The sequence below is a fragment of the Streptomyces sp. NPDC002884 genome (assembly GCF_040295245.1).
In the GTDB taxonomy this organism is placed as follows: domain Bacteria; phylum Actinomycetota; class Actinomycetes; order Streptomycetales; family Streptomycetaceae; genus Streptomyces.
In genome coordinates this window covers 1-41,998 of sequence record NZ_JBEOVB010000048.1, presented here as the reverse complement: position 1 = coordinate 41,998, position 41,998 = coordinate 1, and the positions used below count along the sequence as shown (strand labels likewise).

The 41,998-nt window shown below is 72.1% G+C and carries 31 protein-coding genes; 15 read left to right on the top strand and 16 right to left on the bottom strand.

Annotation, left to right across the window (positions count from 1 at the left end; translation table 11 throughout):
- Nucleotides 1–150: 150 nt before the first annotated feature.
- Nucleotides 151–2,061 (bottom strand): NAD-binding protein, encoded by a 1,911-nt coding sequence (locus ABT070_RS42500; RefSeq protein WP_351768343.1) that lies wholly within the window; start codon nt 2,059–2,061, stop codon nt 151–153.
- A 198-nt stretch (nt 2,062–2,259) separates the two neighbouring features.
- Here ABT070_RS42500 and ABT070_RS42495 point away from each other — a divergent pair, with 198 nt between their 5' ends.
- The 4 genes from ABT070_RS42495 (at nt 2,260) to ABT070_RS42480 (ending at nt 5,336) form a co-directional block, all read left to right on the top strand.
- Nucleotides 2,260–3,300, top strand: a complete 1,041-nt coding sequence (locus tag ABT070_RS42495) for a permease (RefSeq protein WP_351768341.1) — start codon at nt 2,260–2,262, stop codon at nt 3,298–3,300.
- Complete coding sequence (locus ABT070_RS42490; RefSeq protein ID WP_351768340.1) at nt 3,297–4,100, top strand: TIGR03943 family putative permease subunit; 804 nt, start codon at nt 3,297–3,299, stop codon at nt 4,098–4,100. Before ABT070_RS42495 ends, ABT070_RS42490 begins: the two co-directional genes overlap by 4 nt.
- An 85-nt stretch (nt 4,101–4,185) precedes the next feature.
- A complete protein-coding gene (locus tag ABT070_RS42485; protein ID WP_351768339.1) occupies nt 4,186–4,581 on the top strand; it encodes a luciferase domain-containing protein in 396 nt (131 codons plus the stop codon).
- Nucleotides 4,582–4,796: 215 nt separating this feature from the next.
- Nucleotides 4,797–5,336 (top strand): hypothetical protein, encoded by a 540-nt coding sequence (locus ABT070_RS42480; RefSeq protein ID WP_351768338.1) that lies wholly within the window; start codon nt 4,797–4,799, stop codon nt 5,334–5,336.
- A 127-nt stretch (nt 5,337–5,463) separates the two neighbouring features.
- Here ABT070_RS42480 and ABT070_RS42475 read toward each other — a convergent pair whose 3' ends face one another.
- The 4 genes from ABT070_RS42475 to ABT070_RS42460 form a co-directional block, all read right to left on the bottom strand.
- Nucleotides 5,464–6,234 (bottom strand): glycosyltransferase family 2 protein, encoded by a 771-nt coding sequence (locus ABT070_RS42475; RefSeq protein ID WP_351768337.1) that lies wholly within the window; start codon nt 6,232–6,234, stop codon nt 5,464–5,466.
- Between the two features lie 386 nt (nt 6,235–6,620).
- Nucleotides 6,621–10,934 carry an NACHT and WD repeat domain-containing protein gene (locus ABT070_RS42470; RefSeq protein ID WP_351768336.1) on the bottom strand — a complete coding sequence of 1,438 codons (4,314 nt, stop codon included), beginning with the start codon at nt 10,932–10,934 and terminating at the stop codon, nt 6,621–6,623.
- A 439-nt stretch (nt 10,935–11,373) separates the two neighbouring features.
- Nucleotides 11,374–12,990, bottom strand: a complete 1,617-nt coding sequence (locus ABT070_RS42465) for an MFS transporter (protein WP_351768335.1) — start codon at nt 12,988–12,990, stop codon at nt 11,374–11,376.
- 237 nt (nt 12,991–13,227) lie between these two features.
- Entirely contained in the window at nt 13,228–13,638 is a 411-nt protein-coding gene (locus ABT070_RS42460) for a DUF7144 family membrane protein (protein WP_351768334.1), read from the bottom strand.
- A 329-nt stretch (nt 13,639–13,967) separates the two neighbouring features.
- Here ABT070_RS42460 and ABT070_RS42455 point away from each other — a divergent pair, with 329 nt between their 5' ends.
- From ABT070_RS42455 to ABT070_RS42445, 3 genes are all read left to right on the top strand, one after another.
- Nucleotides 13,968–15,389 (top strand): DUF2252 domain-containing protein, encoded by a 1,422-nt coding sequence (locus ABT070_RS42455; protein WP_351768333.1) that lies wholly within the window; start codon nt 13,968–13,970, stop codon nt 15,387–15,389.
- Nucleotides 15,390–15,626: 237 nt separating this feature from the next.
- Nucleotides 15,627–16,514 (top strand): bifunctional transcriptional activator/DNA repair enzyme AdaA, encoded by an 888-nt coding sequence (locus ABT070_RS42450; protein WP_351768332.1) that lies wholly within the window; start codon nt 15,627–15,629, stop codon nt 16,512–16,514.
- A gap of 98 nt (nt 16,515–16,612) precedes the next feature.
- The gene (locus tag ABT070_RS42445; protein ID WP_351768331.1) at nt 16,613–18,295 is read left to right on the top strand and encodes an FAD-binding oxidoreductase; all 1,683 of its coding nucleotides are present in this window, start codon (nt 16,613–16,615) and stop codon (nt 18,293–18,295) included.
- 252 nt (nt 18,296–18,547) lie between these two features.
- Here the strand turns inward: ABT070_RS42445 and ABT070_RS42440 are convergent, their stop codons facing one another.
- Entirely contained in the window at nt 18,548–19,063 is a 516-nt protein-coding gene (locus ABT070_RS42440) for an Asp23/Gls24 family envelope stress response protein (RefSeq protein WP_351768330.1), read from the bottom strand.
- A gap of 690 nt (nt 19,064–19,753) precedes the next feature.
- Between ABT070_RS42440 and ABT070_RS42435 the strand changes: the two genes are divergently transcribed.
- Nucleotides 19,754–20,152, top strand: a complete 399-nt coding sequence (locus ABT070_RS42435; protein ID WP_351768329.1) for a DUF5994 family protein — start codon at nt 19,754–19,756, stop codon at nt 20,150–20,152.
- A gap of 62 nt (nt 20,153–20,214) precedes the next feature.
- Here the strand turns inward: ABT070_RS42435 and ABT070_RS42430 are convergent, their stop codons facing one another.
- Together ABT070_RS42430 and ABT070_RS42425 are read right to left on the bottom strand one after the other, a co-directional pair.
- Entirely contained in the window at nt 20,215–21,834 is a 1,620-nt protein-coding gene (locus ABT070_RS42430) for an ATP-binding protein (RefSeq protein ID WP_351768328.1), read from the bottom strand.
- Entirely contained in the window at nt 21,831–22,616 is a 786-nt protein-coding gene (locus tag ABT070_RS42425) for a response regulator transcription factor (protein ID WP_351768327.1), read from the bottom strand. The genes ABT070_RS42430 and ABT070_RS42425 overlap by 4 nt, the downstream gene beginning before the upstream one ends.
- A gap of 124 nt (nt 22,617–22,740) precedes the next feature.
- Between ABT070_RS42425 and ABT070_RS42420 the strand changes: the two genes are divergently transcribed.
- Nucleotides 22,741–23,967: a DUF3500 domain-containing protein gene (locus tag ABT070_RS42420; RefSeq protein ID WP_351768326.1), complete on the top strand. Its 1,227-nt coding sequence runs from the start codon at nt 22,741–22,743 to the stop codon at nt 23,965–23,967.
- Nucleotides 23,964–25,247, top strand: a complete 1,284-nt coding sequence (locus tag ABT070_RS42415) for a HupE/UreJ family protein (protein ID WP_351768325.1) — start codon at nt 23,964–23,966, stop codon at nt 25,245–25,247. The genes ABT070_RS42420 and ABT070_RS42415 overlap by 4 nt, the downstream gene beginning before the upstream one ends.
- A 42-nt stretch (nt 25,248–25,289) precedes the next feature.
- Here ABT070_RS42415 and ABT070_RS42410 read toward each other — a convergent pair whose 3' ends face one another.
- The 3 genes from ABT070_RS42410 to ABT070_RS42400 form a co-directional block, all read right to left on the bottom strand.
- A complete protein-coding gene (locus tag ABT070_RS42410; RefSeq protein WP_351768324.1) occupies nt 25,290–25,847 on the bottom strand; it encodes a hypothetical protein in 558 nt (185 codons plus the stop codon).
- Nucleotides 25,848–26,503: 656 nt separating this feature from the next.
- Nucleotides 26,504–28,195: a transglycosylase domain-containing protein gene (locus tag ABT070_RS42405; protein WP_351768323.1), complete on the bottom strand. Its 1,692-nt coding sequence runs from the start codon at nt 28,193–28,195 to the stop codon at nt 26,504–26,506.
- A gap of 146 nt (nt 28,196–28,341) precedes the next feature.
- Nucleotides 28,342–29,433, bottom strand: coding sequence for a sigma factor-like helix-turn-helix DNA-binding protein (locus tag ABT070_RS42400; RefSeq protein ID WP_351768322.1), 1,092 nt, complete (start codon nt 29,431–29,433; stop codon nt 28,342–28,344).
- 280 nt (nt 29,434–29,713) lie between these two features.
- Here ABT070_RS42400 and ABT070_RS42395 point away from each other — a divergent pair, with 280 nt between their 5' ends.
- Nucleotides 29,714–30,253 (top strand): SigE family RNA polymerase sigma factor, encoded by a 540-nt coding sequence (locus ABT070_RS42395; protein ID WP_351768321.1) that lies wholly within the window; start codon nt 29,714–29,716, stop codon nt 30,251–30,253.
- Nucleotides 30,243–31,073 (top strand): hypothetical protein, encoded by an 831-nt coding sequence (locus ABT070_RS42390; RefSeq protein ID WP_351768320.1) that lies wholly within the window; start codon nt 30,243–30,245, stop codon nt 31,071–31,073. The genes ABT070_RS42395 and ABT070_RS42390 overlap by 11 nt, the downstream gene beginning before the upstream one ends.
- Nucleotides 31,074–31,102: 29 nt before the next feature.
- Here the strand turns inward: ABT070_RS42390 and ABT070_RS42385 are convergent, their stop codons facing one another.
- Entirely contained in the window at nt 31,103–32,218 is a 1,116-nt protein-coding gene (locus tag ABT070_RS42385; protein ID WP_351768319.1) for an FAD-dependent oxidoreductase, read from the bottom strand.
- A 64-nt stretch (nt 32,219–32,282) separates the two neighbouring features.
- Entirely contained in the window at nt 32,283–33,254 is a 972-nt protein-coding gene (locus tag ABT070_RS42380; RefSeq protein ID WP_351768318.1) for a Clp protease N-terminal domain-containing protein, read from the bottom strand.
- Nucleotides 33,255–33,322: 68 nt separating this feature from the next.
- Here ABT070_RS42380 and ABT070_RS42375 point away from each other — a divergent pair, with 68 nt between their 5' ends.
- The 3 genes from ABT070_RS42375 to ABT070_RS42365 all read left to right on the top strand — a co-directional run bounded on the left by ABT070_RS42375 (nt 33,323) and on the right by ABT070_RS42365 (nt 35,973).
- On the top strand, nt 33,323–33,682 hold the full coding sequence (locus ABT070_RS42375; protein WP_351768317.1) for an excisionase: 360 nt from the start codon (nt 33,323–33,325) through the stop codon (nt 33,680–33,682).
- Between the two features lie 468 nt (nt 33,683–34,150).
- Nucleotides 34,151–34,690, top strand: coding sequence for an ArsR/SmtB family transcription factor (locus tag ABT070_RS42370; RefSeq protein ID WP_351768316.1), 540 nt, complete (start codon nt 34,151–34,153; stop codon nt 34,688–34,690).
- Complete coding sequence (locus ABT070_RS42365) at nt 34,687–35,973, top strand: MFS transporter (RefSeq protein WP_351768315.1); 1,287 nt, start codon at nt 34,687–34,689, stop codon at nt 35,971–35,973. The genes ABT070_RS42370 and ABT070_RS42365 overlap by 4 nt, the downstream gene beginning before the upstream one ends.
- Before the next feature lie 623 nt (nt 35,974–36,596).
- Here ABT070_RS42365 and ABT070_RS42360 read toward each other — a convergent pair.
- The 3 genes from ABT070_RS42360 to ABT070_RS42350 form a co-directional block, all read right to left on the bottom strand.
- Nucleotides 36,597–36,959 carry a DUF6009 family protein gene (locus ABT070_RS42360; RefSeq protein ID WP_351768314.1) on the bottom strand — a complete coding sequence of 121 codons (363 nt, stop codon included), beginning with the start codon at nt 36,957–36,959 and terminating at the stop codon, nt 36,597–36,599.
- A gap of 793 nt (nt 36,960–37,752) precedes the next feature.
- Nucleotides 37,753–41,016, bottom strand: coding sequence for a tetratricopeptide repeat protein (locus ABT070_RS42355; protein ID WP_351768342.1), 3,264 nt, complete (start codon nt 41,014–41,016; stop codon nt 37,753–37,755).
- A gap of 41 nt (nt 41,017–41,057) precedes the next feature.
- Entirely contained in the window at nt 41,058–41,396 is a 339-nt protein-coding gene (locus ABT070_RS42350) for a trypco2 family protein (protein ID WP_351768313.1), read from the bottom strand.
- Between the last annotated feature and the right edge of the window lie 602 nt (nt 41,397–41,998).

Sequence of the window (41,998 nt, the reverse complement as noted above, 5' to 3'; positions counted from 1 at the left end):
GCCCCGCCCGCCCCCCCCCCCCCAACCCCCCCCCCCACCCCGCCACCGGCACCCCCCCCCCCCCCCGCCCCGCCCCGCGCCGGGGTCCGGCCCCCCCACACCCCGCCCCCCACCCCTCACCCATCCCGCCCGCCCATCCTGCCCGGGGGCCTACGCCCCCGACCCCCCTCGCCGCCTGCGCCGCAGCAGCTCCGCCAGCCCCCGCCGGGTGGCGGCCAGCACCACCCGGTCCGAGCCCCGCAGGACATACGTGTCCGGCAGATCCCACACCAGCCCCGACCCGCCCTGCCGTTCCCGCCCCGTGTCCAGCGCCAGCACCCGCCAGTACCCCGCCCGAAACGCCTCCCCGACCGTCTTGCCCTCCAACTGCGCATGCCCCCCGACGTGCAGCGCGGCGAACAGCAGCACCCGCCGCTCCACCGGGATCGCCCCCAGGATCTGCCGCCCCATCATCGCCCCGGCGAAGGCCGGCGCCGCGAGATGCGTCACGCTCCGGCTCCGGGTCAGCGCCTGCGGATGCGCGGCCCGCAGGGTGCGGTACACGGCGGTCGCGAAGTCGTCGTCGTACAGCCGCAGCACGACCCGTAGATCGGGCCGCAGCGACCGCGCGTACAACGCGGCCTCCAGATTCGTGGTGTCGGAGCTGGTCACCGCGAGCAGCGCGTGCGCGCGGTGGATCTTCGCGGCCTCCAGCACCCCCTCCTGCGTGACGTCCCCCAGCACCACCGGCACCCGCAACCGCCGTGCCACCGCGAGGCCCCGCGCCTCCGGCCCGGCCTCGACGCACACCACGGGGATGTTCAGCTCGCGCAACCGCGTCAGCACCCGCGTGCCGATCTTCCCCAGCCCGAGCAGCACGACATGCCCGCCGAGACCCCGGGGCGGCCGGCGCAACGCCCCCGCCCCGCGGAACGTCCCGAGCGCCTCCAGCACCGCCGCCAGCAGCACCGGCAGCAGCAGCAACCCCATCAGCCCGGAGAGGAGCTGAAGGACCTGGCGTTCGGTGGTGGCCCCGACGGCCGGGTCGTTGATGGCGAAGAGATCCAGCAGCGTCAGATACAGCGCCCCCAGCGGATGGATACCGGTCACCAGCCACAGGGCCACCGCCAGCGCGAACACGCACCCGACCAGCCCGGCCAGCGACCACCGCAGCCGCCGCGAGAACAGCGAGGCGAACGGCGCCACGACCCCGACGCCCCGCCCGGTCGGCAACGCGGGCCCGGCCGAGTACGCGACCTGTTCCAGGACGACGGACCCGCGCCTCCCGGACAGGGCCGCCTCCCGCACGGCCGCCGCGTCGGGCAGCAGCAGCGGCCCCTGCTCACCGCTGGCCTCGGAACCGTCCGCGAAGGCCGGGTCGCTGCCGTCGGCCGACAGCAGCGCGAGCGTGGGCAGGCCCGGCGGATCGGACTCCCCGGGGCCGGTCGGCGGCCGCTCCACGGCGCGCAGCAGCAGCCCGTCCGTCTGGACGACCTTGCTGGTGCCGACGACGGCGGTCGCGGCGAGCGCGGGAGCGGCGGTGTCGGCGTCGGACAGCACGGTGGTCGAGGCGTCACCGGGGGAGGCGTCATAGGCGTCCCCCGTCGCGCCCGCGCTCTCGGCGGCCAACGCGGCCGCCTGGTCGAGGAGTTCCTCGATGTGCTGGCCCAACCGCCGGTTGTAGAGCCGCAGGACGAGCCGCAGCCTGGGGTTGAGCCGCCGGGCGGTGAGGGCGGCACGGATGTTGGTCTCGTCGTCGTCGTACACGAGCGCCAGCGCGGCGGCCCGTTCCACACCCGCCTCGGCGAGCACGGCCTCGGTGGCCTCCATGGCCTCCAAGGTCCGCTGCCCGCTCACGGGTTCGGCCGGGGCGGTGGGCGGGCCGTTGCCCGCCGCCCGGTTCACGGCCGCGCTCACCACCCGGTCGAGCAGCGCCGCGGACACGGCGCGGGCCCGCCCCACGACCGGTGGCCGTACCGTTCGTTCGGCGGGCGGCACGACGAGCGTGACCTGCTCCTCGTACACCCCCCGCAGCTCGGCCGCGAGCCGGTGCGCCAGACCGTCGTCACCGCACACCACCATGTGCGCGCCGGCGGTGCCCGGCGGCTGACCCTGATTCGGAACGCTCCCCACGAGGGAGAAGACTGCCTCACCGGGGCGGGAGGTTCCACGGCCGAGGCGAACACGGGTGAACACCCCGTACGGAACTCCCGTATGAAAGGGGAGGGAATGCGAGAAACAGGCATCAGGGAGAACACGGAAGCCGGAGGTGCGCGACCCGTGGCCATCACCAGAGCGGCGCCGCACGAGGAGGGCGCCCGCCGGGACCGACCGCAGGTGCCGCCCGAGACGCCCGAGACGCCCGACGGACCCGGGCGTCTCACCTCGCCCCTGGTCCTGACCATGGTGCTGCTCCTGATGGTGCTGCTCCAGAGCCCCATCCGCCGTGCGCTGTCCGCCCCGGTGATGCAGAGCTGGACGACGGTGTTCGTGGCGGTGGTGGTGCAGGCCCTGCCGTTCCTGGTGCTGGGGGTGCTGCTGTCGGCGGCGATCGCGGTCTACGTGCCGCCCTCCTTCTTCGCCCGCGCCCTGCCGTCCCGCCCCGGGCTCGCCGTCCCGGTCGCCGGGGTCGCGGGCGCGCTGCTGCCGGGCTGCGAGTGCGCGTCGGTCCCGGTGGCCGGCGCCCTGGTCCGCCGGGGTGTGACCCCCGCCGCGGCTCTCGCCTTCCTGCTCTCGGCCCCGGCGATCAACCCGATCGTGCTGACGGCGACGGCCGTGGCCTTCCCCCGCAACCCCGAGATGGTGCTGGCCCGGTTCGTCGCCAGTCTGCTCGTGGCCTGTGTGATGGGCTGGCTGTGGCAGCGGCTGGGTCGCACGGACTGGCTGCGGCTGCCGGCCCACGCCCCGCACGAGGGGGAGACGAAGGGGGCCGCGTTCTGGGACTCGGTCCGGCACGACGTGATGCACGCGGGCGGCTTCCTGGTCCTGGGCGCGATGGCGGCGGCGACCCTGAAGTCCGTCGCCCCGGAGAGCTGGCTGCGCACGGCCGCGGAGAACCCGGCGGTCGCCGTGCTGACACTGGCCGTCCTCGCGGTGGTCCTCTCCATCTGCTCGGAGGCGGACGCGTTCGTCGCCGCGTCCCTGACCCAGTTCTCCCTCACGGCCCGGCTCGCCTTCCTGGTGGTCGGCCCGATGATCGACCTCAAGCTGTTCGCGATGCAGGCGGGCACCTTCGGCCGGGGCTTCGCGCTGCGCTTCGCCCCGGCGACCTTCGTGCTGGCCATCGCGTCGGCGGTCCTGACGGGATGGGTCCTGCTGTGAACCGACAGTCCCAGGCGGCCGTCCTCTTCCTCCTCGGCGCGGCCCTGCTGCACGCCGGCACCACCGACCTCTACCTCCGCTACGTCAAGGCGGGCCTGCGCCCGCTGCTGCTGGCGTCCGGCGCGATCCTGATCGTCACGGCGCTGGCGACGGCGTGGTACGAGCACCGCAGGACGAAGGCGGAACACCGGCCGAAGCAGCACCGAGCGGACGCGGACACCCCCGCCGAAGCCCCCGCCGAAGCGCCCGCCCACGCCGCCGCCGAAGCCCGTCCCGAACACGCCCACGTCCATCCCGAACCCCGGGTCTCCTGGCTCCTGATCCTCCCCCTCCTGGCACTGATCCTGGTCGCCCCGCCCGCCCTCGGCTCGTACAGCGCGACCCGCACGGGCACGGCCCTCCAGGAGCCCCTGGCCTACCCGTCCCTCCCCGCCACGGACCCGCTCCCCCTGAGCGTCGTGGACTACGCGGGCCGAGCCGTATACGACCACGGCCACACCCTCACCGGCCGCGAGGTCCGCCTGACCGGCTTCGTCGCCCTGGACCACGACGGCACGCCCTACCTGGTCCGCATGGCCCTCAACTGCTGCGCCGCCGACGCCCAGCCGGTCAAGGTCGGTCTGACCGGCGCCATCCCCCCGGTCCTCCAGCCCGACACCTGGCTGACCGTCACCGGCACCTACACCCCGCGCACCACCCACGACCCGGTCAACAACGGCCCGATCCCCTTCATCAGCGTCACCGCCGCCCGACCGGCCTCGACCCCCCGGGACCCCTACGACGAGTCGTGGAACAACTGAGGGAGCGGAACTCTCCGCGATACAGCCCGGTTAAGGCTCCCTCAACCTCTGGTGGCCGGGCGGTGAGCGCCTCATGATGGGGGCCATGACGGCGGCCTCGCGTGCCTTGACACGACTGGCGACCTGGCCCGACCTCGCGGAGGTCCGGCCCAGCTGCGGCACCGGTCGGGCGTTGCGCTCGGGCGGGGTCGAGATCGCGCACTTCCACTCCGACCGGAGTGTCGACCTGCATCTCACCGGCAAGGCGATCCACCGGTTCGAGAGGGACCTGAGGCACTCCACCGCGATCCGGCTGCTGCCCGGCTCGCCCTGGGTGACCGTCCATCTGGAGTGCGAGACGGACATCGACCTGCTCATGACGCTGGTCAGCGCCGCTCTCCAGGCCCACCAGAGGCACCCGGCGGCGGACGTCGCCGTCCTCCCGCGCTGCAACGAGGACCGGGAAGTGGCGCTCACCCGCGAGAGCGCCGGCGGCATCTAGACCGGTCGCCGTCCCCTTGGCCCTTCCTGGAGCTGACGCGCGCGCTGACCGCGGCGGCCGCCGGGCGATCCGCCCCGCCTCACCGGGCAACCGCTCCGGCCGTCTGGTGAGCTGACGACCCGTCAGTTATGGTCGCCCTGACGAGCCGAACCCGGGCCGATGCCGATGCCGAAGCCCATGCCTGCGCAGATGCAGATACGGAAGGGGCGAGCGCCATGGAGACCGAACCGGACCGTCCGACCCGTGCGCCCCGGAGCCCGCAGCCGCCGGGCGCACCCCGCTGGGTGGCGATGTTCCACGACCCGGCCTCGGGGTCCTGGCGACCGGGCGCCGAATCGCCCGACCGCACGCCCGTGCTGTACGCGATCGGCGAGATGACGCAGGTCAAACGAGCCCGGGGCGACGAGTTCGCCGTCGCCCTGTGGGGGCCGAAGGACGGTGAGTGGCAGCGCTACGACCCGTCCCAGGCTGCGTCCGCGCAGGAGACCGCCTCCGCGCCGGAGGTCGCGCCCTCGCCGGAGACCGCGTCCTCGCGGGCGGGTGACGGCGCAGCGCCGCCCGGCCACGCCAAACTCGCGGAACGCATGGAGGACCGTCGGCACCAGGTCCTCATGGCGAGCCTCGGCAAGGCCGGCCTCTACGATCTCGGGCCGGACGACGTGACGGCCGTCCGGACCCTGGTCGACCGGGTGGACGAGGCCACGCTGCGCAGGGTCGCCCACTGGATGGCCCTGGCCGGCGGACCGGTCGAGTGATCCGGCGGGCGGGCGGGCGCGCGGGTGGGCGGACGCGACGTCGTATGACGGCCGAGCCCGCCCGTCGCCGCCCGTAGCCCGCCGCCCGTACCGCCGCCCGCCGTCCGTCGCGGGCCGTCAGGGGCCGTCAGTCTCCCGGGGGCCGCCGGGGCGGGTAGCTCCAGTGGAAGGACTCCAGCGCCCGGGTCCGCGCCTCCACCACCGCCATGCGCGCCTCCCGTTCGGCGGGGTCGGTATGCGCGGACTGGCCCGTCACCTGGCCGTCCCACTTCCGGTAGAGCAGTCCGGTCCGCGCCGAGAACCAGCCGCGGCTCACCGAGTTGAGCGCCAGCAGGACGCCGGTGTCCTCGGACGCCGGCAGGGCCATCCAGCCGCCGAGCGCGGTCAACAGGTCCCGCCGTACGAAGAGACTCGCCGGGTGCACCGGCGCGCGGAAGTCGTTCGCCTTCCAGTGGTCGAGTACGGCCCCCCGCTCGATCGGCCCCTCGGCGGGATCGCCGGGGAAGCCGACCGTGGAGCCGTCCGGCATGAGGTCGAGGGCGCTGGAGGTCGCCCAGCCGAGACCCGGATCGCGTTCGAGGGCGGCCAGATCGCGGGCGAGCGTGCCGGGCGCGAGCCGGTCGTCGGCGTCCAGGACCTTCACGTACTCGCCCTCGGCGTGCGCGAGCGCGATCGTGCGGGCGACTCCGGGTCCGCCCGGGCGTCCCTGACGGAAGGTCACCCGGGTGTCGTCGGGCACGTGGTGCGCGACCTCGTCCGTCGTGCCGTCCTCCTGGATCACCCAGTGCCAGTCCCAGCCCGCGGGCAACTCCTGTGCGCACAACGACTCGTAGGCCTCGGGCAGATACCGGGCCGAAGGGGCGTGCACGGCGGTGACTATGACGATGCGTCGGCTCATGAGGGCACTTCCAGGCAAAGTTCCGGGTGTTCCGGGAGATCCGGGTTTTCCGTGAGATCCGGGTGCCCTGAGCGCTCGCGCCCCCCGCCGTCACGGACCGCGATCACTTTGCTGGGTATCGGCACGCCGTCAGCCTACGACTCCCGGTCACCGGAACTCGCCGAGGGTTCACCGAGGACGCACAGGGGCGGGCCGGGCGGGAAAGCAGCAGGAGGAGGGCCCGGGAAGGGCCGGGAAATGGCCGGGAAAGGCCAGGAAAAGGCCCGGTCGCTGGCGACGGGGGATGCACCAGCGACCGGGCTATGGCCAAGGCTAACAAGGCTGCCGGGTCGGCGGGAGCCGACTTCTCAGCTGCCCTGTCGTTGTGATCGGGATCACTCTCCCGGTCAGTCCTCGCACGGGGGCTCGTAGGAGAGCCGGGGGAGGTACTCGTGCCATTTGTCGGCTGTCAGCACGCCTCGCGTGGTCGCGCAGATCCGGGTGATCGCCGCGTCGACGTCCAGGTTCCACAGCCGTACGGTGTCGGCGCCGCTGGAGACGCCGAGCATGTGGCTGCTGGGACTGAAGGACAGGAAGTTGCCGGTCTTGGCATTGGGGCTCATCGACTGCCCGATGGGGGAGGCCTCGGCCGGATCGGTCACGTTCCACAGCCGGATCGTGTTGTCGTTGCCGCCGCTGGCGAGGGTGTCGCCGTCCTCGCTGAAGGTCAGCGACACCACCGCCTCGGTGTGGCCGGTGAGGGGCGAACCCTGCCGGGACGCCTGCGCCGGGTCGGTCACGTCCCACAGCCGTACCGTGTCGTCGTCGCTGCCGCTGGCCAGCGTATGGCCGTCCGGGCTGTAGACGAGCGCGTTGACGGGGCCGACGTGCCCGGTGAGCGGCTTGCCGATGGCCGTCGTGCGCCGGGGGTCGGTCACGTTCCACAGCCGTACGGTGTGGTCCGCGCTGCCGCTGGCGAGGGTGCGCCCGTCCGGGCTGAAGACGAGGGCGTTGACGAACCCCTTGTGGCCGGTGAGCGGGGAGCCCAGCGCGCGGGCGTGGGCGGGGTCGCCGACGTCCCACAGCTGGATGGTCCGGTCGTCGTAGGCGGTCGCCAGTGTGCGTCCGTCGGGGGCGAAGGCCAGGGCGTCGGGGCCCAGGAACCGGGTGCGCAGCTCGACGGGCGGCCCCGCGGAGACCGGCCGGGCCGGGTCGGTCACGTCCCACAGGTACACCGCGCGGTTGGCCGTCAGCACCGCGAGCGTACGGCCGTCGGGGGAGAACGCGAGCGTGCGCTCGCTGCCGTCGTCGGGCATGAAGGGCGCGCCCAGTGTCACGGGCCGGTCGGGGTCCGCCACGTTCCACAGCCGGACCCTGCCGTCGCGGGCGGCCGTGGCCAGCACCCGCCCGTCCGGCCGGAACGCGCCGCTGCGGCCGATCATGTCCGACGTGGGGATCGACCAGAGCCGGACCTTGCTGTCGCCGTTGCCGGTCGCGAGGGTCCGGCCGTCCGGACTGAACCCGACGGCGTACATCTCCCCGCTGCCCCCCGCGAGCGGCTCGCCGACCTGCGAGGGGTACGCCGGGTCGCTGACGTTCCACAGACTGGCCGTGCTGTCCGCGCTGCCGGCGGCCAGCATGGTCCCGGCGGGGTTGAACGCCACCGACCACACGGGGCCGGTGTGCCCGGTGAGCGGTGGGCCGAGCTGGCTCGCCCGCTCGGGGACGGTCACGTTCCACAGCCGGATCGTGTCGTCCGTGCTGCCGCTGGCGAGGGTGTCGCCGTCGGGGCTGAAGTCCAGGGAGTGCACGGTGTCGGTGTGCCCCGTCAGGACCCGGTCGATCTGCCGCGGCCGGCGCGGGTCGGCCGTGTCCCACAGCCGGATCGTGTCGTCGTCGCCGCCGGCCGCGAGGGTCCGGCCGTCGGGGCTGAACGCCACGGACCGCACGGCGGCGGTGTGGCCGGTCAGCGCGCCGAGCGCCGCCGGCCGGCCCGGTTCCGTCACGTCCCACAGCCGTACGGTGTGGTCCTCGCCCGCGGAGGCCAGGGTCCGCCCGTCCGGGCTGAAGGCGAGCAGGTAGATCGTGCCGGTGTGGCCGGCCAGGGGCTTCCCGAGCGGGCGCGGGTGGGCGGGATCCCGTACGTCCCACAGCCGGACGGTGCCGTCGTCGCCCGCGCTGGCCAGGGTGTGGCCGTCCGGACTGAACACCGCGCTGCTCACCCAGCTCTTGTGGCCGGTGAGGGGCTTGCCCAGGGGCTTGGGGCGGGACCGGTCGCGGACGTCCCAGAGCCGGACGGTCCGGTCGTAGCTGGCGGTGGCCAGCACCTTGCCGTCCGGACTGAACGAGGTGAGGTAGACGGCACCGGTGTGACCGAGGAGCGGGGTGGCCAGCGGCGCGTTCACGATCGAGATCAGCCGGTTGTTGGTGCCCGCGTCGCCCGGCCGCAGGTCGTGGGCCACCAGGTCGAGCTGCGCGGACAGCGACGGATCCGTGTACTGGACGCGGTCGGCCTCCGCGACCACCTGCTCGAACACGGCGTCGTTGCGCTGCTGCCAGGCGACCACGGCCGCGCCGACGGCGAGGATCGCCAGCACCACCAGCGCCGACACCGCGCCCCGGCTGATCCACACGATGCGCCTGCGCAGCCTGACCGAAGCGGCCAGGAACTCCACCGCGCTGCGGGTCAGGAACGTGTCGCCGGCGGACTTCGCCCAGCTGTGCGCCTGTTCCAGCCGGGAACCCCGGTAGAGCAGTGCCGCGTCGCGGTTCGAGCTGTCCCAGGCCCGGCCGTCCTCCTCCAGCCGCTGACGCAGCAGATGATCGCTGCGATCCTCGTCGATCCAGTCACGCAGCCGGGGCCAGGCGTGCAGCAGTGCCTCGTGGGTGATCTCGACGGTCTCCGCGTCGAGGGTCACGAGCCGGGCGCGCACCAGGGCCTCCAGCGACTCCTCCGTCTTGCCGGGGTCGGCCGACTCCTCCGCCAGCTGCCGACGCGTGCCCCGGCGCCGGGTGGCCTGGGTGTCCTCGCCGAGCCGGACCAGCCGCATCAGGAGCAGCCGGGCCGCCGTACGCGCCGCCGGGTCGAGCCCGGACCAGGCCCGCTCGGCGGTCGCCGCCACCGCACCCTGGATACCGCCCGCCGCGCGGTAGCCGGCCAGCGTCAGCCGCCCCGCCTTCCGGCGCTGCCAGGTGGCGAGCAGGGCGTGCGAGAGCAGCGGAAGCGCCCCCGCGTGCGCTCCGCGCTGACCGTCTACGGTCACCTCGCGGATGATCAGCTCCGCCAGCCCCGGCTCGAGCTCCAGCCCCACGGCCCTGGCCGGCCCGGTCACCGCCTCGCGCAGCTCCGGAGTGGACAACGGGCCCAGCACCATGTGCCGGTGCTGGAGCGCGTCGGAGAGCTCGGGGTGACCGAGGCACTCCTCGTAGAAGTCGGCACGGACACCGAGGACGACGAGGACGGGGGGCGGTAAGGAGGTGACGGCCGTGCCGGTGTCGGCGGCCGTGCCGGGGCCGGCGGGGGTGCAGGCGGCGTGCAGGAGCTGGATGAAGAGGCGCCGGTCCGCCGGGTCGGGGCAGAGGGTGAAGGCCTCCTCGAACTGGTCGACGATGATGACGGGGCGCGCGGGACGGGCAGGTCGGGAGCGCGGGCCGGGGAGACCGGGGAGGCCGGTGGCCCCGGAGAGGCCGGACGGTTCGGAGGAGGGTGCCGCGTCTCGCTGCGCCCAGGCGGTGACGGCCTCCCGTACGGCCCTCGTGAAACCGGGGGTGCCGGGTTTCCTGTCAGCTGCCTTGGTCGTGCTCGTAGCGGTGGCCGTAGCCGTGGCCGTCTCTGAGGCGGAGGCGGAGGCCGAGGCTGAGGCCGAGGCGGTGAAAGGGGCGAGCTCGGGGATACGGCTGGTCAGCTCGGCGAGCGGATCGGCGCCCGGCACCAGCTGAAGCACCTTCGCGGCGCTCACGGCCTCCGTCGCGTTCGAGGACGGCGACGCCTTGGCGGAGTGTGACGCCTTCGAGGACTGCGACGCGTTCGGTGAGAGCGCGGAGTCGGTGGTGCCGGTGGCCTTCGTCGCCCGGCCGCCGCTGTTCCGGTCGGCCGCCGCACCGTGTTGCAGGGCGGGCACGAGACCGGCGCTGAGCAGGGAGGACTTGCCCGCTCCGGAGGCGCCGACCAGCATGACCAGGCCGCCCGTCCGTTCCGCCGCGCGGAGCTGGGCGACTAGGGCGTCCGTGCTCCGCTCCCGGCCGAAGAACCACCGGGCGTCCTGCTCACGGTACGAGGCGAGCCCGCGGTAGGGGCACACCCCTCCGGGGGCGGCCTGAGCCTCGGCCGCCGACCGCTCGCCCTCCTCCGTCACCGGGGTGACCGGGACATCGCCGGCGACCGGATCGGCCACCGCCCGCTCCCACAGCCGCTGCCACTGGACGAGGTCGTACAGCCCGGTGGACACCGGTGCGGGCCGGGCGCGTCGCGCCTCGGGTATCAGGACGTGCAGTACCGCGGCGAGGGCCGCGAACTGGGCGGGCACGTTCTTGGCCCGTCGCCAGTCGCTGATCCGCTGGGTGGACACCCTTACGGGTCGTCCCCGCTCGTCGACCCGGTGAAGTCGCCCGACCGTCTCGGACACGCGCTTGAGGGGAGGGTTGCCGGCTTCCTTGTACAGCAGCGCGAGTCGTTCCGCGAAGACTGTGCGTGCGCCCGAGTCGGAACTCAAGGCCTCCACCCCTAACTTCCCCCGCGCCTGCAATCCGGACCGGAAAAACCACTTTATATGGCTGACCTGCGGTTAAGTGGGTGACCGGACATCGGATCCTCCTCGGTTCGGGCCGCAGCTGGCAGGATCCGGAGGCAGAAGCGCATCAACCGGGCGTATCGCGGGCGACCGCGCGCCCGGCGCGCGAACCGCGCCGTCACGGCGTGGTCGACTCCGCCCGCACCGTTCGTCACCGGTCCGCACGAGGGGAGGGACCGGTGCCGAACGGTGCGGCGTGTGACGAACCTCGGGTGACGGGCCTCGGGTGACGACCCCCGGCTGCTGACGCCCATGACAGGCCCGCTCCGGACGCCGACCGACCAGCCGGTAGCGGAGGGCGCCGCCGGCGGTGGGGGGCCCGCCGGTAGTGGAGGGCCCCGCCACGGTGGACGACGCGAGCCCCTCCCGGCTACCGCTCGGCGGAGCCCGGCTGGGTCGTCGGGATCCGGTGGGTGAAGAACAGCGCGAGGAGGGCGGTGAGCGCGAGGACCGCGAGAGCGGCGCGCAGGCCGTCGAGTCGTGCCTCGGCGTTCGCGTCGAGGGCGGCGTCGGTCACGGCCGCGGTCGCGCCGGCGTCCTCCAGGACGGTCCTGAGCTGGGCGTCCGACAGGAAGGGTGCCCCGCTTCGGAGCTGAACGTCCGCCTGGGTCTTGACCCGGTCCGGGACCGCCGGGTTCTGTTCGACGCTGGTCAGGAACGAGGTGGTCAGCGTGGCGATCAGGATCGACCCGGCGAGTGCCGTACCGATCGAGGCGCCGAGGTTGGTGACGGAGTTCTGGACGCCGCCGACCTCCGCGCTCTGCTCGTCCGGCACCGCGGAGACGGTGACCGAGCCGAGCTGGGAGGCCAGCGCACCCATGCCGAGACCGATCAGCAGCAGGGGAACCGTGACGATCTCCGCGCCCGCGTCCGCGTCGAGCGCGGCCATCAGGACCACCGCCCCCGCGAACATCGCGAGGATCCCGAGCCGCACGACCCGGCGCGGTGAGACGTCCGGGAGCAGCCGCGGGATCAGGATCGCGGCGGCCAGCAGGGTCAGCGAGAGCGGCAGGATGCGCGCGCCGGTCTTGAGCGCCGACAGGCCGAGCGCGACCGACAGATAGAGCGGTACGACGAAGAACACGCCCATCTGCACGAGGTACTGGAAGAAGAACATCGTCAGGCCGCCGGTGAGCTGCTTGTTCCCCAGCAGGGCCGGCTCCACGAGCGGCTCCCTGCCCCGCGCGACGAGCCGGGTCTCCCAGCGCAGGAAGATCCAGATCAGGAAGAGGCCCGCGAGCATCAGCCAGACGACGGGCGAGACTCCCAGCCAGGACGGCGCGTCGGGTTTCGGCCGGAACCAGCCCCACTGGGACGAGCGCAGGACGCCGAACACGAAGATCCCGAGCCCCAGGGCGGAGAGCACGGCCCCGACGAGGTCGATGCGCGGCCGCCTGTCGGGTACCGCGTCGGCGGCCCGCCGGGCGAGCACCAGGATGCCGAGCACGAGGAGCACCTCCCCGGCGAACACCCAGCGCCAGGAGAAGTACGTGGTGGCCACGCCCCCGATGAGGGGTCCCAGCGCGATGGCCACGGCCCCGGCGGCGGCGACGAGTCCGTAGGCGGCGGGGCGGCGTTCCACGGCGAAGTTGCCGGCGACGAGCGCCACGATCGCGGGCAGGATCAGCGCCGCCCCGATCCCCTCCAGGAGCGCCCAGCCGACCAGCAGCACCGACAGGTTCGGCGCGAGCGCCGTGGTCAGAGACCCGCAGCCGTAGACGCAGCAGCCGATCATGAAGGCCCGCTTGCGGCCGATCAGCGCGCCGACCTTGCCGCCGGGGATCATGAGCATCGCCATCACGAGGGTGTAGGCCGTGATCGCGCCCTGGATCCCGGTCACGGTCGAGTCCACGTCCTCGGCCACGGTGGCGATCGACACGTTCATGACGGAGCTGTCGAGCGCCATCAGGAACTGACCCGCCGAGAGCGTCAGCAGGACGATCCCCGCAGTTTTCGAACTCTTGTGCGCATTGGCTGTGGGGGTCACCGTCGCATTCTCGCCACGGGCCCGCGGAACGCCTTTGCGACCCGCCAGCGAGTCAGCCGGGTGGTGGCCCGCGACCCGCGAGCCCTGCCTCACCGGGCCCCGCCCGCCGCGACCCGCGAGCCGTGCCTCACCGGGCCGTGGCTCGCGGGCCGTGGCTCGCAGGCCGTGCCCCGCCAGCCCCGGCCTGCGGGCTGCGCCTCGCGGGCCGGGGCCGGCCGTGATGGGGCCGCCCGCGCGTCAGCGTTCCTTCGGGACCGTGCACAGGGCCCAGATCACGAAGGCGTACAGCGCGATCAGGGTGAGCGACCAGACGGGGTAGTACGGGATCGACAGGAAGTTGGCGATGATCAGCAGCCCCGCGATGCCGACCGCGACGACCCGCGCCCACGTGGCACGGGAGAAGAGGCCGACGCTCACGCCGATGGCGATCACTCCGAGGACGAGCTGGATCCAGCCCCAGCTCGTCAGGTCGAACTTGAAGACGTAGTTGGGGGTGGAGACGTAGATGTCGTCGTCGGCGATGGCCATGATGCCCCGGAACAGATCGAGGACACCGGCGATGAACAGCATGACGCCGGCGAATGTCACCAGGCCGCCGGCGGCTGCCCCGGACGTGGACGACCTGTGGTGCGCCGTGCTCGTGGTCATGGCGGATTCCTCACTTCGTCGGGGATGTGCGACGTGCGGCACTGCGACGTGCGGCACTGCGTCTTCGAGCGTGTGCCGTGGCCGGGGACGGGAGATCACCCGAGGCGGGTGAAGTTCGCGGCGCGGATCACTGGTGACCTGGAAGCGGACACACCGGCGACGCGGCGGGCGCCCGGGAGCTCGCACCGGCCGGTGCCGACCGCACTCCCGCCGAGGCGCGGGCACGCGGACCGTTCGTGATCGGCCGAAGGGAGCCGAGACCTCGCCATGGCCATGAACATCGCCACCGCCCCGGGCGTTCGGCGAGACCACCCCACGGAGCCGCAGCCATGACCGACAACCACCTGGACGGACACGACGTGCGGCACCGCTCCCCGCAGGAACGGGTCGCGCTCGGCAAGGCCGCGCGGGCCGACGCGCCCCGCTCCGGTCACGCCGAGTTCGCGCCCGGACCGAAGCGGGCGGACCCGTTGAAGATCATCGAGAAGCAGTCGGCGACCCGGCTGCCCGACCTCGTGCCGATCCGCTACGCCAGGATGTCCGAGTCGCCGTTCCGGTTCTACCGGGGGGCCGCCGCCATCATGGCGTCCGACCTCGCGCACACCCCGACGACGGGACTGCGCACCCAACTGTGCGGCGACGCCCACATGTTGAACTTCCGGCTGCTGGCATCGCCCGAGCGGCGCCTCATGTTCGACATCAACGACTTCGACGAGACGCTGCCGGGCCCCTGGGAGTGGGACGTCAAGCGCCTGGCCACCAGCCTCGTCATCGCGGGCCGGGCGAACGGCTTCAGCACCAAGGAGCGGGCCCGGATCGTACGGACCACCGTGCGGTCGTACCGGGAGAACATGCGGTCCTTCGCCGGACTCGGCAACCTGGCCGTCTGGTACGCCCAGTTCGACGTCAACTGGGTACGGGACCGCTTCGGGGCGGACCTGTCCGCGCGGGGCCGTGAGCGGTGGGCGCAGGCCGTGACCAAGGCGCTCTCGCACGACACCCTCCAGGTCTTCGACAAGCTCACCCATGTCGTCGACGGCAGGCGCCTCATCGCCCCCGATCCACCGCTCATCACCCGTCTCGACGATCTGCTGCCCGGCGAAGGACGCGGCGGCGATGTGGAGAAGGGCATCCGCCGGCTGATCGAGCGCTACGGCCAGTCCGTCCAGTCCGACCGGCGGTACCTGCTGGAGCAGTACCGGGTGGCCGACATGGCCCGCAAGGTCGTCGGCGTCGGCAGCGTCGGCACCCGCTGCTGGATCGTGCTGCTGCTCGGCAAGGACGACGAGGATCCGCTGTTCCTCCAGGCCAAGGAGGCCGACGAGTCGGTGCTGGCGCCCTTCGCCGGGGTCAGCGCGTACCGGACGCAGGGCGAGCGGGTGGTCGCCGGACAGCGGCTGATGCAGGCCACCAGCGACATCTTCCTGGGCTGGGAGCGCGTCGAGGGCATCGACGGCCGGCGACGGGACTTCTACGTACGGCAGTTGCGGGACTGGAAGTGGGTCGCCGTGTCCGAGGACATGGTGCCCCGCGGCATGCGCACCTTCGGCGCGCTGTGCGGCGCGACGCTGGCCCGCGCCCACGCCCGATCCGGCGACCGGATCGCCATCGCCGCCTATCTGGGCGGCGGCGACAGCTTCGACCGGGCGCTGGTGACCTTCGCCGAGCAGTACGCCGACCAGAACGAGCGCGACCACGAGGCACTCGTCACCGCCGTCCAGGAGGGGCGGCTGCCCGCCCAGGAGGTCTGAAGGCATCCGAGGACCTGCCGCACGGGGGTCTGCGGCGGGTCCTCCAGCGGTGCCCCACCAGGGCACCAACCGGGCTTGGCACGCTCCGGACCATGAACACGGCGGACAGGAACACGGCAGGGCAGGCCACGGCAGATGTGAACACGGCGGATGCGCACGCGGTGGCGGTGGCGGAGGCCGAGGTCCGGCTTCGGACCGGCTGTCCGGACGAGCGTGTGACGGACGGCAGAGGCCCGCATGTACGAAAGCGATGAGCAGCGCTGGCGGGCGGTCCGGGAGCGCGACGAGGCCGCGGACGGACGCTTCTACTACGTGGTGAAGACGACCGGCATCTACAGCAGGCCCTCGTGCGCGGCGCGGCTGGCCCGGCGCGAGAACGTGGAGTTCCACGCGTCGCTGGACGAACTCCGCACGCGGGGCTACCGGCCCTGCCGTCGCTGCCGGCCGGGCGAGCGGCAGCGGAACCGCCGGCACGCCGACAGCGTCGCCCGCACCTGTCTGCTGATGGACGCGGCGGTGGAGCCGCCGAACCTGGACGACCTGGCGCAGAGCGCCGGCTACAGCCGCTTCCACTTCCACCGCATGTTCAAGGCGCTGACCGGCCTCACGCCGCACACCTACTGGACGGCGGTGCGGGCCCGGCGGGTGCGGGAGATGCTGATCCGGGCGCGGACCGTCGCCGACGCGATCTACGAGGCGGGCTTCAGCACCAACGGCCAGTTCTACGCCGTCTCCTCGGCGATCCTGGGCATGACCCCGCAGGCGTTCCGCGCGGGCGGGGCGGGCGTCGAGATCCGCTCGGCCGTGGGTGTCACCGACGCGGGGCCGGTGCTGGTGGCCGTGGCGGAGAAGGGCGTGTGCGCGGTGCTCGACGGCCCGGAGGGCGCGACGCGGGCGCGGCTGGCGGAGCTCTTCCCGGACGCGCGGCACCGCGCCGACGACGGATGGCTGGCAGAACGGGTCGCCCGGGAACTGGCTCGCCCCGCCGCCCCGCATCCGGGCGCGCTGCTGCTGCCGTCGGAGGTCCGCAGGGTCTGCCGGCACGAACGGATCCGCCAGGCGCTCCGCACCCAGCTGCACCCGGTGTCCGGACCCGGCGAGGTGACAGAGCTGCGCGCGGGCTGAGCGGGGAGCCGAGTACGAGCGCAACTTTCTGAGTGCCGCGGCCCCCACCGGTCCATAGCGTGGGCGTGTCGATGCGTCGGGACGAGGGGGATGGGACGATGGCACGCCACGATCAAGGCATCCACAGGCGGAACTTCCTGGCCGGGGGAGCGGCCGCCGGAGGCGCCGCGCTGCTGACCGGGACGGGCCTGGCCACACCGGCCGCGGCGGCCGAGGGAGCCGTGGCCGCGGCGGAGCCGATCAGCACGGTGACCCCCGGCGACAAGCGGTACCAGGACCTGGTGCGGGGCTACAACCAGCGCTGGTCCGCCGCGCCCGAGAAGATCTGCCTCGCCGAGACGACCGCGCAGGTCCAGGCCGTCGTCCAGAGCGCCGTGAAGGCGGGCAAGCGCCTGACGGTGCGCAGCGGCGGCCACTGCCACGAGGACTGGGTCTTCAACTCCGACGTACGGGTCGTCCTCGACATGGCCAAGATGAACAGAGTCTATTTCGACGCCGAGAAGAACGCCGTCTGCGTCGAGGCCGGCGCACAGCTGCTGAACGTGTACGAGCGCATGTACCGCGGCTGGGGAGTCACCATCCCGGCCGGCGTCTGCTTCCAGGTCGGCGCGGGCGGCCATGTCAGCGGCGGCGGCTGGGGCCTGCTCTGCCGCCAGTTGGGCCTGGTGGTCGACCATCTGTACGGCGTCGAGGTGGTCACCGTCGCCGCCAACGGCTCGGTCAAGGTCCAGGTGGCGACCCGCGAGCCGAACGACCCGCACCGCGACCTGTGGTGGGCCCACGCGGGCGGCGGAGGCGGCAACTTCGGCGTCATCACCCGCTTCTGGTTCCGCTCCCCGGGGGCGGTCGGCACCGACCCCGCGAAGCTGCTTCCGCAGCCGCCCGCCGAGGTGCTGCTGCACGCCGCCTCCTGGCCATGGGCCGAGATGACCAAGGAACGCTTCGCGCGCCTGATCACGAACTACGGCAACTGGCACGCCGAGCACCTCGAACCCGGCACCGTGCACGATCACCTGTTCAGCGCGCTGTGGCTGACCCACAAGTCGAGCGGCTACATCGGCCTCGTCAGCCAGCTCGACGCGACCGTCCCGGACGCGCGGCAGGTACTGGACGACTTCCTGGCCGCGATGACCGAGGGCCTGGACGTGGCGAGCGAGCCGATGGTCACCCACATGGGCGAGATGGCGGCCATGCCCGAGTTCGCCGAGCCGCGCCGGATGTCGTGGCTCCAGGCCGCCCGCTACGCCGGCACCACCAACCCGACGCTGAACGACCCCAGCCTCAACAGCGACAACAAGTCCGCGTACTACCGCACGGCCATGCCGGCGGCGCAGATCGACGCGTTCTACGAGCACCTGACGCGGGACGACCTGGCCAACACCACCGCCAACGTGCAGCTGAGCTCCTTCGGCGGCAGGATCAACGCCGTCGCCCCGGACGCCACCGCCTTCCCGCACCGCGGGGCCGCGTACAAGGCGGCCTGGTCGATCTGGTGGACCGATCCGGCCGCCGAGGCCGACTCGCTGCGCTGGATGCGCGAGTTCTACCACGGCGTCTACGCCGCCACGGGCGGCGTCCCGGTCATCAACGACGTGACCGACGGCTGTTACGTCAACTACCCGGACATCGACCTGAGCGACCCGACGTACAACACCTCCGACGTCCCCTGGTACGAGCTGTACTACAAGGACAACTACGCCAAGCTCCAGCAGGTCAAGAAGACGTACGACCCGCGCAACTTCTTCCACCACAGCCAGTCGGTCAGGCTCCCCACCACTTGAGGTGCGCCGACCGCCGGTGACGGCGGCATGTGGCCGGCGGCGGTGACGGCGGTTGCCACGATGGCTGCGGTGGCTGCGGTGGGGGGCAGGACGACTGCGGTGGCTGCGGTGGCTGCGGTGGGGCGGGCAGGGCGGCTTCGCGGCCCGAGGAACGTCGGACGGCTGTCCCGCCGACCCGGGCGCCTGCACCCCCGCCCGCCCGCCCGGCCGGCCCGCCGCCGCCGGCCTGCCGCCCGCTCCCACGTCCCCGGTTCACCTCACGCGGCCGCCCTCACCGGCTTCGGACTCCTCGCCCTCCTCCTCGTCGTCGGGAAGGTGGACGTCGTCGACGGCGATGTTGACCTCGACGACCTCCAGGCCCGTCATCCGCTCCACGGCGCCGATGACGTTGGAGCGCACGTCACCGCTCACGTCGACGATGGGGACGCCGTACTCGACGACGACGTTCAGGTCGACGGCGGCCTGGCGCTCGCCGACCTCGACCTTCACTCCTCGCGTGACGCCACCGCCCCCGCTCCCGCCCCCGCCGGGGACGCGTTCCCGCATGGCGCCGAAGGTGCGGGCCATGCCGCCGCCGAGATGGTGGATGCCCGGTACCTCACGGGCGGCCAGGCCCGCGATCTTGGCCACCACGCCGTCCGCCATGGTGGTCCTGCCCCGAGTCTCCGCCGGAGCCCCGACCCCGGTACGGCCCTTCAGCGTGCTCACGCCGGCATCGGGCCGACCGGCCGGGTCGGCGCTGGTGGGAGTGGTGGTGGTGTCCGTCATGGAGATCGCCTCAGCCCTGTCCGATGTGCTGTGCGGACCCCGGGTACCCGTGCCTCCCGAGCCGCGAAACGCGATCGGCACCATGGAAGCGGGCTCCTTCATCCCGCGTCGTTCCGGGACGCGGGGGAGTAGCTTGGAGGGGCGAGGATCCTTCGTACACCGGCGTTCAGGCCGGTCTCGTCCTCCTGGTTCGACCACACCGGGTGCTTCGCGCTCGAGGCAGGTTCCGCCTTATGGCCGCCGAAGCAGCTCACCTGTCCGATCGTGCCCCGGCCGCGCCGGGCACATCGTCGTACCCGGCAGTCGAACGTCAGGTCGCCGACGCGCTCCGCTGGTTCTTCGCCTGTGACGAAGCCGGCGGCTCTCCCGCGAGGCGCGAGGACGACGACTCGCGCGGGCAGCCGATCGCGTACGGCAGAAGGAGCTGACCGCCCTCGCGGAATCCGTCCCGGCGCGGGGCAGCGCGCCCCCCGGCCGCGCCCCGGCCGAACCCAACCCCCGTCCCCGCCCTCGCCGGAGCGGTGCACCCCGACGAGGCCTGGGCGCCTGGCGGGTTCACCCCCGCCGAGGCCGACGAGCCTGACGGATTCACCCCAACAGGGCCTAGGAGCCCGGCGTGTTCACCCCCGACACCCTCAGCGATGCCCGGCCACTGATCCCACCGTCGCACGGCAGCCGACTGGAGCAGACATGACCACCGCACTTCAGCCCCCGCTTCCCTCCCACCCCCTTCTCCGTCTGAGCCTGGCGCCTCGCAGCACCATGCCGCGGCCCATCGACGGCGCCTGGTGGCCCCGCTCCTACGACCTGCTCGCCGAGCTTCCCCAGCTTCTGGGCGGACTGCCGCCCGAGTGGGGCCAGATCACCAGCGTCACTGTCGGCGGGGCGAATTGGGCCGCGTCGCCCGGCCGGACGCTCGTCTGCAACCAGGTCGTACGACTGCGCAGAACCGCGACGGCGTCCGCCCCGGACACCGTCGTCCTGCTCGCGCCCGGCCGAGGGCGGTGGGATCTGCTGGTCGTCCCTCCGAACACCGCCGAGCCGGAGGCCCAGTTGTCGATGGCAGCCGCGGCGGACGGTCACTCCTGACCGTGCCGACAGCCGCAGCCGCAGCCGGAGCCGCAGCCGCTGTCGCCGGGGACGCGGTGCGGTCAGTCCGCGGGCGCGGTCTTCGGCCGGGGACGGGAGGCCGGCAGGAGACGCGATCGGCTCACGGTGAAGCCCACCGCGGCGCCGCCGCCGGGCCGCGTACCCGCCGACACGGTTCCGCCGTGGGCCGCCGCGACGTCGTGGACGATGGCGAGGCCGAGTCCGGAGCCGGGCAGACCGCGAGCGCTGTCGGCCCGGTAGAAGCGGTCGAACACCCGGCTGGTGTCGTCGGCGGCGATGCCGGGCCCCCTGTCGCGGACGACGATCGCCCCCTGGCGGATGTGTACCTCGATGGGCTCGCCGCCGTCGGCGTCGAACTTGGCGGCGTTCTCCAGCAGATTGCCCACCGCGCGTTCCAGGCCCTGGGAGCTGCCGCGCACCACGCTGTCGTCGGCGTCCACGTGGACCAGGCGTCCGGTGCGCCGGTACACGCGCCGCGCCGCCCGGCGCGCCACCTCGCCCAGGTCCACGGGCTCTTCGGTCTCCCCGCGACGGCCTGCCAGTGCCAGTTCGACGAGTTCGTCGACGAGGTGGCCGAGTTCGCGGGTCTCGTCCTGGACGTCGTCGAGGAGCCGGTCGCGGGAGTCGGGGGACAGCTCGGTGACGCGGTGCAGCACGGTGGCGTTGGCCAGCAGGCTGGTCAGCGGGGTCCGCAGCTCGTGGGCCGCGTCGTGCACCAGCCGTTCCTGGGCCTCGCGGGCGGCGACCATGCGGCCGAGCATCCTGCTGAAGGACGCGGACAGCCGTCCGACCTCGTCGCGTCCGCCCACCGGTTCCGAGGCGTAGTGGGCGAACAGGCCGTCCGTGCTGACCTCTTCGGCGACTTCGGCCAGCCGGGCCAGGCGTCGGGTGACGCGTCCGGCGAGCAGTCGGCCCGCGGCCGCCGCGACGAGCATGACCGCCAGACTGACCGCCGCGATCTGTCGCGCCATGCCGGCCAGCACGTCGCGGGTCTGGTCGACCTGGACCGCCACCTGAAGGGCGCCGCGACGCTCGCCGAGCGAGGTCGTCAGCAGGCGGTAGCTGTGGCCGCCCGCGTCGATCTCGGTGGTGTCCGACTCCCCGGCCCGGCCGGAGGCGGCGAGGGCGCGCGCGGTGTCGGACACCGGCAGCCTCTCCAGCGGGCCGCTCAGGCGGATGGGCCTACCGTCCCGGGCCACGGCCTGGAGAACCGGCTGCGGCGCCGCGTCACCCCCCGGGGCGGGCAGGTCCAGCCCGGGAAAGGGGGCAGGGCGCCGGCCGACGGGGCTCACGCTGTCGGGGCTGTGACCGGCGGGGCTCAGGCCGTCGGAGCTCTGGCCTGCGGCGCTGTGACCGGCGGGGCTCTGGCTGTCGGAGCCCCGGCCGGCTGTGTCGGCCGTGGCGGGCGAGTCGGTCGTGGCGGGCGTGCCGGGCGAGTCGGGCGAGTCGGTCGTGTCGGTCGTGGCGGGCGAGTCGGCCGGAGTCTGCTCCTCGCGTTTCTCCATGCCACGGGTCAGGGCCACGGTGGTCGACCGCAGCGTCCGGTCGACCTCCGCGAACACGCTGTCGGAGGCGGCGAGATAGCTCAGCGCGCCGACCGTCACCGCCACCGCGGCACCGACGGCGGCGAAGGCGAGCGCGAACCGCGAGCGCAGGCTCATGGCCGCCGCGCCGCGTAGCCCACGCCGCGTACCGTGCGGATCAGGTCGGGTGCTCCGGCAGCGGTGAGCTTGCGCCGCAGGTAGCCGATGTATCCGGCGAGGTTCTTCGGGTCCACACCGGCGTCGGGACCCCAGACGCTCCGGTAGATCGCCGCGTGGTCCAGTACGAGACCCTCGTCGCGCACCAGAAGCTCCAGCAGGTCGAACTCGGTTCTGGTCAGCCGGAGTTCCGCCGCTCCCCACCAGGCGCGTCGCGTGCCGGGGGAGACACGCAGGGACGCCATCCGCAGCACGTCGACGGGGCGCCCGCCCTCCTCGTTCCTCCCGCCCCCCTCGCTCCTCCTGCCCCCCTCGCTCGTCCCGCTCTCCTCGGCCGGCGAGGCGGGCGAGGAGAGCGCGGCGGGCCGCGCCGTCAGCACGGCCCGACGCAGAAGTGCCCTCAGACGTGCCAGCAGTTCGGCCACTTCGAAGGGTTTGGGCAGGTAGTCGTCGGCGCCCGCGTCCAGACCGTTGGCCCGGTCGGGGATCCCGGCCCGTGCGGTGAGCAACAGCACGGGGGTGCGGTCACCGTCGGCGCGCAGCACACGGCACACGGCCACACCGTCGATGTGCGGCATCATCACATCGAGGACGAGCGCGCTGAAGGAGTCCCTGCGGGTCAGGACCAGGGCCTCCACCCCGTCACCCGCGGTGACGACGTCGTACCCCTCCAGCTCCAACGCTCGCTCGACGGCTTCGCGGACGGCACGATCGTCGTCGGCGACGAGGACACGCTCCGGCATGCGCGCATGGTCGCACAGCGTCCTGTGAGCCGCTTCTCATCCAATTCCGGACCGGCTCCGGCCGCGTTCTGAGACCGCTCTCCCACGATGGAGGACTCCACCCCCCTCACGCCACAGGAGTCCCATGTCCTCCCACACCCGCCCCGTTCTGCGCCGGCCCGTGGTGCTCGCCGCGTGCCTCAGCGTCGCCCTCGGCACCGTCGGCTGGCTCGCGTTCGACCCGGGGTCCGCCTCGGCGACGGTCGCCGAGCAGGCGGTCCCGGCCTCCGCGGCCCGCACCGGAGCCGGCGGCGCCAACACCGCCCAGGTCGTGAAGGCCGTCGACGCCTTCCTCGCGACGCTGTCCGACGATCAGAAGGACGCCGTCCTCTACGACTTCGACGACGAGGCGAAGACGGCCGGCTGGTCGAACTTCCCGACGCCCGTCGTCGAGCGCAACGGTCTGAAGCTGGGCGACCTCACCGACGCGCAGGACGCGGCGGCCATGGAGGTCATGGAGGCGGCGCTCAGCAGGCAGGGCTACGAGGAGCTCGTCGAGATCCGCACGGCGGACGACTACCTCGGCTCGCTGTCGGACACGGACGACGGCTCGTCGGCCACGCCCACCGCCACGCCCACCGCCACGCCCACCGCCACGCGCACGCCCCCGTCCGGTGCGCCGACGGACGGGACCGGCGGCGGGCCGGGCGGCGGCGGAGGTGGCGGCGGCGGTGCCAACTTCGGCTCGGAGTGGTACTACATCTCCTTCTTCGGACAGCCCAGCAGGACCGGCGAGTTCACCGTCCAGTACGGCGGCCACCACGCGGCGTACAACATCACCTACGCCGGGAACAACGTGACCATGTCACCCACCCTGACCGCGGTCGAGCCGGAGGAGTTCATCTGGGACGACAAGGCCTACGCACCGCTCGCCGACAAGCGGGCCGCCACCGTCGGCGCCGTCCAGTCGCTCACCGCCGACGAACTGGCCGCCGCCGAGATCGACGGCAGCTTCGACGACCTCTACCTCGGCCCCGGCAACGACGGCCCCTTCCCGACCGACCCCGAGGGCGTCCTCGTCGGCAGCCTCACCAAGAAGCAGCAGGCGAAGGTCACCGCGATGCTGCGCACCTGGGTCGACGACCTGGACGAGAAGGCCGCGGCGCGACTCCTGGCCAAGTACGTCTCCGAGTACGACCAGACGTACATCGGGTGGAGCGGCGGAACCACCATCGACAACGACCAGACTTACGTCCGTCTCGACGGGCCGTCCGCCTGGATCGAGTTCTCCAACCAGCCCGGCGCCTCGACCGACGAGATCCACCAGCACACGATCTTCCGGGACGAGACCTCCGACTACGGCTGGGAATGACCTCCGTGCGCCGTCTTCTCTCCGCCCTGCTGCTCACGGCGTTCCTGCTGGTCGGCGGCCTCGCGTCGCCGGCCGGCGCGCACCCGATGAGCACCTCGGCCGTCCTGCTCGACATCCGTGACGACCGGGTCGAGGGCGAGGTGCAGCTGCCCGTCGACCGCCTGGCGATCGCCGTCGGCCGCGACCTCACGCGCACCGGCGTGCTCGGCGAGGACCGGTCCTTCCTCAAGCGCTACACGGCGCGGCACATCAGCGCCGTCGGCGAGGACGGCGACTCCTGGACCGTGGTGCTCGGCACGGGGTCGGTGCGGACGATCGACGGGACGGCGCACCTCGTCTACCCGCTCACCATCCGTCCGCCCGACGGCCGGGTCACGGACTTCCGGCTGCGCTACGACGTGATCGTCGAGGAACTCCTCACCCACAAGGTCATCGCCACCGTCCGGTACGACTTCGACCGCGGCATCCTCAGGACGGACGACGCCGAGACACTCGGTGTCCTCGACCGGGACACCCAGAGCCTGCGCGTCCCGGTCGACGAGGGCTCCTGGTTCAAGGGCTTCGCCACCACCGCGCGACTGGGCATCGAGCACGTCGGAGAGGGCGCCGACCATCTGCTGTTCCTGCTGATGCTGCTCATCCCCGCCCCGCTGGTGGCGGCCGGCGGCCGATGGCGCACCGCGGACACCTCGCCGCGCCGCGCTCCCGTACGCGTCGTGCACGTCGTGTCGGCGTTCGCCGTGGGCCACTCGCTCACCCTCGCCCTGGCGGCCTCGGGAGTGGTCCACGCACCGTCACGGCCGGTCGAGACGCTCATCGCCTTCTCGATCGCGGTGTCCGCGGTCCATGCGATACGGCCGCTGGTGGCGCGCGGCGAGGTGCTCATCGCCGCGGGTTTCGGGCTCGTCCACGGCCTCGCGTTCGCCTCGCTCATCGGCGACCTCGGCCTCGACCGCGGATCGCTCGTGACCACGCTGCTGGGCTTCAACCTGGGCATCGAACTGACCCAGTTGCTGGTCGTCGCCCTGATGATGCCGTCCCTGGTCGTGCTGGCCCGTACGACCGTCTACCCCGCGTTCCGCGTCGGGGTGGCGGTCATCGGGCTCGTGTTCTCGGTGTCCTGGATGCTCGAACGCGCGACGCTGACCGCCGGCGACCCGTTCGAGGGCGTCCAGACCTGGCTGGTCGGGCACCCCCTGCTGGTCGCCGGAGCGGTCGCGGCACTCGCCGCCGCCGCCCGCCTTCGCTGCGGGGCGCCCTGGACGGCGGCCGGAGAATGAGCCCCTCCCGCGTGTCGCGCCGAACGGGAGGGCCCGTCGGTCCTACGGCTCCTCGGTGATGGTGGTGGCGATGCCGTCCGTGACCACCACCGTGGCCGCCAGCTTCCCGCCCTTCGCGGCGGCCTCCAGCTTCGCCTCGGTGCACTGCGTGCCGGCCGCGCACATGGTGCCCGCCCCGATGATCTTCGTGTCCTCGGCCAGCCAGAACTGCTGCTGGGTGTCCTTGATGTCCGACACCGTGTACTTCCCCGGGGCCAGGTAGGACACCGAGCCCAGCCAGGTGCCGCTCACGCCCTCGCCCTTGCCCGCCGTGACGTCGCCCTCCCCGGTGTCCTGCGTGGGGGTGCTGTCCTGCTTCGAACCACCGGTCGACGTGGTGTCGGAGCCGCCCGCCGCAGCGCTGCTCGGCGACGAGCCGGCCGCGTCCGCCGCCGGGCTCGAGGCGGCAGCGGAGGTGCTCGCCGTAGCACTGCTCCCCGCCGAGCCGGTCGCGTCCGACGCCGAGGCCCCGTCGTCCCCCTGGCAGGCCGTCAGCGAGAACACTCCCGCCACCAGAGCCGTGGCGACGAACAAGGAGCGCACACGCGAGCGATTAGCCATGACAGAACAACCCTTCACGAACAAGACATCGGGAACGGCTAACGCGGGGCCACCTCACCACCGTCACGGCCGTGGACCGGCCGACGCTTCGCCGGGGGCCAGCATAGGGTCTCCGTCACGCCCCCACGAACCGTCACGCCGCCGTAACTCCCCTTTGAAGAAAGCCTCGTTGAGGCAACCCCGAACCCCGGTTCACCCTCCCGCAACGCGGGCCGGCACCCGCCCCCGAGGAGCCCCGGCGGCCACGCGGACGCACAGCACCCGCGTCCCGACCCGCCCCCACCCGAACAGCCGCCCTCACGACGCCGGAGAACCGCCGGTGTCCCGGGGCGGGGTTTCACAGAAGCAATCCGCCGGGAGCCGCTGTCCGCCCGCGCCGACAGCGACTCACCACCCGCGCACTGCCCTCCGCCACCCGCCGTGTCGGTCCACCGGTCGGCTCGCCACGCCGGTCCGCCGTGCCGGTTCGCCATGCGGGTCCGCCGTGTCGTTTCGCCGCGCGGGTCTGCCGTGCTGGCTCATCACGCGGGTCCACCGTGCTGGCTCGCCACGCCGGTCTGCCGTGTCGTTTCGCCGCGCGGGTCCACCGTGCCGGTTCGCCACGCCGGTCCACCGTGTCGGCTCGCCACGCCGGTCCGTCGCGTCAGCCCGTCATGTCAGTTCGCCGCGTCACCTCGCGTGTCACTCTCCGCGGCACTCTTCGGCCCGCCCTTCGTGGCAGCCGTCCAGATGTTCGCGGCCACCCTCCCCGCGAACTCGGTCGGCGCCGGTTCGTTCGGGAGCTGTGCGGGCACCGTCGTGCCCTTCTTGGCGCCTGCCCGGTCGGCGAACAGCGCCACCGTCAGGGCGAGTCGGCTGTCGTACCCGGTGGTCCACACGGTCCGCCGGGTGATCCCGCCGCCCGCCCCGGCGACGGCGAAGCCCTTCGCGTCCGCCGAGCCTGCGGCGACGGCGACGGCGGCGGGCATCGGCCCGGCCCCCGATCGCCCACCTGCCACCAGCGCCTCCTTCTCGTCCAGGACCTGCCGTGTGTCGGGACGCGCCCGGTAGACGGTGCGGCCCTCGCGTGAGATGCGGGTGACGGTGTACGGGGTGGCGTACCTGCCGTCCGCCGCCACCGTCGCGTACGCCGATGCCAGGTTCAGCGGGGTCGGCGCCGCCGTCTTCAGCAGCTTGCCCAGCGGCTCGCCCGCACGCCGCACCTCGCTGAACGGGTCCAGGGCCGTCCCCGCCTCCACCGCCCCGCTCACCGCGTCGTTGAACGACTGCCGCGCATAGTCCGAGCCCCCGTACAGCAGCCGCACCGCTCCGTCGCCGGGCACCATGCCCACGACGGCGGTGTGCACCCGCACGCCCTTGCCCCCGGGATGCTCCTGGACCAGTTGGGTGGCGCTGTCCTGCAGCGCCAGGTCGAAGGTGGTCGTCACGCTGTAGCCGCCGCTCGCGAGCCGGTCCTCGGTGATGCCGAGCCGGTCGGCGGCCTCCTTCGAGGCGACGTCGATCAGGTACTGCCGTTGCCCCTCGGTCTCGCCCGGCGGATAGAACCGGAACGCCGGGAAACGCGCCGCGGCCCGCTGCTTCGCCGTGATGCTCCCGCTCGCGGCCATCGCGTCGAGCACCCACTCCCAGCGGTTCTCCAGCTTCGCGGTCACCTTCGGATCGGAGCCCGCCTTCTCGTAGTACGAGGGGATGTTGACGATGGACGCCAGCGCGGCGCCCTGTGCGACCGTCAGGTTCTTCGCGTCCACGCCGAAGTAGTTGCGCGCGGCGGACTGGATCCCGGCGGCACCCCGCCCGAAGTACACGGTGTCGAGGTAGCCCTCGAGGATCTCGTCCTTGGTGCGGGTGCGGTCCAGCTTGATCGCGATGAGCGCCTCACGCGCCTTGCGGGCCAGCGAGTGTTCCGGGCTCAGCAGCGCGTTCTTCACGTACTGCTGGGTGATGGTGGAGCCGCCCTGCGGGTCGCCGCCCGTCAGCGTCGCCAGCATGGCCCGCGTGATGGCCCGCGGCGAGATCCCGCTGTCCGTACGGAAGGAGCGGTTCTCCGCGGCGATCACCGCCTCCTGCACATGCCGGGGGACCGCGGACAAGGGGATGTCCTGCCGGTCGACCGGTCCGCGCCGGCCCAGATAGGCGCCGTCCGCGTCGAGGAACACGGTGCTCTGGGTGACGGTCTCGGGATGCGGCTTCGGAATGGACGTCAGGTGGTACGCCACCACGGCCGCCGCGCACAGCGTCGCGAGCAGCGTGAGGAAGGCGTAGCACAGCCGGCGAAGCCGCCGGCCCCGGTTGCGCCGCAACCGGATCCGCAGCGGCGCGCGCTCGCGGTGCCGGCGCTCCGACAGCATCCCCTTCCTCGGCCGCCGTGCCCCGCGCCCCGGCCGCGACAGCCTGCCCGACCCGCCTCCGCCCTGGTTCCTCCCGGTGTTCCTGTCCCCGTCCCCGCCCTCGCCCCCGCCCTCGCCCCCGTCCCCGCTCCCGCTCCCGGTCACGTTCATATGCGCCACCACTCGCGGTCCGACCGTGCGGCGACCCTGCCCGCGGCGTCGTACACCGTGACGATCCGGTCGTCCCCGCCCAGGGAGAAGAGCGCCTCGACGTTCTTCCCGGGCAGTGGCGTGCTCGCGTACCAGATGCCCCACCCCGGACTGCCCGCCAGGACGAGGACCCTTGCGGTGATCCTGCCGCCGTCGCCGGATCTCACCTCGACGCGGCCCGGCTCGCCGCTCAGGCCGTGGAAGAGGCCCGACAGGAAGAACCCGCCCTTCACGCTGTCCATCCGCAGGGTGACGCCCGGTTCGTCGCGTGGGTGGCCGCTGTCGTCCCCGCGGAGGTTCACGGGCACCGACCAGTGCCCGCCGTCGGCCGTGAGCCACATCCGTACGCCCGCTCCGGCGGTCACCCGCTCGCCCGGCGCCACGATCCGGACCGGGCTCGTGGCCTCATGACCGCCGTCCCCCGTCCGGGCGCCGGACGTCCCGTCCTGCGCTCCGCCACCCCCGAGACGGTCGGCGGCGAGGAGGGCGACGGGTGCGAGCAGTGCCGCGCAGGCGGCCGAGGCCACGGCAAGGCGGCGTCGTCGCAGGATGCGGCCCCCTGCCTGGAGGCCGGCCAGCGGCGCCTCGGACGGGACGACGTCCCGGGCGGCACGGGTGAACACCTCGCGCAGCTGACCGGGGTCGGCGCCGGCCTCCTTCAGACCGTGTCGGGCACGGGCACGCACCGCCCCCACCGAGCAGCCCAGCAACTGGGCGATCTCCGCGTCCGCCAGCCCCTCCCAGACCCGCAGCACCACCACGGCCCGTCGGCGTGCGGCCCGCCGTCCGCGCAGCCGGCGCAGGTGGTTGCGCACCAGACAGCGCCGCACATGGAAGTCCACGTCGTTGCGCGGAACGCGTCTCCACCGCGCGCACATCCGCACCAGCGTTCTCCGCGCCAGTTCCTCCGCGGCACCGGGGTCGTCGGTGAGCAGCCGAGCGGTCACGACCAGCGGGGACCAGTGCGTCCGCGCATACGTGGCGAAGTCGTGGCCCGCGGGGAGGACGGGGAGGACGGGAAGGGGGAGTACGTCGGGGGGCGGTGGCACGTGGGCGGTCCTTCGGCTCGGGAACTCGGTCGTGGCCGGACGCATGGGGCCGTCCGTCCTGGTCGGGCAACCGTTCGGTCGTGCAAGTAGGTTGAGCAGGCAGGGAGCCGACACCGTCAGGGAAGAGGGAGCCTGGAACCCGTGTACGCCGTCTTCCTGGTGGGTTGCGCTTCGCTGGATGCGACCTACGCGACCTACGCGACCTACGCGTCCTACGCGACCTGTACGCACGGTGGAGGTGGCCAGGTTGCAAGGAAAGGCAGAGATTCCGGTGGGGGGCATGACCGAGGACGAGTTCGACGCTTTCTACGCGACCGCGTTTCCCCGGCTGACCGGACAGCTCTACGCCTTCACCGGAGACCACGGCGAGGCCCAGGACGTCGTACAGGAAGCGTTCGTACGGGCCTGGGACCGGCGACAGCAGTTCCTGTCGGACAGCGCTCCCGAGGCGTGGATCCGTACGGTGGCCATGCGGCTGGCGGTGAGCCGCTGGCGGCGCGCACGACGCTGGCTGGAACTCGTACGGCGCACTCCACCGCCCGACTCCACCCCGGGACCGGGCCCTGAGCGCACCGCCCTCGTGGCCGCCCTGCGCGAACTGCCCCCGGCCCAGCGGATGGCGATCGTGCTGCACCATTTGTGCGACCTGAGTGTGGAGCAGGTAGCCTCCGAGACCGGCGCGCCCGTGGGGACGGTCAAGGCGAGGCTGTTCCGGGGGCGGGCGGAGCTGGCGAAGCGTCTCGCGGGGGACGACGAGGCCGACGGGTGCGTCGACGAGGCCGACCGGCCGGTCCGGAAGGAGAGCCGCCGTGTCCGATGAACTTTCCGCCGCGCTACGCGAGTTGGCCGCCGCCCGGGCGACCGCTCCGGTCGTCGGCGGCCCCGCGACACGTGCCCGGGCGATGCGCCGCAGGCGCCGCCGCCGTGCCGTCGCGACCCTGGGTGCGGGGACCGCGGCCCTCGCGTTGCTCGGCTTCGCCCTGACCCTGCGTCTCGCCGACGACCCGGACCACCCGGCCGGACCCCGAACCTCCGGCGTGACAGCCTCCGTTGCGGCTCCGCCGTCGGCGGCCACCCCGGTGCCCGTGTCCGGCACGCTCGACCTGTCCGGGCGGTACCTCATGGTCGGCGGCCGCGTGATGCCGATCCTCTCGACGTTCGACCTCCTGTCCGGACCCACGAGCACGACCCCGATGACGGTGGTCGCGAAGCGGGTCCGGATAGCGCTGGCCGCCGACGTGCCCTCCAAAGGCTCCACCGTGGTGAACGTCGTGGATGCGGTCGAGCTGCGCGAAGGGGAGGGCGGCCCGCTCTACGTCGGCGCCTTCGCCTTGGACGTCGAAGCCCGGGGGGACTACGACGTCAGAGGCGGCGTGATCGCCCTCGGCCCCGAGGACGCACAGTGGTTCTTCGCCCGGATCGGCCTCGGCGACAGCATCTCGGTGACGACCGCCACGGCGCCGACGGCCACCCCCTCGGCCGCCACCACGACCCCCGGAGCCACGGCACCGACCGCCACGGCACCCGGCGCCACGGCCCCGACCGCCACGGCCCCCGGCGCCACGGCGTCCCCGTCCGGCGAGGCACCCGTCGTACCCTCCGTCCGCGCCTTGGCGCCCGCCGGAGCGGGAGTGGGTTAGGGCCGCATCCCGGTCATGTCCGGTCGCCTTCAGCCCGGTTGGAAGAACGCCAGCATTCTCCGGCTTGCGTCCGGCGACGTCAGGATTTCCTGGATGTGCGCGGACTGCCGTCCGGCGGCGCTGGTGCGTTCGAACATCTCGCGTTCGTATTCCTCGACGGCGGCGGGAAAGTCGTCCGGGTGCGCGGCCAGCGCGAGGCCGAGCAGGACGCCGTCGAGCAACGCCATGTTGGCGCCCTGCCCCACCGGCGGCATCAGATGCGCGGCATCGCCGAGCAGCGTCACGCCCGGCGTCGACGGCCAGGTCAGGCCGACCGGGAGAGTGCTGATCGACCGCGGCACCACCGTGTCGTCGCAGGCCGCGATCAGTGCGGTGAACCGTGCGTCCCAGCCGGGAAGCAGGTCGATCAGCCGCGCCCGGGCGGCGGCCGGGTCCCCGAACGGGATCCCACTGGTCGCGAACCAGTCCTCGGCGGTGTTGTAGAAGCTGAGGCCGATGCGTACGCGGCCGTCGCCGTTGCGCTGCGCCGACAGGGACCGCCCGTTGCCGAGCACCCAGTAGTTGCCGCGCCCCACCATCGCCGCGAGGTCGGGATGGGTGCGGTCGATGTCGGGAATACCGATCTCGACGGCGTTCTGGCCGGTGTGCACCGGTCGGGCGGCGGTGAGCAGCGCGCGGACCCGGGAGTCCGCGCCGTCGGCGCCGACCAGCAGGTCGTACGACGCACTGCTGCCGTCGGCGAAGTGCAGCAGGCCGTCGCCTGCGGATTCGAGCGCATGCCCCCAGCGCACCGTGTGTTCGGGCAGAGAGTCCAGCAGCAGGTTCCGCAGATCGGCGCGGTCGACCTCGGGACGTTCGAGCGGGGCGTCGTCGGGGGTGTCCTCCTGCAGCAGCAAGGTGCCGTCCGGCTCGAGGAGCCGCAGGTCCTGGCCCTCACGGCGGGCGATCGCGTGGAACCGGTCGATCAGACCGGCCTCGCGCAACGCCCGCTGTCCGGTCCCGGAGTGCACATCGAGCATGCCGCCCTGGCTGCGTGCGCCGCGCGACGCTTCCCGTTCGTACACGACGGCGTCGATGCCGTTCAGGTGCAGGACACGGGCAAGAGCCAGGCCGCCCAAGCCGGCTCCGACGACGGTGATGGTCATGGCTGCCCCCGATGTGCCGTATCGCCCGTCCCGCCGGCCGTTCCCGGACCGCTGCTCAGCCGGTTCACCGGCGGAACCGGGGCGCGAGGACCGTGCGTACGGCCTTGGCCACGTTGCTCGCGGCGGATCCGTCCTCTTCTCCGGGTTCCGGTTCCAGCACACGCTGGATCTGCAGCAGCAACTGGTTGGTCGACCGCCAGAGCGGGACGAACATGCCGGCCACCGGCCCGATGCCCTGGACCGGGCCGTCGGACAGCTCGGTGACCTTCTTGGCGAGCGTGACCGTCGTCGGGTCCCGCAGGATCAGGTGCACCTCGTCGTCGACCAGCCGGATCTCCATCCGGCGCGCGGCGGCCTCCTCCGGGTTCGCGTCCGTGGTCGTCTCCGGATCCAGTTCGTCGATCTTGGCGGCGACCGCGCCCGGGTCGACCCCGAGTTCGCGCAGCACCCTGGCCGCCATGCTGTTCTCCGCCCGCAGCATCGCCTCGAGCAGGTGATGGCTGCCGACCGGCGCGCCACCGGCCAGCGCGCTGGCGACGGACACGGTGTCCTCGGCGGCGGGTGTGCCGGCCGGCCACGGGCCCGCCGCGACGGCCTGCGATCCCTCCACCGACGCCAGCACCGCGGCACGGATCCTGCTGATCGGATCGATCCGCCCGGCGAGCACCCTCGCGCCGACGCCCTCTCCCTCGCTGACCAGGGCGAGCAGGATGTGTTCCGTACCGATGGAGGTGTGGTGCAGCTGCTGTGCCTCGCGCAGGGCGAGATCCAGCGTCTTCTTCGCGCGCGGCGCGAACGGGATGTGGCCGCTCAGCTCCTGTGTGCCGGGCTCGACCGCCGCGGCGATGTCGGCCTGCGCCGTCTCCTTGTCGTACCCGAGCCCGTGCAGCACTTTCGCCGCCACGGTGTCCGGCGCGGCGAGCAGTCCCAGCAGGATGTGCTCCGTGCCGATGTAGTCGTGCTTGAGCAGCCTCGCCTCCTCCTGAGCCGTGACGACCACCTTGCGTGCTTCGACCGTGAACCTCTCGAATGGCATGGATCCATGGTCCCAACCATGTCAATACACTGTTATTGATAAGGTCACCGTGCTGAAGGGAGGGTGTGATGGAGACACCGTCGGACTGGGAGGGCCGGCTCGCGCGCTGGCAGAGCGAGCTGGAGCTGTTCGAGCGGCTGGACGAGACACCCTGGGTCACGCTGGCCAAGGCGGAAGCCGAGACCGGCGTTTCCCGCTCGGCCCTGCGGTCCTGGTACCGCAACGGCGAGATCAAGTCCCGGCTGGTGGACGGCCCGAACGGGCCGCAGCGCCTGGTCCAGCTGGACGCGGTGATCGAGCGCGCCGCCGCCTCGCCGCGCATCCAGCGCAGGGCGGAACGAGAAGTCAGCCTCGAAGCCCAGGTGACCCTGCTACGGCACCGGGTCGACCAGCTCGAGCTGCGCCTGGCCGCGCTCGAACGGAAGTGACCGGCACCAGCACCACCGCGCCGTAGCCCCGCAACGGCGCCGCGGCAGTTCAGCGGGCCCTCACCGATCCGGTGAGGGCCTCTTCGCTCGAAGCAACTCGGCGGGTGCCCTGCTGCGGCCCGGTGTGCGACCCGAGGCGCGGCCCGGTGTGCGACCAGAGGCGCGACCCGAGGCGCGACACGCCGAGTGCCTTCCTCTCGCGGCGCTTCTGCGCTTCTGCGCTTCTGCGCTTCAGCGCTGCAGCGTTTCGGCAAGCGCCTGAGGGACCGCCGCGAACGCCGCCTCGCAGGAGGCACGGGTCCGGTCCACGCCCGCTCGATCTCCGCCAAGTGCGCGGCCGCAATCGGCATGGGGCTTTGGGCGCGGCACGCCTTCAGCTCCGGGCGCCGGCCGGTCTTGCCGGCAGATTCTGGATGTCCGCGCGAAATCCCCTTGCTCAATGGTCAAGAATCGTTGACCATTACTCGCATGCCGACCGATGAGCTCCCCGAGGCCTTCCACGTCACCACTGACGAGCAACTGCGCGCCGTCTCCAACCTCACGCGCCACCGGATCATGGCCGTGCTCCGCTTCGAGCCCGCGACGATCACGCAGATCGCCAAGCGGGTGGGCCTCGCGAAGGGGAGTTCCAGCTACCACGTGCGGCTGCTCGAACGGGCCGGCCTGGTGAAGGTGGTACGAACGCGGAAGGTCCGGGGGGTCACCGAGCGGTACTACGCCATGGCCGCGCGGTCGATCGTGCTGCCGGATCCGGGCGAGGGCGGGCCGGATGTGCTGATGCGGCACGCGGTGGCGGACCTTGAGGCAGCGCCGGCGGACGGCGAACGGCACGTACGGATGGCGCATCTTCGGCTCACCGAGGAGCAGTTCACGGAGCTGGGGGCGCGGCTGCAGGCCCTGGCGGACGAATACCGGGAGCTGTCCGATCCGTCGCTGCCGGACGCGTCACTCGTCTTCGCACTGTTCCACCCGGCGCCGCGCGAGCAGGCCGAAGGAGACGACAAGTGACCACAGACATAAGGAAGTTGCCGGCCGACTTCGGACGGCTGTGGACCGCGCAGACGGTGTCCTCGCTCGGTGACGGGGTGACACATGCAGCGCTGCCGCTGCTCGCGTTGACGCTGACACGGGATCCGATGGCGCTCGCCGTCGTCACGGCCGCCGGAACCCTGCCGTGGCTGCTCTTCGGGGTGCTCGGCGGTGCGCTGGTGGACCGCTGGGACCGCCGGCGCACGATGTGGGTCACGGACGCGGCACGTGCGGTGCTGCTCGCGATACCGGCGGCAGCGGCCGCGCTCGACGTGCTGAGCATTCCCCTGCTCGCGGCCGTCGCCTTCCTCCTCGGCCTCGGCGGACTCTTCTTCGACACGGCCGCCACGGCCTATCTGCCGGATCTGCTCGGCCGCGACCCCGCGCTCCTGGAGCGCGCCAACTCCCGCCTGCGCGGCGCCCAGACCGCCGCGTCCGGCTTTGCCGGGCCGCCCGCGGGCAGCGCCCTGCTCGCGCTCGGACGGGCGGTTCCGCTGCTCGCCGACGCGGTCTCGTTCGCGCTCTCCGCAGTGCTCGTACGGTCCCTGCCCGCCGTACCCCGGCCCGTACCGCAGGCCCGTGAGTCGCTGCTGCGGCAGGCGCGGGACGGTGCCTCGTACGTGTTCCGGGACCGGCTGCTGCTCGGGCTCGCGCTGCGTCCGGCGGTCGGGAACATCGCCTTCCTCGCCGTGGAGACCGTACTCGCCCTCTTCGCGCACGATCGTCTCGGCATCGACACCTTCGGCTTCGGCCTGCTCCTCACGGCGGAGGCCACCGGCGGCCTGCTCGGCGCGGCCATCGCCTCCTTCCTCGGCCGACGACTCGGCACCGGCACCGCGCTGACCTGCACGGCAGCGGTCGAGGGACTCGCCATCCTGGGCCTTGCCGCCGCCCCGAACCCGTACGTCGCCGGCCTCGCGCTCGCCGTCTGCGGGGCGGGCATGGGCGCCACGATGGTGCTCGGCCCCTCCCTCCGGCAGACGATCGTCCCCGCCCACCTGATGGGCCGGGTCGCCTCCACCTCCCGCATGCTCGCCATGTGCGCCGCCCCGTTCGGCGCCTTCCTCGGCGGCTGGCTGGCCACCACCTACGACGTACGCACCCCGCTCTACGCCGCCGCCGGTCTCCTCCTCACCATGACCACCGTCACCGCGACCATGACCACCAACCGCCGGGTCGAGGCAGCACTACGTGCCGCCGCCCCGGCTGCCGCTCCAGATCACCCGGAATCCCGGAATCCCGTCAAGAAGCAAGCGGTATAGGACTCCACGAGGCCACTGAGCCCCCACACGGCAGACCCAACTCGGCGTCCCTCGCCTCGACCCAGGAGCAGCGTCGGGCGCCGGCCTCCAAGCGATGCCCCGAATGGCCCACCGGGCCGACTGCGCCACCGTCGACCCTGCACCTAAGTCCGCGCCGAAGTACTCCACCTACAAGTTCAGCCGACGCTGCGAGCACGCAGGCGCCCGCGGCACCCGCAGAAGGAAAGGGGAAGGAGGGGATGGAGAGGAAGGGCAAGCACAAGGAGCAGAAGCAGGCGGAAGAGCAGGCGGCCGAGGACGGCCGGCAAGAGTCATAGCGGTTGCTGTACTCCGCTGCTGTACGCACGACAGAGGCCCATTCACGATCACGTGAATGGGCCTCTGACCAATGTCGGGGTGGCGGGATTTGAACCCACGACCTCTTCGTCCCGAATTAGGCTCTGGAAGATCGTCGACCTGAGAATCATGCCAAAGATGCAGGTCAGGGTATCGGGATGCATCGGTTTCCGGTGGTCCCCCGAGCCCTCTATCTCAAGATCTTCTCCAGGGTTTCTCCACATCGGTAGGCAAGGCTGCGGGGTGGGTTCGCTGCGCTGCCGTCCGCACACGCCATCCCTCTACGCTTAGGGCAAGGGCGCTCCCCACGCCCGTTCGGTGAGCTCACCCCAAACACCTGGGGCGACTGTTCGAGGATCGACCGCTTCGCTGGGTGCCGAGCGCTCGTACGTTCCCTCCGGCTGCTCGGACCTGTCGTACGCCTTGACCCAGAAGACCCGCCGGATGAATTTGCCGGGCACGTCTCCAGCCGGGGCGTCTGAGCGAAGCACTGCGTAGCCGACGCGTCGGCCGCTACCGCTCCACGGGACCGGACGCCGGCGAGTGGAGACAGACAACTCGACTGACTGCCGGACGTAGTCGAACCGCTCGACGTCCTCCGTCCAGACGATGCCGTCCTCATGCTCAAGAGCCCTTGGGTTCTCACCCATCGTTCCTCCCGCAGTCTTGGAGTCGGAGCCACAGTTTGGCTGCACCGAGCGGGCACACCATCTACTTCTGGCCCTTGCACGCGGCACGTCGATCGCTGGAAAGCAGTGGCGGTCGCGGATGTGGCCGGACACCTGGGTCTAGCTGGGCAGACGTAGCAAGAGCGTGGAGCCTCCTGCCCCCGCTCCTTTGGTCGTTGCAGGCCGTTGGCGACTGCCTTGGCCGCTCTTACACCGTCGAGAACGGCCCAGCTTTGGACCCGGCAGATTTACAGCGGGCTCCGACCTGCAGATTCCCGATGCTGCGCTCCGGTCGGGGGAGCATGGGGGCCTCCCCGTGACGGCCCTTGCAGTGCACGACGGCCAGCCGAGTTCCACAACTGGATTGGCTCCCACAGCAACTCGCTCAGCCCCGCGTCACCCTCGCCGACGAGGCCGAGGACACCCTGTTGACGAGCTGACCGGAAGAGCCTCAGCCCCCTGCCATGCTGACGGCCATGCCCGATGAGCACAGCGACACCGACACGACCGCCGAGCCGGGCTAGCACGCGATCGCCGAGCAAGCCGCCAGCGACGGGCCCATCCCGCCGATCACCTCCGACTGGGCTCCCGAGGTCGGCGAGTACCGGATCTCCACCGCTTGACGGCTGCTACTCGGCAGAGGCCGCCAGCTCGGGTCAGGATGGTCGACGAAGTGCGCATGCCCGGGCGTACACACGTCCCGCACTCCCTTGCGTGTACATCGACGATGAATTCTGCGAACGCTGCGGCGGCCTGGCCTAAAGGCTGTGGCGGCCTATCGGGAGACGTGCTCAGGGGGCTCCAGGCCGAGGGACTGGGCCTCGGCAATCTCTTGCGCGTAGTCACCTGGCGACTCGCTGTCTAGGCGCTGGTATAGCTCCAGGGCCGCGCTGCGGGCCGACCCGAACTCCGGGACACGGTCGAGGGCGAGCAGAATTTTGGCGCGCCTCAGATGCGCGGCGGCGAGATCCTCCGGCAGCTCCAGGGACGCCAGGACGGTTACGGCTTCGGCTGCGACCCGTTCAGCGTCCGCGGGTCTGCGCTCGAGGAGCAGGAAGCGCACCAGATTGTTCAACGCCTCCAGCAGCACCACCCCGGAATCCGGCATGTTGCCGTGCACGGAACGGAAGATTTGCGCCGCCTTGGTGTTCACGCGGATGGCCACCGCCGGCCGGGATGCGGCGCCCAGGGCGACTGCCTGTGTCAGGAAGGCAATGCCAAGCAGCGGCAAATGATCACGGCCTTCCTCGACAACAAGTCTGCGAGCCAGGGTAACGGCCTCGTCCGCGATCTCCATCGCCTCTTCGCGGGCGTCGGCCGCTCTGCTGAGTTCCGCCAGCTTCAGGAGGGTTCGCACGTAGTCCCGCTGTCGTGCGCCCGGATTGGAAGGGTCCAACTGCCGTCGGACCGACGCGGCTTCTCGGAAGGTGTCTCGTGCATCGGTGAAGTCGCCGATAGCGATCAGAATTTCCGCCAGATGGCTCAGCGAGGACTCGAGTTCGGTGAGAAAGGCATCCGGACTGTCCTCAGCCGCCGCCCGGCGGACGTGCAGTGACTCCCGGGCCGCTGTCAGCGCCGCGTCCAGGTTCCCTGCTCGGCTGTGGTGTCGCGACAGGGTGTTCAAGGACCGGGCTAGATCGGGGCCTGCTTCGGCGTTACGGGAAACCAATTCCCGGCGCATGTCGACGGAGGCCTGAGCCTTGTCCAGTGCCTCGTCGAGACGGCCGGTGGCAGCAAGGCCGTAGGAGAGGTTGTTCAGCACCCCAGCCAGAGAGACCGGACTGTCATCCGGGTCATCCTTCCGCCAGCCGGAAAGCTCCGCCAACGCCTTCTCGCCTTCTACGACGGACTCCTCGGCGCGGTCGAGTGCGTAAAGTGCTTGGGCCCTTTGGTCCAGCAACAATCCCCGGAGCCACACAGGGACGTTGGGCGCAGTGTCGAGGAGAGCCAGCGCCGATGTGGCGGTGACCAGTCCCTCCTCGCGGCGCTTGGCGGCCAGGAGCCTCGTTGTGAGGTTGAACAAGGCGCCCGCGCGCTGCACTGGGTCATCGGCAGAGCGGTCTTCGGCGATCTCCGTCAATCGACGCATCAGCCGTACGCTCCAGTCAGCCAACGCTTGAGTCAGCACAGGCGTTCTCTGCGCGAGGTCCAGCATCTGCTCGGGCAGCAGCAGCCCCTCTGCCAGGATCACGTCCAACGCACCGATCAACAGCGCCGGTTCCGCGCTACGCCTCGCCGCCGACACTAGACGGGGCGCTAGCATCCCAGGGGCGGTCCGTACGGCTGTCCGAAGGACATCCGGTAGGCCGTCCGACCAAGCCGTAGCCCTGCTCAGCACCAGCAGAGCGTTGACCATCTCCTCATCGCCCAGCTCCTCGACAAGCCGGAGGAAGATTTCGGGCTCTCCCACAACCTGGCTACCCACCAGATACTCACCCAGAGGGTCGGGCTCCAGAGTGCCCCACTGCCAGGTGTCGCCGTCGCCGGCCTGGGGGCGGGGGTACAAGTCGCGGAGCCAGTCGGCGACCGCGCGGCGGACTGCCTCCGGCTGGTCGCCGAGACGTGGCACATGCGTGAGGAGTGCATGAGCGCGGTCGCGGGGAACGGGACCGACCAGCGTGGCGGTGACAACTGCGTTACGCAGGGCAGCATCCCCCAGGCCGCTAAGCGGCGCCTTCTGAGAGGTCTTCCTCCAGTACGCGGCCTCGTGCCGGAGCAGAGTGTCCTGGGCGTCCCGCACGGTGGTTGCCGCGTGGGGTGCGAGAAGGCTCGCGAGGGCAGCCATGTGGATCTCCAGCACGGTCCGCAGCGAACGGTGCAGCTCTGTGTCTGTAGAGGTCGAGACGACTGTGGGGAAGCCGAGTTTGGCGACACCACGGGCGAGGTCGGTCACCGCCGTGCGGAACGCCTCGCGTGCGCCCATACCGAGCGACTCGGTGCCTGTGATCGACCAGTGCCGCGCACGCTCGGCGAGATCGGCTGTCTCGGGGCTGCTCTCGCGTACCTCGTCCCACCAGCGGCCCGCCGCGCGAGCGATGAGTAGCACCCGGAAGGGGATACCGCGTGGGCGGCGAACCAACTCGTTCAGCAGCGAGCGGACTTGCTCGACGCGGCTCTCCGCGTAGTCGACGACAAGTAGAACCGGGGCGGTGGTTCGGGCGAGCATGCGGTGATGGTGCGCATTCTCTTGCCGGGTCAGGTGCACGATCGCGTACCGAATTGCAGTCAGCCGGTGTCCCAGTTCACGGGCGATCCGGGACTTCCCAGCCCCGCCGACCCCGGTGAGCACGGCCAGTGATACGTCGTCGCCCTCGGTGCTCCACTCGGTCATCTCGGCGAGCAGCTCGCGGCGGCCGGAGAACCGCACAGACTCGGCCCGGGGGTGGAGTAGCGAGGCCACGGACCGGGGAACCAGCGGGGTTGCCTCCGCGCCGTCCGCGAACTCGGCGGGCTCCAGCTGTGCGCCCCATTTGGTGTGTCGATGGACCAGCTCCCGGAAACCCGCGTCGGCCAGCAGGGCATACGCGGGGACGGCCTCCAGCCTGCTGTGCGGCCAGCCCGGAAGGCTCGCCACCGCGACGCCGATGAGGACGCCGTGGCACCAGACGGCCCCGCCGGACATACCGGCCCAGGGCGACCTGTCCATCGGGCCGAGCGGCGGGTTCCCGGCCAGGTCCAGCACGTAACGGTCGGTCTCCACCGCCTCCAGCGGGTCCGCCGAGCCCCGGAACACCCCGGATCCGACCCGCCCTTCACGGCCGGCCAGCGCGGAGAACCCGAGGATGGAGACCTCGGACGGGTCCGACGTGACGAGTGTGCCCCAGCGCACGGGGTCCGGATCCGGTACGAGATCGTCGTCAGCCAGCAACAGGGCCGCATCGTACGGCCCGTCGGATCGGGCCCAGACAACCTCGCACCGGACAGGGACGCCGCGGGGGGTGCGGACGGCCGCGTGGTCCAAGGCGCCCAGGACGTGCCCGGCGGTGAGGACGAGGCGTGGGCCGAGTGCATAGCCGGAGCCCTGTCCCGCAGCCTCCACCAAGGCGACCCGCCGCCGCTCCTCCACAGTCGCCCCGGCTCTCAGCGCCCGAAGGCAGAGTCCAGCTCGCCGACCTCGGGTGGGTTGTCGTTGCTGATCAAGAGCGGGCCGCCAGAGGTGCTCTTCGGGGTGAGGACGAATTTCACGCGATGGGTGTCTTGTTTCCCCGCCTTGCCTGTGACGTCAGCCGACACCACGGCGCTGAAGATCCGGTTAATGCCGACCTTCGCCGTGGCCTCCTTCGTCAGCGTGAAGGCGAACTCCAGCTCGATCGGCCCCACCTCGAACTGAAGGCCGCTCGACGCACCCGCTGTCGCCGCGCTCAACAGCTCGTCCCGAAGCGCCTGAACTGCCTCGCCCACCCCTATGTCGCCCGCCATGACCGTCCCCCACTCTTCCCAGGACTCTTCCCGCACCGGTACACCGCTGGACACTGTACGACTAGCCGCCGGGTGCGGTTTCCCTTTCTCCTCTACCGGTAGCGCAGGACCGCACGGGATCTCATCCTCCGAACGGCGCCCCGATGATCCTGGCCGCCAACGCCAGCTGATCCCAGCGCTCGGGGATCGTGTGCCGGATCTGCCAAACGCGCTGAACAGGTGCCGCGTGCTGGCTAACCGGGCAGCCGAGGCACACGCTTCTACTCCACGAATGCGACCACCCAGGACTGCCTCCACACACTGATCTCCCCGGACGGCCGGTAGACGATGGCCGACGAGTAACTGCACGTCCGCCTTGGGACAGTGCCACTGCGAGCGAGCAAGCGTTGCAGTGGGGAGTAGTCCTCTTTCAGGGCGATCAAGGCGCGAATTGGGGTGGGCGCGGGTGTGTCAATTTAACGGCTGATCTTGGTTGTTGATGGTCAGTTGTTGCTCGGGGTCAGGCGTCCCTCGAAGGCGATCTGGAACGCGTTGAGGGGTGCTTTCCAGCGCATGGTCCACCGCCTGCGGCCCTTCCCGGTCGGGTCCAGGCTCATCAGCGC

Coding starts and splice junctions, on each gene's coding strand:
- ABT070_RS42500 (WP_351768343.1), bottom strand. CDS start 2,061: ATGGTGGTGTGCGGTGACGACGGTCTGGCGCACCGGCTCGCGGCCGAG.
- ABT070_RS42485 (WP_351768339.1), top strand. CDS start 4,186: ATGACGGCGGCCTCGCGTGCCTTGACACGACTGGCGACCTGGCCCGAC.
- ABT070_RS42480 (WP_351768338.1), top strand. CDS start 4,797: ATGGAGACCGAACCGGACCGTCCGACCCGTGCGCCCCGGAGCCCGCAG.
- ABT070_RS42475 (WP_351768337.1), bottom strand. CDS start 6,234: ATGAGCCGACGCATCGTCATAGTCACCGCCGTGCACGCCCCTTCGGCC.
- ABT070_RS42460 (WP_351768334.1), bottom strand. CDS start 13,638: ATGACCACGAGCACGGCGCACCACAGGTCGTCCACGTCCGGGGCAGCC.
- ABT070_RS42455 (WP_351768333.1), top strand. CDS start 13,968: ATGACCGACAACCACCTGGACGGACACGACGTGCGGCACCGCTCCCCG.
- ABT070_RS42450 (WP_351768332.1), top strand. CDS start 15,627: ATGTACGAAAGCGATGAGCAGCGCTGGCGGGCGGTCCGGGAGCGCGAC.
- ABT070_RS42445 (WP_351768331.1), top strand. CDS start 16,613: ATGGCACGCCACGATCAAGGCATCCACAGGCGGAACTTCCTGGCCGGG.
- ABT070_RS42440 (WP_351768330.1), bottom strand. CDS start 19,063: ATGACGGACACCACCACCACTCCCACCAGCGCCGACCCGGCCGGTCGG.
- ABT070_RS42435 (WP_351768329.1), top strand. CDS start 19,754: ATGACCACCGCACTTCAGCCCCCGCTTCCCTCCCACCCCCTTCTCCGT.
- ABT070_RS42430 (WP_351768328.1), bottom strand. CDS start 21,834: ATGAGCCTGCGCTCGCGGTTCGCGCTCGCCTTCGCCGCCGTCGGTGCC.
- ABT070_RS42425 (WP_351768327.1), bottom strand. CDS start 22,616: ATGCCGGAGCGTGTCCTCGTCGCCGACGACGATCGTGCCGTCCGCGAA.
- ABT070_RS42420 (WP_351768326.1), top strand. CDS start 22,741: ATGTCCTCCCACACCCGCCCCGTTCTGCGCCGGCCCGTGGTGCTCGCC.
- ABT070_RS42415 (WP_351768325.1), top strand. CDS start 23,964: ATGACCTCCGTGCGCCGTCTTCTCTCCGCCCTGCTGCTCACGGCGTTC.
- ABT070_RS42410 (WP_351768324.1), bottom strand. CDS start 25,847: ATGGCTAATCGCTCGCGTGTGCGCTCCTTGTTCGTCGCCACGGCTCTG.
- ABT070_RS42405 (WP_351768323.1), bottom strand. CDS start 28,195: ATGCTGTCGGAGCGCCGGCACCGCGAGCGCGCGCCGCTGCGGATCCGG.
- ABT070_RS42395 (WP_351768321.1), top strand. CDS start 29,714: ATGACCGAGGACGAGTTCGACGCTTTCTACGCGACCGCGTTTCCCCGG.
- ABT070_RS42385 (WP_351768319.1), bottom strand. CDS start 32,218: ATGACCATCACCGTCGTCGGAGCCGGCTTGGGCGGCCTGGCTCTTGCC.
- ABT070_RS42380 (WP_351768318.1), bottom strand. CDS start 33,254: ATGCCATTCGAGAGGTTCACGGTCGAAGCACGCAAGGTGGTCGTCACG.
- ABT070_RS42375 (WP_351768317.1), top strand. CDS start 33,323: ATGGAGACACCGTCGGACTGGGAGGGCCGGCTCGCGCGCTGGCAGAGC.
- ABT070_RS42370 (WP_351768316.1), top strand. CDS start 34,151: ATGCCGACCGATGAGCTCCCCGAGGCCTTCCACGTCACCACTGACGAG.
- ABT070_RS42360 (WP_351768314.1), bottom strand. CDS start 36,959: ATGGGTGAGAACCCAAGGGCTCTTGAGCATGAGGACGGCATCGTCTGG.
- ABT070_RS42350 (WP_351768313.1), bottom strand. CDS start 41,396: ATGGCGGGCGACATAGGGGTGGGCGAGGCAGTTCAGGCGCTTCGGGAC.